The 57,097-nt window shown below is 70.2% G+C and carries 46 protein-coding genes and 1 riboswitch (1 of these 47 cut by a window edge); of the genes, 25 read left to right on the forward strand and 21 right to left on the reverse strand.

The genetic code is table 11. The annotated features are described in order from the left end of the window. Window positions 1-26: 26 nt before the first annotated feature. Together OWM54_RS21550 and OWM54_RS21555 are read right to left on the reverse strand one after the other, a co-directional pair. On the reverse strand, window positions 27-485 hold the full coding sequence (locus tag OWM54_RS21550) for a PaaI family thioesterase (protein ID WP_194869471.1): 459 nt from the start codon (window positions 483-485) through the stop codon (window positions 27-29). 5 nt (window positions 486-490) lie between these two features. Beyond that, window positions 491-901 carry a PaaI family thioesterase gene (locus OWM54_RS21555; RefSeq protein WP_223749436.1) on the reverse strand — a complete coding sequence of 137 codons (411 nt, stop codon included), beginning with the start codon at window positions 899-901 and terminating at the stop codon, window positions 491-493. A gap of 232 nt (window positions 902-1,133) precedes the next feature. Here OWM54_RS21555 and OWM54_RS21560 point away from each other — a divergent pair, with 232 nt between their 5' ends. Both OWM54_RS21560 and OWM54_RS21565 read left to right on the forward strand, forming a co-directional pair. Next, window positions 1,134-4,532, forward strand: a complete 3,399-nt coding sequence (locus tag OWM54_RS21560; protein ID WP_267698683.1) for an amidohydrolase family protein — start codon at window positions 1,134-1,136, stop codon at window positions 4,530-4,532. Window positions 4,533-4,704: 172 nt separating this feature from the next. After that, the gene (locus OWM54_RS21565; protein ID WP_267698684.1) at window positions 4,705-5,010 is read left to right on the forward strand and encodes a hypothetical protein; all 306 of its coding nucleotides are present in this window, start codon (window positions 4,705-4,707) and stop codon (window positions 5,008-5,010) included. A 68-nt stretch (window positions 5,011-5,078) separates the two neighbouring features. Here OWM54_RS21565 and OWM54_RS21570 read toward each other — a convergent pair whose 3' ends face one another. The 7 genes from OWM54_RS21570 to OWM54_RS21600 all read right to left on the reverse strand — a co-directional run bounded on the left by OWM54_RS21570 (window position 5,079) and on the right by OWM54_RS21600 (window position 12,301). Then, window positions 5,079-5,672: a hypothetical protein gene (locus OWM54_RS21570; protein WP_267698685.1), complete on the reverse strand. Its 594-nt coding sequence runs from the start codon at window positions 5,670-5,672 to the stop codon at window positions 5,079-5,081. A 197-nt stretch (window positions 5,673-5,869) separates the two neighbouring features. Continuing rightward, the gene (locus tag OWM54_RS21575) at window positions 5,870-6,856 is read right to left on the reverse strand and encodes a nucleotidyl transferase AbiEii/AbiGii toxin family protein (RefSeq protein ID WP_223749432.1); all 987 of its coding nucleotides are present in this window, start codon (window positions 6,854-6,856) and stop codon (window positions 5,870-5,872) included. Continuing rightward, a complete protein-coding gene (locus OWM54_RS21580; RefSeq protein WP_223749431.1) occupies window positions 6,853-7,434 on the reverse strand; it encodes a hypothetical protein in 582 nt (193 codons plus the stop codon). Before OWM54_RS21580 ends, OWM54_RS21575 begins: the two co-directional genes overlap by 4 nt. A gap of 188 nt (window positions 7,435-7,622) precedes the next feature. Beyond that, window positions 7,623-9,110, reverse strand: a complete 1,488-nt coding sequence (locus tag OWM54_RS21585) for a DUF1570 domain-containing protein (protein WP_267698686.1) — start codon at window positions 9,108-9,110, stop codon at window positions 7,623-7,625. A 119-nt stretch (window positions 9,111-9,229) separates the two neighbouring features. Then, window positions 9,230-10,684: a DUF1570 domain-containing protein gene (locus OWM54_RS21590; protein ID WP_267698687.1), complete on the reverse strand. Its 1,455-nt coding sequence runs from the start codon at window positions 10,682-10,684 to the stop codon at window positions 9,230-9,232. Between the two features lie 37 nt (window positions 10,685-10,721). Continuing rightward, window positions 10,722-11,600: an SDR family oxidoreductase gene (locus OWM54_RS21595; RefSeq protein WP_267698688.1), complete on the reverse strand. Its 879-nt coding sequence runs from the start codon at window positions 11,598-11,600 to the stop codon at window positions 10,722-10,724. Between the two features lie 65 nt (window positions 11,601-11,665). After that, window positions 11,666-12,301: a TetR/AcrR family transcriptional regulator gene (locus tag OWM54_RS21600; protein ID WP_223749425.1), complete on the reverse strand. Its 636-nt coding sequence runs from the start codon at window positions 12,299-12,301 to the stop codon at window positions 11,666-11,668. A gap of 101 nt (window positions 12,302-12,402) precedes the next feature. Here OWM54_RS21600 and OWM54_RS21605 point away from each other — a divergent pair, with 101 nt between their 5' ends. From OWM54_RS21605 to OWM54_RS21615, 3 genes are read left to right on the forward strand one after another with little or no spacing between them, the layout of a single operon-like run. Continuing rightward, the gene (locus OWM54_RS21605) at window positions 12,403-14,112 is read left to right on the forward strand and encodes an acyclic terpene utilization AtuA family protein (RefSeq protein WP_267698689.1); all 1,710 of its coding nucleotides are present in this window, start codon (window positions 12,403-12,405) and stop codon (window positions 14,110-14,112) included. A 5-nt stretch (window positions 14,113-14,117) separates the two neighbouring features. After that, the gene (locus tag OWM54_RS21610) at window positions 14,118-15,734 is read left to right on the forward strand and encodes an acyl-CoA carboxylase subunit beta (RefSeq protein ID WP_267698690.1); all 1,617 of its coding nucleotides are present in this window, start codon (window positions 14,118-14,120) and stop codon (window positions 15,732-15,734) included. A gap of 14 nt (window positions 15,735-15,748) precedes the next feature. Further along, window positions 15,749-17,752, forward strand: a complete 2,004-nt coding sequence (locus OWM54_RS21615; RefSeq protein ID WP_267698691.1) for an acetyl-CoA carboxylase biotin carboxylase subunit — start codon at window positions 15,749-15,751, stop codon at window positions 17,750-17,752. Window positions 17,753-17,851: 99 nt separating this feature from the next. Here the strand turns inward: OWM54_RS21615 and OWM54_RS21620 are convergent, their stop codons facing one another. Further along, a complete protein-coding gene (locus tag OWM54_RS21620) occupies window positions 17,852-20,227 on the reverse strand; it encodes a YfhO family protein (RefSeq protein WP_267698692.1) in 2,376 nt (791 codons plus the stop codon). Window positions 20,228-20,334: 107 nt separating this feature from the next. Then, on the reverse strand, window positions 20,335-21,522 hold the full coding sequence (locus OWM54_RS21625; RefSeq protein WP_223749420.1) for an MFS transporter: 1,188 nt from the start codon (window positions 21,520-21,522) through the stop codon (window positions 20,335-20,337). 113 nt (window positions 21,523-21,635) lie between these two features. Between OWM54_RS21625 and OWM54_RS21630 the strand changes: the two genes are divergently transcribed. Further along, entirely contained in the window at window positions 21,636-22,187 is a 552-nt protein-coding gene (locus OWM54_RS21630) for a 2-oxoglutarate and iron-dependent oxygenase domain-containing protein (protein WP_267698693.1), read from the forward strand. Window positions 22,188-22,219: 32 nt separating this feature from the next. Here the strand turns inward: OWM54_RS21630 and OWM54_RS21635 are convergent, their stop codons facing one another. From OWM54_RS21635 to OWM54_RS21650, 4 genes are all read right to left on the reverse strand, one after another. After that, window positions 22,220-22,594, reverse strand: coding sequence for a metal-sulfur cluster assembly factor (locus OWM54_RS21635; protein ID WP_267698694.1), 375 nt, complete (start codon window positions 22,592-22,594; stop codon window positions 22,220-22,222). Next, window positions 22,591-23,664, reverse strand: coding sequence for an amidohydrolase family protein (locus OWM54_RS21640; RefSeq protein ID WP_141324563.1), 1,074 nt, complete (start codon window positions 23,662-23,664; stop codon window positions 22,591-22,593). The genes OWM54_RS21635 and OWM54_RS21640 overlap by 4 nt, the downstream gene beginning before the upstream one ends. 47 nt (window positions 23,665-23,711) lie before the next feature. Beyond that, window positions 23,712-26,051 (reverse strand): PAS domain S-box protein, encoded by a 2,340-nt coding sequence (locus OWM54_RS21645; RefSeq protein ID WP_223749417.1) that lies wholly within the window; start codon window positions 26,049-26,051, stop codon window positions 23,712-23,714. Between the two features lie 250 nt (window positions 26,052-26,301). Continuing rightward, entirely contained in the window at window positions 26,302-27,045 is a 744-nt protein-coding gene (locus tag OWM54_RS21650) for an SAM-dependent methyltransferase (RefSeq protein ID WP_223749416.1), read from the reverse strand. 404 nt (window positions 27,046-27,449) lie between these two features. Between OWM54_RS21650 and OWM54_RS21655 the strand changes: the two genes are divergently transcribed. From OWM54_RS21655 to OWM54_RS21670, 4 genes are all read left to right on the forward strand, one after another. Next, on the forward strand, window positions 27,450-28,949 hold the full coding sequence (locus OWM54_RS21655; RefSeq protein WP_223749415.1) for a M20/M25/M40 family metallo-hydrolase: 1,500 nt from the start codon (window positions 27,450-27,452) through the stop codon (window positions 28,947-28,949). Between the two features lie 146 nt (window positions 28,950-29,095). Then, window positions 29,096-30,214: a hypothetical protein gene (locus OWM54_RS21660; protein ID WP_267698695.1), complete on the forward strand. Its 1,119-nt coding sequence runs from the start codon at window positions 29,096-29,098 to the stop codon at window positions 30,212-30,214. After that, window positions 30,211-30,987, forward strand: coding sequence for a hypothetical protein (locus OWM54_RS21665; protein WP_267698696.1), 777 nt, complete (start codon window positions 30,211-30,213; stop codon window positions 30,985-30,987). The genes OWM54_RS21660 and OWM54_RS21665 overlap by 4 nt, the downstream gene beginning before the upstream one ends. A gap of 141 nt (window positions 30,988-31,128) precedes the next feature. After that, window positions 31,129-32,355, forward strand: coding sequence for an adenylate/guanylate cyclase domain-containing protein (locus OWM54_RS21670; protein ID WP_223749412.1), 1,227 nt, complete (start codon window positions 31,129-31,131; stop codon window positions 32,353-32,355). A gap of 121 nt (window positions 32,356-32,476) precedes the next feature. Here OWM54_RS21670 and OWM54_RS21675 read toward each other — a convergent pair whose 3' ends face one another. Beyond that, window positions 32,477-34,279, reverse strand: a complete 1,803-nt coding sequence (locus OWM54_RS21675; protein WP_267698697.1) for an MDR family MFS transporter — start codon at window positions 34,277-34,279, stop codon at window positions 32,477-32,479. Window positions 34,280-34,460: 181 nt separating this feature from the next. Next, window positions 34,461-34,675: riboswitch (cobalamin riboswitch) on the forward strand. A gap of 264 nt (window positions 34,676-34,939) precedes the next feature. On the opposite strand from OWM54_RS21675, the gene OWM54_RS21680 reads away from it, so the two are divergent. The 11 genes from OWM54_RS21680 (at window position 34,940) to OWM54_RS21730 (ending at window position 48,285) form a co-directional block, all read left to right on the forward strand. Continuing rightward, on the forward strand, window positions 34,940-36,304 hold the full coding sequence (locus OWM54_RS21680; RefSeq protein ID WP_267698698.1) for an aspartate aminotransferase family protein: 1,365 nt from the start codon (window positions 34,940-34,942) through the stop codon (window positions 36,302-36,304). Next, on the forward strand, window positions 36,301-37,860 hold the full coding sequence (locus tag OWM54_RS21685; RefSeq protein ID WP_267698699.1) for an aldehyde dehydrogenase family protein: 1,560 nt from the start codon (window positions 36,301-36,303) through the stop codon (window positions 37,858-37,860). The genes OWM54_RS21680 and OWM54_RS21685 overlap by 4 nt, the downstream gene beginning before the upstream one ends. Before the next feature lie 21 nt (window positions 37,861-37,881). Next, window positions 37,882-39,261: an acetyl ornithine aminotransferase family protein gene (locus OWM54_RS21690; RefSeq protein WP_267698700.1), complete on the forward strand. Its 1,380-nt coding sequence runs from the start codon at window positions 37,882-37,884 to the stop codon at window positions 39,259-39,261. 11 nt (window positions 39,262-39,272) lie between these two features. After that, window positions 39,273-40,181 carry a CoA transferase subunit A gene (locus tag OWM54_RS21695; RefSeq protein ID WP_223749407.1) on the forward strand — a complete coding sequence of 303 codons (909 nt, stop codon included), beginning with the start codon at window positions 39,273-39,275 and terminating at the stop codon, window positions 40,179-40,181. Then, the gene (locus OWM54_RS21700) at window positions 40,171-40,941 is read left to right on the forward strand and encodes a CoA-transferase subunit beta (RefSeq protein WP_223749406.1); all 771 of its coding nucleotides are present in this window, start codon (window positions 40,171-40,173) and stop codon (window positions 40,939-40,941) included. The genes OWM54_RS21695 and OWM54_RS21700 overlap by 11 nt, the downstream gene beginning before the upstream one ends. 24 nt (window positions 40,942-40,965) lie before the next feature. Further along, window positions 40,966-42,162, forward strand: a complete 1,197-nt coding sequence (locus tag OWM54_RS21705; protein WP_223749405.1) for a thiolase family protein — start codon at window positions 40,966-40,968, stop codon at window positions 42,160-42,162. Beyond that, window positions 42,162-42,494, forward strand: coding sequence for a hypothetical protein (locus tag OWM54_RS21710; protein WP_223749404.1), 333 nt, complete (start codon window positions 42,162-42,164; stop codon window positions 42,492-42,494). Before OWM54_RS21705 ends, OWM54_RS21710 begins: the two co-directional genes overlap by 1 nt. 123 nt (window positions 42,495-42,617) lie before the next feature. After that, on the forward strand, window positions 42,618-44,564 hold the full coding sequence (locus OWM54_RS21715) for a lysyl oxidase family protein (RefSeq protein ID WP_223749403.1): 1,947 nt from the start codon (window positions 42,618-42,620) through the stop codon (window positions 44,562-44,564). A gap of 12 nt (window positions 44,565-44,576) precedes the next feature. Then, on the forward strand, window positions 44,577-45,725 hold the full coding sequence (locus OWM54_RS21720) for a cysteine desulfurase family protein (RefSeq protein ID WP_267698701.1): 1,149 nt from the start codon (window positions 44,577-44,579) through the stop codon (window positions 45,723-45,725). A gap of 97 nt (window positions 45,726-45,822) precedes the next feature. Further along, window positions 45,823-47,049 carry an ABC transporter permease gene (locus OWM54_RS21725; protein ID WP_223749401.1) on the forward strand — a complete coding sequence of 409 codons (1,227 nt, stop codon included), beginning with the start codon at window positions 45,823-45,825 and terminating at the stop codon, window positions 47,047-47,049. Window positions 47,050-47,061: 12 nt separating this feature from the next. Continuing rightward, window positions 47,062-48,285 carry an ABC transporter permease gene (locus tag OWM54_RS21730; protein ID WP_223749400.1) on the forward strand — a complete coding sequence of 408 codons (1,224 nt, stop codon included), beginning with the start codon at window positions 47,062-47,064 and terminating at the stop codon, window positions 48,283-48,285. Window positions 48,286-48,387: 102 nt separating this feature from the next. Here the strand turns inward: OWM54_RS21730 and OWM54_RS21735 are convergent, their stop codons facing one another. Both OWM54_RS21735 and OWM54_RS21740 read right to left on the reverse strand, forming a co-directional pair. Continuing rightward, complete coding sequence (locus OWM54_RS21735; RefSeq protein WP_194869373.1) at window positions 48,388-48,558, reverse strand: hypothetical protein; 171 nt, start codon at window positions 48,556-48,558, stop codon at window positions 48,388-48,390. A gap of 176 nt (window positions 48,559-48,734) precedes the next feature. Next, window positions 48,735-49,463, reverse strand: coding sequence for a hypothetical protein (locus tag OWM54_RS21740; RefSeq protein WP_267698702.1), 729 nt, complete (start codon window positions 49,461-49,463; stop codon window positions 48,735-48,737). 151 nt (window positions 49,464-49,614) lie between these two features. Here OWM54_RS21740 and OWM54_RS21745 point away from each other — a divergent pair, with 151 nt between their 5' ends. Beyond that, the gene (locus OWM54_RS21745) at window positions 49,615-50,862 is read left to right on the forward strand and encodes a phospholipase D-like domain-containing protein (protein ID WP_223749398.1); all 1,248 of its coding nucleotides are present in this window, start codon (window positions 49,615-49,617) and stop codon (window positions 50,860-50,862) included. Between the two features lie 8 nt (window positions 50,863-50,870). Here the strand turns inward: OWM54_RS21745 and OWM54_RS21750 are convergent, their stop codons facing one another. Beyond that, on the reverse strand, window positions 50,871-51,497 hold the full coding sequence (locus tag OWM54_RS21750; RefSeq protein ID WP_267698703.1) for a DUF3575 domain-containing protein: 627 nt from the start codon (window positions 51,495-51,497) through the stop codon (window positions 50,871-50,873). A 247-nt stretch (window positions 51,498-51,744) separates the two neighbouring features. Between OWM54_RS21750 and OWM54_RS21755 the strand changes: the two genes are divergently transcribed. The 3 genes from OWM54_RS21755 (at window position 51,745) to OWM54_RS21765 (ending at window position 54,846) form a co-directional block, all read left to right on the forward strand. Beyond that, window positions 51,745-52,269 carry a GNAT family N-acetyltransferase gene (locus OWM54_RS21755; RefSeq protein ID WP_267698704.1) on the forward strand — a complete coding sequence of 175 codons (525 nt, stop codon included), beginning with the start codon at window positions 51,745-51,747 and terminating at the stop codon, window positions 52,267-52,269. Window positions 52,270-52,483: 214 nt separating this feature from the next. Further along, on the forward strand, window positions 52,484-53,536 hold the full coding sequence (locus OWM54_RS21760; protein WP_267698705.1) for a hypothetical protein: 1,053 nt from the start codon (window positions 52,484-52,486) through the stop codon (window positions 53,534-53,536). 38 nt (window positions 53,537-53,574) lie between these two features. Then, entirely contained in the window at window positions 53,575-54,846 is a 1,272-nt protein-coding gene (locus OWM54_RS21765) for a hypothetical protein (RefSeq protein ID WP_267698706.1), read from the forward strand. Between the two features lie 272 nt (window positions 54,847-55,118). Here OWM54_RS21765 and OWM54_RS21770 read toward each other — a convergent pair whose 3' ends face one another. Both OWM54_RS21770 and OWM54_RS21775 read right to left on the reverse strand, forming a co-directional pair. Beyond that, window positions 55,119-56,021 carry a hypothetical protein gene (locus OWM54_RS21770; protein WP_223784274.1) on the reverse strand — a complete coding sequence of 301 codons (903 nt, stop codon included), beginning with the start codon at window positions 56,019-56,021 and terminating at the stop codon, window positions 55,119-55,121. 64 nt (window positions 56,022-56,085) lie between these two features. Continuing rightward, window positions 56,086-57,097 carry the 3' portion of a sigma 54-interacting transcriptional regulator gene (locus tag OWM54_RS21775; protein WP_370640388.1) on the reverse strand. 347 nt of this gene lie beyond the right edge of the window, so the window shows 1,012 of its 1,359 coding nt (coding positions 348-1,359); the start codon falls outside the window, past its right edge; its stop codon occupies window positions 56,086-56,088.

Consider the following 57,097-nt stretch of genomic DNA (forward strand, 5'->3'; position numbering starts at 1 on the left):
GACGGCCGGACGGACGAAGGCTGGGGTCAGGGCTCGGCGAGCAGGAACAGGGCGTGCGCGCTGGCGATGGGGCGGGTGCGGTCGTCCTGCCAGGCGTCGACGCGCACGTTGGCCACGCGGCGGCCCTGGCGGGTGATGATGGCGCGCGCGAAGGTGTCCTGCGGCTTGCCCGAGCGCAGGAAGTCCACCGTGAGCGAGATGACCTTGGGCACGCGCGGCGTCTCCGTCTTCAAGAGCAGCTCGAAGATGGAGGCGGACTCCAGCAGCGCGCCCAGGGTGCCGCCGTGCAGCGCGGGCAGGAAGCTGTTGCCGATGAGCATGGGCTGGTAGCGCATGCGGCACATCATCTCGCCGGCCAGGTTCTCCACGCCGATGCCCATGAAGCGCGTGTAGGGGATGGCGTCGGTGAGGCGGCTGTACTCGCGCGTCTTGCGCACCTCGAGGACCAGCTCGGCGATGGCGGAGGAGGGCTTGGTGTCATTCATGGAAGTCATTCCTCCGTCAGCATGAAGGTGCCCTGCGCGGAGGCCACCGGGTGGTTCTTGTCGCCCTGATGCACCAGCGCGCGGACGAAGGCGACCTGGCGCGTGGTGCGGTAGCACTCGGCCACGGCGGTGAGGGTGACCCCGGGGCGCGCGGGGCGCAGGTAGTCGATGCGCAAATCCAGCGTCACCATGGGGGTCATGCGTCCCAGCCGGAGCATGACGGAGGTGCCGCACGTCGCGTCGATGAGCGTCGTCACCGGGCCGCCGGCGATGACGCCCGTCTCCGGGTTGCCGACGAGGAAGTCCGCGTAGGGCAGCTCGACGGTGGCCTCGGTGGGGGCCACGTCCACGAGCTTCAGACCCAGCGCGTGGTTGTGGGGAACGATGTCCGAGTAGAACAGGGAGCAGCGCTCCATCCGCCCGGCCTTGTCTTCGGGAAGCTTGAAGTCGTCCGACATATGGGGATGCGGATAACAGAAACGTCCCGGGATGGCGCGTGACGAATCGCGTCGAGCCCTCCGCGGCCGCTCAGGAAGAGGCCTGGCTGTCCCCCTGTTCACGTCGCGCCGGGCGTGTCCCCGGGGAGCCGGATAGTGTGGCGCCCCGCAAGGCCGTGTCTCGCACAGTCCCCCCACACGAGGACCTCTGGTGAAACGACTGACCTCCGCTCTCTGCGCCCTGCTGCTCGTCCCGGGCGCGCTCGTCGCCGCGCAGCCCGCGCAGACGCCTCCCGCCGCCCGGCAGGACCCCACTCCCCCCATCCCGGTGAAGAAGGATGACGCCGCCCGTGAGGCCGGCCGCGCCGTGGAGGTGGACCCCAACGCCCCGTCCGACACCGAGTCCCCCAAGGCCGACAAGGACAAGGACGCGTGGAAGGTGGACGCTCCCGGGTTCCCGGCGAAGCAGGTGTCCATCGACGTCTCCGAGGGGACGTGGATGAACGTGGACGTGAGCCCCAGCGGGGACGAGCTCGTCTTCGATTTGCTGGGGGACATCTACGTGTTGCCGCTGGCGGGCGGCGAGGCGCGGGCGCTGACGTCGGGTGTGTCCTGGGACATGCAGCCGCGCTTCAGCCCGGATGGGAAGTCCATCGCCTTCACGAGTGACAGGGGCGGGGGCGACAACATCTGGGTGATGAAGCGGGATGGCTCGGACGTGAAGGCGGTGACGCAGGAGAAGTTCCGCCTGCTCAACAGCCCCGCGTGGAGCCCGGATGGACAGTTCATCGTCGCGCGCAAGCACTTCACCGCGCGCCGCTCGCTGGGCGCGGGCGAGGTGTGGATGTATCACCGCTCCGGCGGCGAGGGCGTGCAGCTCACCGAGCGCGCCAACGAGCAGAAGGATTTGGGCGAGCCGGCGTTCTCCCCGGATGGCCGCTACGTCTACTTCAGCCAGGACGTCACGCCGGGCCGGACGTTCGAATACAACAAGGACCCCAACGGCGAGATTTATGCCATCCAGCGGTTGGACGTGGAGACGAAGGAGATCGACCCCTTCGTCACCGGGCCGGGAGGCTCCATCCGTCCGACGCCGTCGCGCGATGGCAAGCAGCTGGCGTTCATCCGTCGGGTGCGGACGAAGACGGTGCTCTATGTGACGGACGTGGCGTCGGGGGCGGAGCGCCCGCTGTACGACGGGCTCGACCGGGACATGCAGGAGACGTGGGCCATCCACGGCGTGTACCCGACGCTGGCGTGGACGCGCGACGACAAGGCGATTGTCTTCTGGGCGGGCGGCAAGCTGCAGCGCATCGATGTCGCGACGAAGCAGGTGACGCCCATCCCGTTCCGGGTGAAGGGCACGCGCACGATTTTCGAGGCGGTGCGCTCGCCGCGAGCGGTGGCGCCGGAGCGCTTCAACACGAAGATGCTGCGCTGGGTGCAGGTGTCTCCGAAGGGGGACCGGGTGGTGTTCCAGACGCTGGGCAAGCTCTACGTGAAGGAGCTGCCGGGTGGCACGCCGAAGCGGCTGACGAAGCAGGAGGAGCACCTGGAGTTCTACCCGTCGTTCTCGCGGGACGGACGCTCCATCGTCTACACGACGTGGGACGACGAGAAGCTGGGCGCCATCCGCGTGGTGTCGGCCACGGGCGGTGAGGGCAAGGTGGTGTCGACGCGGCCGGGCTACTACGTGGAGCCGGCGCTGAGCCCGGATGGCAAGTCGCTGGTGTATCGCGCGTCGGGGGATGGTTACCTGATGCCGGGACAGTGGAGCCGGGAGACGGGGCTGTTCGTGCAGCCGGTGGCGGGAGGCACGCCGCGCAGGCTGGCTCGGGATGGAGAGCAGCCGCACTTTGGCGTGCGCTCGGACCGCGTGTACTTCCTGCATGTGGAGTCGAAGGAGAAGGAGGACGTGCGCTCGTTGAAGAGCGTGGGTCTGGACGGGAGCCAGGAGCGCACGCACGTGACGAGCGCGGAGGCGACGGAGCTGAAGGTGTCTCCGGACGAGCGGTGGGTGGCGTTCCGGGAGAACTTCAACGCGTTCATCACGCCGTTCCCCAAGGGGGCGAAGGCGGCGGTGGTGGGGCCGGACGCGAAGGCGTTGCCGGTGGCGAAGGTGAGCCGCGACGCGGGCGAGTACCTGCACTGGGCGGGCAACAGCCAGGGGCTGCACTGGGCGCTGGGGCCGGAGCTGTTCACGCGGGAGCTGAAGCAGGCGTTCACCTTCGTGGACGGCGCGCCGGAGAAGCTGCCGCCGGTGCCGGAGAAGGGCGTGGACCTGTCGTTCCTGGTGAAGGCGGACGTGCCGGAGGGGACGCTGGCGCTGGTGGGTGGGCGCGTCATCACGATGAAGGGTGACGAGGTGCTCGAGCAGGGCGTGGTGGTGGTGAAGGGCAACCGCATCGTCGCGGTGGGGCCGGTGGGCAAGGTGCAGGTGCCGGCGGGGGCGAAGGTCGTGGATGTGAAGGGCAAGACGTTGATGCCGGGCCTGGTGGACGTGCACTGGCATGGGGCCATGGGGGTGGATGGGCTGATGCCGGAGCAGAGCTGGGTGCAGGCGGCGTCGCTGGCGTATGGGGTGACGACGTTGCATGACCCGTCGAACTCGTCGGAGGAGGTGTTCGCGGCGAGTGAGCTGGGGAGGGCGGGGGCGTTGGTGTCGCCGCGCATCTTCTCGACGGGGACCATCCTGTATGGCGCGGCGGGGGTGGGGTATCGCGCGCCGATTGAGACGCTGGACGATGCGCGCTCGCACCTGCGGCGGATGAAGGCGATGGGGGCCTTCAGCGTGAAGAGCTACAACCAGCCGAGGAGGGACCAGCGGCAGAAGGTGCTCCAGGCGGCGCGGGAGCTGGAGATGCTGGTGGTGCCCGAGGGTGGCTCGTTGCTGCAGCACAACCTGACGATGGTGGTGGATGGGCACACGGGCGTGGAGCACGCGATTCCGGTGGCGCGCATCTACGCGGACGTGAAGCAGCTGTGGGGGAAGAGCGGGACGGGCTACACGCCGACGTTGGGGGTGGCGTATGGCGGCAACTGGGGTGAGAACTACTGGTACCAGAAGACGAACGTCTGGGAGGACCCGCGGCTGTTGTCCTTCGTGCCGAGGCGGGTGGTGGATTCACGCAGCCGGCGGCGGACGATGGTGCCGGACGACGAGATGAATCATTTCGACGCGGCGCGGACGGCGAGGGAGCTGAATGAGGCGGGGGTGAACGTGCAGCTCGGCGCGCATGGACAGCGCGAGGGGTTGGCGGCGCACTGGGAGCTGTCGATGTTCGGCCAGGGCGGGATGAAGCCGTTGCAGGCGCTGCGCGCGGGGACGCTCGGTGGGGCGCGTTATCTGGGCATGGATGGGGAGATTGGCTCGCTGGAGGAGGGGAAGCTGGCGGACCTCATCGTGTTGGACAGGAACCCGCTGGAGGACCTGATGAACAGCCGCTCGGTGCGCTACACGATGGTGAACGGGCGGCTGTACGACGCGGCCACGCTGAACGAAGTGGGCACGCGGCAGCGCCAGCGCGCGAAGTTCTTCTTCGAGAAGGACGGCAACGAGGGCTGGAGCCCGAAGGCCAGCGCGCATACGCACACGCACTCGTGTGACTGAGTGAAGCGTGGCGTCACGGTGAGCCTCGGTGCGGGAGCTGCGTGGACCCGCACCGGATTCCTCCTCGAGGGTGAACGACTGGAGCCCGGTGGACATGACTCGGGACCGGGGCTCACTGGGATGCACTGCCGTGAACTGGGACGCTCCGGGTTGCAACACAGGAGGCGTCACCATGCTGAATCTGATGAAGCGGTTGGCGGGAACGTTCGTGCTGATGATGGCCGTGGGCTGCGGACCCATGGACCCTGCCGAGGAGACGGCGGCTCCCGAGCCTTCACCTCCCGCCGACGCCCCGACTGTCGAGGCCGCCGGTCTCCCTGAGTTCCTCGCGTGTCTCAATCCGGCGACGGAGCAGGCTCGCGCGTGCATCGTGACCTGCGTGGAGTTCTCACCCGTGTTGAGCCTCGTCCCCTGTCTGGGGAGCTGTGGGCTGCAGCTCACCGCCATCACGACGTGTCTGCCCGCGCTGGCCCTCTAGCGCACGGCTTCTCGCGCGCATGACCCACGACGGGCTCCGGAACGAACCTCCGGAGCCCGTCCCTCACGTCAGGGGATGAGCGTCAGCACCAGCGTCTGCGTGCTGGTGTACTGGGCGAGCCCCTCCGGAGAGGCGCAGGCGTTCTCCAGGTCCGCGACCACGAACACCAGCGTCCGCACCGCCGTGGCCCCCGCGTACTTGCCGGACACCACGGTGCCAATCTGCTGCGTGGTCCGCGTCGTGGTGCCACCTTGAACGACGACCTGGGTGAGCGAGAGCTGCGACGTCTCGCCCGTGTTCCACGTCACCGTCACCGAGCCTCCACTGATGCCGAGCAGCGAGTCGCAGGTGTAGTTCCTGCGCAGCGCCGGAGCGAAGCCGGTGGTGCCCGAAATCACCGGGTCCGCCAGCACCGAGACGCAGTTGGTGAGCGTCCCGCTGCCGGACACCGTCGTGTCCCGGGGCTCGTTGGTGATGGGCGGCGAGAAGGAGATGGTCGTCGTCCCGAGCAGACAGGTGACGGTGCCGAGCAGCGGCGCCTCACTCGACTCCAGCGCGGACTCCTCTTCGAGCACCGGGCTGCCCTCCGTGCCGCAAGCGGAGAGCGCGCCGGAGACCACGATGAATGCCATGAACCACAGCCAACGAATGTGCGTGTGCATGTCCACCTCGGGGTTGAAGGTGGAACCACGGTAGTGACGGCCGGTGCCGCGCCGCCGCCCCGTGCGTCGACCGTGATGGCTGTCGAGCAATGGACGTGTACCCAGGTCCAACGGGCGATGCGCGCCCCGCTCCGGTGCGGGCCCGTCGTGCGGGCCCAACTCGAGCCACATCGCCGAGTCCTGCGCTGAGCTGCCTTCTAAAGGCCGTCTGGAGACGCTGCTCCCAGACCTGTACGTTCGAGCCACGCCCGAATCGTTTCCAGCGCTTCATCGAGCGTCTTCCTCGAGCCCCAGAACATCCGACCGATGGCCTCGTGTGCTGCTCGGATGTCGTCCGTCCTCTTACAGGGAGGCAGCTGAAGAGCAGGCGCATCGGGTCGTGGCGGCTCGATGATTTGCTTCTGTGCCACCATCTCCGACGCGAGCGCGTGCACGCTGGGATAGTCAGGAAGCGTCGGCAGCCGTGACTCCGCTTCAATGATTCGTGCGGCGTCTTCGTAGTGCCTGACGAAGGATGCTGGCTCTTTCTCGTCGTGAAGAGCCTTCCGCTGAAGTGCGTCGAGTTTTTCGAGCAGTGTGACGAGCGGGTGTACGCAGCGCACAGCCTTCGGCCGATTGTCGTCGTAGTCCCCGAGTTGGCCTCTTGCTTCGAGCGCTTCATGCACGAAGGACGTCATGTCCCGATGCACGAAGGGTGTGACCCGAGCGCTGCCAATCTCGAGCAGGACGAATGGGCGGAGCACATCCGCGAGGTCACCGAGGTGCCGAGCAGGATAGCTCACCTGGATGTTCCCGGAGCGCCAGCGCTTTGTGTCCGTCGACCGCAGGTCGAGCGTGGCGCTCGTCCCTGGAATCTTGACGAGGGTCGGGAGGGCCTCGAAGTAGGCCTTCCTCTGTCCTGTCACCTTCGTCCCATCCTTGGTCCAACTCGAGACCTCGGGCAGAGAGACAGTTCCGGGCTCGAGCTTGAGGTCCAGGTCCTCGGAGAATCGACGGATGAGGTCGAAGCCCTTGGAGAGCGATGTTCCCCCTTTGAACCAGACCTGGAATCCCGTCGCATGGAGAGCCCACAGCGTGTGGGTGACCCAATAATCCTTCTCGACCAGCGCGACCGAGAGGCCTCGGTCTTTCGCGACGATTCGGAGCAGGTCGTCGAAATCGGAGTCGTCGTGAATGAAGTTCAAACGAAGTCAGCTCGGAGCGCCGTGTTGATCAGGTCTCGCGTCGGTCTTGTTCCGTAGCGCCGGGCCATGGTGCTCAGCAGCTCGCGGTCGAAGTCGCCGCGCGAAAGCGCATGCGTCAGCGCCTCGGCCATCTTCGCACGCGAGGCGCCAGCCTGCTCCGCGTTCTCGAAGAGGTCCACCACGAACCACTCCTTGGGCGCCGGCTGGGGGAAGGCAATGCGCCGCAATTCGAAGCGGCGAAGACCGAACTCGACGCGCCCGGAGCGCTTCGTGTTGTAGACGAGCGGCACCGCGAACACGGCTGTCGCTCCCAGCCCCAGTGCGTTCCAACGCTCGGGACCGGTGAACACGAAGGGGCTGTCCTTGAGGAACGCCCGCATGAGCGCATCGTCGGTAGGTGGCACCACACCGAACTTGCCGCGCTTGGGGACGGCGAACAGACCATGCGCGACCGGGACCAAGACCCCCTTGTCGACCAGCGCCTTCGCATACCTAGGAGGGTTGGAGGTCCAAGGCTCGAAGTCCTGTGTACGGTAGACCCGACCTTCTTCGAGCTGTGGGAGAACCATGGTCGCCATTGTACTTTTTCTCCGGAGAAAAAGTACAAATGGCAGCTCAGGCCCGCAAGGCCTCGTTCTAAGTCACTGGAATCCTTGAAACGGGGTTCCACCGCAGGGTGGGATGGCTGAAGCGGAGGTTCACTCGCCGCCTGCCTGCTCCTCTGCTGGGGTGGGGCAAGTCACGGATCCTCAGCGAGGCCCGAACTTCACGGCACTGGCTTGGACACCGCCGCCCCGCACTTCGCCTCGTAGCGCTGGAGCCGCTCGCGCAAGTCCTTGCGGAACTCGGCCGAATACGCCTCGTGCAGCATGTCCACCGCGCGGCGCTGGAAGCCGACGGCCTCCGCGCACCGGTCCAGCTGGAAGAACAGCGCGGCCTGGACCGCGAGCCCGAACGGATTGCCCGGGGAGAGCTCCACCGCGCGCTTCGCCGAGGGCAGCCCCTTCTGCGGCTGGAGCGTCATCATGTAGTGCTGGGCGAGGCTCGTGAGCATGCGCACGTCGTGCGGCAGCAGCCGCGCGGCCGACTCGCGCGCCTGCTCCAGCGCCTGGGGCTCGTCCTGGTCGCTCAGCATCTCCGCCAACAGGTCCCACCCGCGTCCGTCCTCCGGGTGCGCCTTCACCAGCTCCCGAGCCCGCGCCAGGTGCTCCTGGCGGTTCGAGGACAGCTGCGTGGCGAGCACTGCGGCGCTCACGTTGGTCGGGTCCTCCGTCAGGGCCTGTGCCAGCTCGGCGCCGGCCTTCTCCTTGCGCTGCGCCTGGGTCAGCTCGCCCGGGGCGCGCAGGAACATGAGCCCGCGGTTGGCGTGCACCTCGGCGCTGCCCAGCTCCCGCACCGCCACCTGGGTGGACACCGCCGGCAGCGGCAGCGTGAGGTACGCCGAGCGCCCGCTCATCAGGTACGTGCGCAAGTCACCGCCCAAATCACTCACGCCCTGGAAGGACTGCGCGAAGGCGCGCTGCGGGTCCTCCGCGCGGGCCAGCCGCGTCTGGAACGCGTCGAAGCGCTCCGGGTGCATGTTGATGAGGTAGTGCACCCAGAGCCACGCGGAGGCGTAGTGCTGCTGGCTCTCCGCGTCGCTGAGCAGCTCCTTCTGGTCCCACTCCCACAGCTCGTCGATGCCGAGCCAGCCGTTGCGCGTCACATAGTTGCGGCTGTTCGCGTTCACCCGGCCGAGCACCGCCTCGCCCGTGCTGGGCTTGATGTGCGTGGTCTCCAGGTACTGCGCCAGTCCCTCGGCCAGCCAGCGCGGCTGCCGCAGCAGGACATGCTGGCTCAGGTAGTGCGCCAGCTCATGTGTCTGCAGTTGCAGCTCGGGGCCGTTGTCCAGCAGGTAGCCCTCGCCCGACATGACGAGCAGCGGGCCACGCTCCGTGGTGGACACGAAGCCGACGTAGCGGCCCTGGGTGAACTCCGCCAGCTCACTCGTGTTGCGCAGCAGGATGACGTCGAGCGAGCCCGGGGGATTGAAGTCCGTGCCCCACGCCAGCAGCAGCGCCCGGCGCAGCTTCTCCAACTCGATGGCCGACTTCGCCGCGACCTCTGGCGACAGGTCCGTGTGCATGCGGAAGTGCTCGCTCCTCACCTCCGACCAGGCCCGGCCCCCCTCGCGCGGACACAGCGCCCGCGAGCCCGCGCAGCCCGAGAACACCAGGAGCCCCAGCAATCCCACCCACACCTTTGACATTGGCATGTGGGGCTTCTGGCACATCCTCTCCACGATTCCCACGGACCCCGGGGAGGGTTCATCCCTCTCTCATGATGAGTCCTTGGAGCCCATACAGAGACATCAGGGGATGGGAGGCTTCGGGCTCAGCGAGGAGGCCGGTTGGCGTTGCACTTGCGCTCGAAGGTGCGCAGCCGCTCTTCCATCGCCTCGCGGAAGTCGGCGGTGGTGGACCCATCGAGCAGGTCCCGGACCCGGTACTGCAGGCGCTTCGCCTTGGAGCAGCCATCGGAGCGGAAGGACAGGAAGGCCAGGGACGTCAGCGCGGCGGGGCTGCGAGGGGCCAGCTCCAGGGCGCGGCGGGCCGTGGGCAGGCCTTCCTCCAGGTTGCCCGTCTCGTTGTAGCTGTCGGCGACGCGGACGAGGGTGGAGACGTCATCGCGGGCCAGGCTGGTCGCGCGCCGTCGCGCATCCGCCTGCGCGCCCGGCTCGAGGGACGGGTCCAGCAGCTCCGCCAGCAGCATCCAGGCGCGCGCATCGTCGGGATGGTCCCGCACCAACGCATGGGCTCGCTGGAGCTGCTCCGGCGTGTCCTCCGACAAGCGCGCGGCGAGCGTCGCCGCGTCGACATGGGTCGGCGCTTCGCCCAGGGCCCGCTGGACCTCGGCGAGCGCCTCCGCCCGCGCGTCCTTCCCTGGCGCATGCATCAGGACGCGCGCGCGCAGGACGTGGACATCGGCGGAGCCGAGTGCGCGCACGGTGACCTCCTCCGGGATGGCGGGGAGCGGTGACGCGCGAGGGACATACCGCTCGCGAGAGGCGTGCCGGCGCACACCGCTCCGCAGCGCGTCCAGGTCTCCGAAGGTCGTCTCCCACGTGGCGCGTGAGTCCTCGCCCTGGGCCAGCGACGCGAGCCACTTGCCGAAGCGCGCCGGCTGCTCCTGCGCGAGGAAGTGCACCCAGAGCCACGCGGAGGCGTCGCGCCACTGCTGCTCCTCGGGGCTCGGCTTCAGCACATGCTCCTGTTCCCAGAGCGCGTCGATGTCGAGCCACCCCTTCTCGCGGACCCGCTCCAGGCTGGGCGCATCCTCCCGCCCCAGCACGGCCTCGCGGGTGCCGTGCTCGACGCGCACGGTCTCCAAGTAGCGGGCGAGCCCCTCCGCGAGCCACCGGGGGCGGCTCTGCAACACGCGACGGCTCAGCTCGTAGCCCAGCGCGCGGGCCCGCGTCCTTGCTCCTCGCTCCGAGTCCTCCTGGGTGATGACGAGCAGCGCCCCTTCGGCGGACATCGCGGAGAAGCCACCGGAAGTCCCAGGGACGAGCGCCTCCAACTCGGCGGCGTCGCGCAGGAGCACGACGTCCATCGCGCCGGGGATGTCCTCGTCCCCGCCCCACAGCCGCGACACGGCGCCGCGGAGCGTCTCCAACTCGAGCGCGGCTCGCGTGGCCTCCTGGGGCTCCACGTTCGTCAGGACGCGGAAGTGTCGGCTGCGGACCTCGGTCCAGACCGCGTCATCCTCGCGAGGAGACGGCGCGCGCGTGCTCGCGCAGCCCGACACCATCGCCAGCATCCACCCCACCCAGAGAACCCGGAATGCCATCCCGGATTCTTGTCATGGCCGCGAGGTGGGACGCGAATCATTCCTCCGCGGGGCCACCCAGGATGCGCGGCGCGGCGGCGCGGTGGAAGCCCTCGTAGGGCTTGGACGCGCTGGTCTCCTCCAGCGGAAAAATCTTGGTGTTGCAGGACGCGCCACCGTCAATCTTGATGACCTCGCCGGTGATGAACGCGGCCACGTCCGACAGCAGGAACACAATCGCGCCGCTCACCTCGGCCTCGGTGGCGAGCCGGTGCAGGGGCACCTCCTGCTTGAGCATGGGGATGAGCGCCTTGACGCCCTCGTCCTGGTAGCTGTCCATGCCGCTGGAGGCCACCCACCCGGGCGCCACCGCGTTGACGCGCACCCCGGCGAAGGCCCACTCCACCGCCGCCGTCTGCGTCAGGTTGAGCATGCCCATGCGCGCCGCGCCTGAGTGCCCCATTCCCGGCATGCCGCCCCACGCATCCGCGAGCATGTTGACGATGGAGCCTCCCGTCTGGCTCATCGACTGGTTGAACACCTCGCGCGCCACCAGGAAGCCTCCCGTGAGGTTGGTGGCCACCACCGCCTCGAAGCCCTTCTTCGAGATTGCCGACAGCGGCGAGGGGAACTGCCCGCCCGCGTTGTTCACCAGCCCGTGGATGCGCCCGCGCGCCGCGACGATGCGCGCCACCGTGGCCTTCACGCCCTCCTCGTCGCGGATGTCCACCGTCTCCAGCGAGCACTCGCCGCCGTCCTCGCGGAGCTCCGCCGCCACCTTCTCCAGCTTGTCCGGCTTGCGGCCCACCAGGATGACGTGCGCGCCGAGCGCCGCCAGCTCGTGCGCCGTACAGCGGCCGATGCCGCTGCCGCCTCCGGTGACGATGATGTTCTGTCCCTTGAACAACCCCGGCGCGAATACGGAGCGGTAGCCCATGTGCTCTCCCGATGTGGCCCCGCCCGAGTGTCGTCGGGGCGTGTTGTCGCGAACGTCGCGGCCCGTCAGTCCTCCGCCTTGCGCCCGGACCGGGGACGCAGCGCGTCCTCCAGCGTGAGCGCCCAGCGGTGGAGAATCTTCTTTCGCCGCGCGCTGTCGTCGCGCAGCAGGTTCGCCAGCCCCAGGCCGCGCACCAGGTCCAGCGTCGCCTGCACCAGCTCGCGCACGCCCGGCTCGCGCTCGTCCACGCCGAGCAGCGACACCGTCAGCCGGTGCACCTCCCGCCCCACCTTCGTCTCCACCGGCACCAGCTGCGAGCGCAGCTCCTCGTCCGTGCTCGCCGCCACCCACAGCTGCACGGCCGCGACGAACAGCGGGTGCGTGTAGAAGCCCGCCAGCATGTGGAGGATGCTCTCCGTGCGACGCTGGTCCGCTGGCAGCCGGGCCGCCCGCCGACCGAGCTCCTCCATCTGCTGATGGCCCACGTACTCGACCGCGGCCGCCACCAAATCACCGCGCGTGGGGAAGTGGTGCTGACAGGCGCCGCGGGACACGCCGGCCCGCTCGGCGATGACCGTCATCGTCGCGCCCGCCCACCCCAGCTCCGACAGGGCGCTGATGGCCGCCTCCATCAGTCGCTGCCGGGTGACGCGGCTGCGCTCCTGCTCCTGTCTTCCTGTCGCGGCCGGTGCCTCGCTCACGAGGTCAGCTTGGAAGCCGCCCTGGAAAAAAGCAAGCGCGCTTGCTTTTTTAGGCATGGCCTCCCACACTGCTCCGCATTCAGGCAGGACGTGGAGAGCGCATGAGCGAGTCCCCCCTCCGTATCGGCAACGCGTCGGGTTTCTACGGTGACCGGTTCTCGGCCGTCCGGGAGATGCTCGAGGGCGGCCAGCTGGACGTCCTCACGGGCGACTACCTGGCGGAGCTGACGATGTTGATTCTCGGTCGGGACCGGATGAAGGACCCGGCCACCGGCTACGCCAAGACCTTCCTGCGGCAGATGGAGCAGTGTCTGGGATTGGCGCTGGAGAAGAAGGTGCGCATCGTCGCCAACGCGGGGGGCCTGAATCCGGCCGGGCTCGCCGAGGCGCTGCGAGCGCTCAATGACAAGCTGGGACTCAAGGCCCGCATCGCGCACGTGGAGGGGGACGACCTCTCCGGCAGCGCGGACGCGCTGGGTCTGGGCTCGCCCATCACCGCGAACGCGTACCTGGGCGGCTGGGGCATCGCCGAGTGCCTGCGCGCGGGCGCGGACATCGTCGTCACCGGCCGCGTGACGGACGCGTCCCTGGTGGTGGGGCCGGCGGCCGCGCACTTCGGCTGGAAGAAGGATGACTGGGACAAGCTCGCGGGCGCGATGGTCGCGGGCCACGTGCTGGAGTGCGGCACGCAGGCCACGGGCGGCAACTACTCCTTCTTCAAGGAGATCGACGTGCGCCGTCCGGGCTTCCCGCTGGCGGAGGTGTTCGCGGACGGCTCGTCCGTCATCTCCAAGCACGCGGGCACGGGCGGCGCGGTGACGGTGGACACGGTGCTCGCGCAGCTGCTCTATGAAGTCACGGGTGCGCGCTACGCGGGGCCGGACGCCACGGCCCGCTTCGATTCGATTGCCCTGACGGCGGACGGCAAGGACCGGGTGCGCATCAGCGGCGTGCGCGGCGAGCCGCCTCCGCCCACCGTGAAGGTGTGCCTCAACCACCTGGGTGGCTACAAGAACGAGGCGACGTTCGTCCTCGTGGGCCTGGACATCGAGGACAAGGCGCGGCTCATCCGCGAGCAGATGGAGGCGGCGCTCACGCGCAAGCCGAGCGAGGCGCACTGGACGCTGGTGCGCACGGACCGCGAGGACGCGGCCACGGAGGAGCAGGCCGCCGCGTTCCTGCGCGTGGTGGTGAAGGACCAGGACCAGAAACTGGTGGGCCGAGCGTTCAGCGGCGCCGCGGTGGAGCTGGCGCTGGGCACCTACCCGGGCTTCACCATGACGGCGCCGCCCTCGGATGGCGCGCCGTATGGTGTCTACACGCCGGCCTATGTCGACGCGAGCAAGGTGGAGCACGTGGCGGTGCTGCCCGACGGCACGCGCACCGCCATCACGCCGCCCGCGCAATCTCAGGCGCTGGCGCCGGTGGAGCCGCTCCCGTTGACGGAGCCGCTGTCCTCGGGGCCCACGCGCCGGGTGCCGCTGGGTCGGCTGGTGGCGACTCGCAGCGGTGACAAGGGCGGCATGGCGAACATCGGCGTGTGGGCGCGCTCGGATGAGGCGTGGCGCTGGCTGTCGCGCTTCCTCACGGCGGAGAAGCTGAAGGAGCTGCTCCCGGAGGCCGCGGCCTTCCCGGTGGAGCGGCACGTGTTCCCGAAGCTGCGCGGGTTGAACTTCGTGGTCGATGGAATCCTGGGCGAGGGCGTGTCGTCGTCGACGCGCTTCGACCCGCAGGGCAAGGCGCTGGGCGAGTGGCTGCGCTCGCGTCACGTGGACATTCCCGAGTCGCTGCTGCGCGAAGGAGAGGGGTGAGGCCGATGCCGAGAATCACTTCCAAGGTCAACCCGGGCTCGGAGACGTTCCAGGCGCAGCGCGCGGACATGCTCGCGAGGCTGGGCGAGCTGCGCGGCGTCGAGGCCAAGGTGCGCGCCACCGAGGAGAAGGCGCGCGAGAAGTTCCACAAGCGCGGCCAGATGCTGCCCCGCGAGCGGCTGATGATGCTGCTGGACCGGGGCTCGCCGTTCCTGGAGCTGTCCACGCTGTGTGGCTACGGCTACCACGACGACAGCGACGGCTCGCTGGCGGGCGGCAACAGCATCGCGGGCATCGGCTACGTGTCCGGGGTGCGGTGCTTCGTCTTCGTGAACAACTCCGCCATCAAGGGCGGCACCGCGTCGCCGTGGGGTGTGCAGAAGGCGCTGCGCGGGCAGGCCATCGCGCTGCAGAACAAGCTGCCCATGGTGTCGCTGGTGGAGAGCGGCGGCGCCAATCTGATGTACCAGCAGGAGATCTTCATCCCGGGTGGAGAGACCTTCTACAACCAGGCACGGATGTCCGCGGCGGGCATCCCGCAGGTCACCGTGGTCCACGGCTCCAGCACGGCGGGCGGCGCGTACCTGCCGGGCCTGTCCGACTACGTGGTGATGGTGAAGAAGAAGGCGAAGGTGTTCCTCGCGGGCCCGCCCTTGCTCAAGGCGGCCACGGGCGAGGTGGCCACGGACGAGGACCTGGGCGGCGCGGAGATGCACGCCACCGTCGCGGGCACCGCGGACTACCTGGCCGAGGACGACGCCGACGCCATCCGCATGGCGCGCGAAATCGTGTCCAAGCTCGGCTGGAACGAGCGGCTGGCGGCCCAGTCGAAGGCGCCCTACGCGGAGCCGCTGTACTCGCCGGACGAGCTGGCCGGCGCGATTCCGGCGGACTACCGCAAGCCGTATGACTGCCGGGAAATCATCGCGCGCATCGTGGACGGCTCGGAGTTCACGGGCTTCAAGGACGCGTACGACGCGCACACCGTCTGCGGCTGGGCGAGCCTGTTCGGCGGGCCCATCGGCATCATCGGCAACAACGGGCCCATCAGCCCGAAGGGCGCGACGAAGGCGGCGCAGTTCATCCAGCTGTGCTGCCAGTCGAACACGCCCATCGTGTACCTGCAGAACACCACGGGGTACCTGGTGGGGACGCAGCCGGAGCAGGGCGGCATCGTCAAGCACGGCTCGAAGATGATTCAGGCGGTGGCGAACGCCACGGTGCCGCAGGTGACGCTGCTGGTGGGCGGCTCGTTCGGCGCGGGCAACTATGGCATGTGCGGACGTCCGTTCCACCCGCGCTTCATCTTCGCGTGGCCCAACGCGCGCACGGCGGTGATGGGCGGCGAGCAGGCGGCGAAGGTGATGTCCATCGTCTTCGGCGAGAAGCTGGCGCGCGAGGGCCAGGTGGTGGACGAGGAGGCCATCCGCGCCTTCACGCAGCCCATCGTCGACCAGTTCGACAAGGAGTCGCATCCCTTCAACGCCTCGGCGCGGCTGTTCGACGACGGCATCATCGACCCGCGCGACACGCGGCGGGTGCTCGGGTTCGTGCTGTCCATCTGCCGCGAGGCGGAAGCGCGGCCGGTGAACCCCAATAGCTTCGGCGTCGCACGCCTGTGAGAGGAGCGGACGGGATGGAGCGTTTCAACAAGGTCCTCATCGCGAACCGGGGTGAAATCGCGGTGCGGGTGATTCGCACCTGCAAGCGGCTCGGCTTCCGGACGGTGGCGGTGTTCTCGGAGGCGGACCGGGGCGCGCCGCACGTGCTCGCCGCGGACGAGGCGGTGCCCATCGGCCCGTCGCCCGCGAAGGAGTCGTACCTGGTCATCGAGAAGCTCATCGGCGCGGCGAAGGCGTCGGGGGCACAGGCTATCCACCCGGGCTACGGCTTCCTCTCCGAGAACGCGGCCTTCGCGCGCGCGTGCAAGGACGCGGGGCTGGTGTTTATCGGTCCGGACGCGGAGGCCATCACGCTGATGGGCAACAAGCGTCAGGCCAAGCTGCGGATGATTGCGGCGGGCGTGCCGTGCATCCCGGGCTACGAGGCCTCGGACGCGGACGACGAGGCACTGGCGAAGGAGGGCGAGCGCATCGGCTTCCCGCTGATGGTGAAGGCGGCCGCGGGCGGCGGTGGTCGCGGCATGCGACTGGTGCACGAGGCGTCGCAGCTGAAGGCCGCGCTGAAGGGCGCCCGCTCGGAGGCGACGAACGCGTTCGGCAGCGGAGAGCTCATCCTGGAGCGCGCGGTCATCAACGCGCGGCACGTGGAGATTCAAGTCTTCGCGGACGAGCACGGCAACGCGGTGCACCTGGGCGAGCGCGACTGCTCGGTGCAGCGGCGTCACCAGAAGATCGTCGAGGAGAGCCCGTCACCCGCGGTGCACCCGCTGCTGCGCGAGAAGATGGGGCAGGTGGCCGTCACGGCGGCCAGGGCGATTGCCTACAAGGGCGCGGGCACCATCGAGTTCCTGCTGGCGCCGAACGGCGAGTTCTACTTCATGGAGATGAACACGCGTCTCCAGGTGGAGCACCCCGTCACCGAGCAGATTACCGGGCTGGATTTGGTGGAGTGGCAGCTGCGGGTGGCTTCCGGTGAGAAGCTGCCGCGCGCGCAGGAGGACATCACCTGGACGGGCCACGCCATCGAGGTGCGGCTGTGCGCCGAGGACCCGGCCAACCAGTACGCGCCGCAGGCGGGGAGGCTGCTCACGTGGCGGCTGCCTTCGCGTGAAGGCGTGCGCATCGACCACGGCGTGCGCGAGGGGCAGGACATCCCGCCCTTCTACGACTCCATGCAGGCGAAGGTGATTGCGTACGGCGCGGACCGAGAGATGGCGCGGCGGCGGCTCGTGGAGGCGCTGCACGAACTCACCGTGTTCGGAGTCACGACGAACAAGGACCTGCTGCTGCATGTGCTGGAGGATGGCGCGTTCCGCTCGGGGGCATACGACACGGGCTTCATCGGCAAGCACGCGGACGGCGCGACGCTGGAGCGGCTGTACCGCACGAGCGCTCGCGAGCGGGCGCTGGCGGCGGTGGCGCTGTTCCATGACGAGGCGCTGCGGCTCTCCAGGACGAGCGGAGTGGATGCCTCGCTGGTGAACTGGAACACGGCGTATTCGCACGCGGTGACGATGACGCTCGAGGACCGGAGCGGCGAGGCGAAGGTCTCCGTGCGCCCGGTGACCTCCGAGCAGTACGAGGTCGTCACGGGCGAGGAGAAGCTGGAGGTCTCCGTGCTGGGCCTCGCGGAGGGTGTGTTCGACTACGCCGTCGCGGGGGCTCGGGGGCGCGGGCGGTATCTGCGCGCTGGGGACTCGCTGTGGCTGGACCTGGGCTCGGGGGCGCGGTGCCTCACGGACGTGACGTTCCGTCCGCCGAAGTCGGCGGAGGGCGCGGGGACGGGACGGCTGCTCGCGCCGATGGACGGCCGCATCCTGCGCGTGGAGACGAAGCCCGGGGCCACGGTGAAGCCGGGGGACGTGCTCGTCGTCCTGGAGGCGATGAAGATGGAGTTCCAGCTCGTCGCGGACATCCCGGGCACGGTCGAGGCGGTGAACGCCTCGGTGGGTGGTCAGGTGAGCGCCAAGGCGTTGTTGGTGGTGCTGACCCCGGAGGCGAAGCCGAAGGAAGCGTGAGGTCGCGAGCAACGGAGGCTCGCTCGTGCCTCTGTGTCTGGCGCCCTCGGTGGTCAGCACGCACAGCGCGTCGAACGAATGGGTGATACGAGGTGCGATTCAGGAGGAAGTGATTCTGTGCGCGCGCCGCCGTGCCAGCACCATGGCGGTGGCCAGCGCGCACAGCGTCAGGGCGCCCACCCACAGTCCTGGCACCAGTCCGGGCGTCCGATAGCGCATCACCACGAGGTGTTCCCCCGCGGGCACCTCCACCGCGCGCACCGCGACATTGGCAGGAAGGATGGGCACGGACGCGCCGTCGAGGGTCGCGGACCAGCCGGGCTGGAGGGCGTCGTTGACCACCAGCACCGCGGGAGCGGCGGCCTCCACCTTCACCTCGAGATGCTCCGGTGTCACCCGGTTCACGGTGACATGGCCCGTTCCCGAGCCCTCCGCCACGGGCAGCGGCTCCGCGCACTCGATGACCGCCACCTCGCGACGGGGCAGCTCGGGCGCGCTCATGCGCAGCAGCGCTTCCTCGACCGAAGGAACGCACTCCGGTCGAGCCAGATGGATGCGCGGCGGCGCGTCCGGGTGGGTCAGCAACGTCAGCCCGAAGAGCGGGTCCTCCGCCGCAACCTGCGCGCGCGGCGGCAGTCCGCCCGACAACTCCTCGGTGCGCGCCAGCGAGAACGGCGTGGACAGACGAGGAGCGAGCACTCCGAACCAGCGCTCCAGATCTCCCTTGAGCTTGCGTACGCGGAGGCTCTCTCCGGGCAGGTAGCCCCCCGCGCTCTCGATGCCCCAGAACACCGGGGTGTCCGGCGCGAGCGCCGCCGTCTGCGCCAGGCTCAGCCGGTCCTTGTAGTCGTAGCCCTGGAGCCGTGGAGCACCATAGGACTTCACTCGCGTCATCACCCGCACGGGTTCCCCCGGGGGGACGGAGGCAAGGACCTGCTGGGCGAAGGGAGGCGGCGTCTCCAGGATTTCCGCGGGTGACACCTGATAGAGCGGTCCGTTCTCCAGGAAGAGTGCCACGCCCTGCACCACGACAAGTCCCGCGGAGAGGCGCGGGCGCCACGCCACCAGGGCGCACAAGAGCGCCAGCACCGCCGCTGTCGATGCCATCCGAACCACGTTGTGGGACAGGCCTTCCAGGGCGGGAGCGGGAATGTCCGGCCAGTGCGGCAGCACCCAGCCGTGTGTCCAGAGTCCGCCGAGCGACTCTCCCAACGCGATGGCGCCGCAGACGGCCGCCACCGAGCCCCCCGCGATGATGACCGCGCGCGCGTTGCCTCCCGGAGACAGGCACTGTCGCCAGCCCCACCCCGCGGCCACCGCGAGGCCCAGCACGAGAAAGGGGCCCAGCTTCTCCGGGTAGCGGAAGGGCCGCCACAAAGGCAGCACCTGATACACCCAGCCATAGACGGGCAGCGCCTGCCCCAGCGCGAGCAGCAATAGCAGCACCCACGCCGCCACCAGCACCCACGAGCGTCCCCGCCGCCACGAGCTCCCCACACCCGCCAGCGCCAGGACGAAGGCAGGCGTGCCGACGTAGAGCGAGTCCACCCACGCCCGCGTGAAGCCCCCGACGTAGACGAGCTTGCGCACCACGGCTTCCGGGATGCCGCGCATGCCCTGTGCGTCGGTGAGGAAGGGCCCGACCCACAGCTCGGCGAGGCGCAGTGGGTGCAACGAGAAGCGTTGTGCCTCCACCACGGAGCGGGCGCCAGGCTCGCCGCTCGACACCAGCCCCGCTGCGGGAAGCAACTGCGGCGCCGCCAGCAGTCCTCCCGTGACCACCAGCAGCAGACACGCTCCCACGCGTCGCGGCCACGTCTCCGAGGCGCGCAAGGGCTCCACGCACGCGAGCAGCACGCCCAGCGCCTGCACCACGGCGAACGCCTGTGCGTCTCCGGCAAACGCGACCAGGGCGAGCAGCAGACCGCCCGTCGCGAGCCGCCCCGGAGTCTGCTCTCGAATGAATCGCAGCACCCCCCACAGGGCCACGGGCAAGGCCGTGGCGGACAGGAGGTAGGTCGGATTGTTGGTGATGCAGACCAGGTATCCGCTGAAGGTGAACGTCAGCGCGCCGAACAAGGCCCCGGCCCGGGAAACGCGCAGCTCGCGCAGGAGCGCTGTCGTCCCGAGGAATGCGAGCGTGAAGCTCAGCATCATCGTGACCTTCACCGCGGTGCCAAGCGGCAGCAGCAGGTGGAGGAGCGTGGTGGGGTGGAAGGCGCCCGAGATGAAGATGGCGGGGAACGACTGGCCGAAGCCGTCGAAGGGGAACCAGTCCGGAAACTGTCCCTGGGATACGCGCGAGGCCCAGTAAGCGCGTATCGGATAGAAGACCCGCAGCGTGTCGCCTGCGAGGAAGACATCGCGCGAGAAGGTTGCCCGGAAGAAGAAGACCCCGGGCAGCGCGAGCGCCAGCACTCCGAGCAGCCAACCCCAAGCGCGGCGGTCATCGTCCGCCCGGTGGGGCGTTTCCATCGAGGCTCCCGAGAGGAGGTTTCTGTGTCGCCATCGTCCGCTGTTCCCGTCTCGACGCCAAGCGCCCTCTGCGCGCCGCGCCTCCGGGGGGGAGCTGGGAATGCGTCTCAGCGATTTCTCCCCGGGAGCAGTATCAGCAGTCCGGTGACACAGAGCGCGGCGCCCGCGGCGCAGACGCCCGTCCAGCCGGCGTGGGTCCACGCGGTGGTGCCGAGCCAGGAGCCGGCCGCGCCGCCGGCGAAGTAGGTCACCATGTAGAGCGTGTTGAGGCGGCTGCGAGCCTCGGGGCGCAGGGCGTAGACGCGGGTCTGGTTGGAGATGTGGTTGCCCTGAACGCCCAGGTCGAGCAGCACCACGCCCAGGGCGATGCCCCACAGCCAGCGCCCCAGGGGCCACATCACGACGAAGGACAGCAGCAGCACGCCGATGGCGAACATGTTGATGCGCCGGCCTCCGTGCGAGTCCGCGTAGCGACCGACGACGGGGGCGATGAGCGCGCCCACCACGCCGACGACGCCGAAGAGTCCGGCGACCTGGGGGCCGTAGTGCTCGGGGAGGCTCTCCAGATACAGGGCGAGCGTGGACCAGAAGACGCTGAAGGCGCCGAAGGTGAGGGCGCCGAGCACCGCGTGGATGCGCAGCACGGGCTCGGTGCGCGCCAGGTGCACGAGCGAGCGCATCAGCTCCGGGTACGGCATGGCGGCCACGGGCGGCTGCGAGGGCAGGGTGAAGCGCAGCACGACGGCGAGCAGGAGCATGAAGCCCGCGGCGAGCCAGAACATGGCGCGCCAGCCCAGGTGGGTGCCCACGAAGCCAGCGGCGGTGCGGGACAGGAGGATGCCGATGAGCAGGCCGCTCATCACGGTGCCCACCACGCGGCCGCGCTGCGCCGCGGGGGCGAGGTGCGCGGCGAAGGGGACGAGGAGCTGGGGGACGACGGTGGTGGCGCCCACGAGGAAGCTGGCGATGACGAGCCAGGGCAGGGTGGGAGCGAGCGCGGCGCCGACGAGGGCGAGGCTCACGAGCGCGGACATGGTGACGATGACGCGGCGGCGCTCCAGGCTGTCGCCGAGCGGGACGATGAGCAGCATGCCCGCCGCGTAGCCCACCTGGGTGAGCGTGGGCACCAGGCCGAGCATCCCGCCCGAGGCCCCGAGGTCCCGGCCGATGTCTCCGAGCAGGGGCTGGTTGTAATAGAGGTTGGCGGCGGTCGCGCCGGAGGCGGCGGCCATGAGCCACACGAGTCCGGGGCTGAGCGTGGCGTGCGGCGATTCGGAAGGTGCTGACGTGGACATGGCGGACGCGGCGCACTCTCCACCCGGGGGCAGGTCGGGTCCAGCGCCGTCATGCTCGCTTGCTCTGGAGGTGCCACACACGGTCCGAGTGCGGGCCGGTATAGGCTCCGAGCATGGCTGGAGTCCCCTCGTCTGGAAGTCTGCCTGTCATCGAGATGTCCCCGCTGTTCGACGCGTCCCGCTCCGAGGCTCGGCGGCAGGTGGCGCGAGACATCGAGCAGGCGTGTCGTGACACGGGCTTCTTCTACGTCTCGGGGCACGGTGTGCCCGACGCGCTCCTCGCGCGCATGGAGGATCTGAGTCACCGCTTCTTCGCGCTGCCGCGTGAGGCGAAGGAGGCGATGGACATGGCGCGGGGTGGCGCCGCGTGGCGAGGGTGGTTTCCGTTGGGTGGAGAGCTCACGTCGGGCAAGCCTGACCGCAAGGAGGGGCTCTACCTGGGCACGGAGCTGGGGCCCGAGCATCCGCGCGTGAAGGCGGGCTGGCCGTTGCACGGCGCGAACCTGTGGCCCGTGGATTTGCCGGAGCTGCGCGGCGTGGTGCTCCGCTCGTACCGCAGCAGCCCGTGGTCCTCGGAGGCACAGCCCATCACGAGCCACAACACCACCACCATCCATCGCGCCATACCCATCCCAAAGCAAAGGGCCCGTCACCCACCCGGATGACGAGCCCGCTCCAACCCAGACGAACAGCCGCTTCAGCGCGACGTCGGCGCCTCACCTCGGGGAATCATCCGTCCCCCGAGCATCGTGATTCGCTTCGCCGCCAGCCGCTCCCGGGCGTCCGGGTGGATGTCCTGCGGCGTCCACTTCAGGTCGTGGTCGAACTCCACGTGCACGGACTCGACACCCTCCTGGCCCGTGAGCCGCTGCTCGATCTCCCGCATGAAGTACGCGGCCATCATGCACATGGGCGAGGTGATGTGCAGACGCACCGTCACCTTCCCTTCCTGATGAACCACGCTCTCGATGAGCCCCATCTCCCCGATGCCCAGCGGCACGCCCGTGGCCAGGCTGCACGGGTCCGGAATCCCCTGGATGCGCTCGCGCAGCGCGCTCTCCACGGGCGTCACGGCCGCCCTCCCTGGTAGCTGTACGGCTGGATGTTCCCCTTCGCCTTCTTGCGCGCGAACTCGTCGTTCGCGATGCGCTTCTTCACCGCCTCCACGTCCACGCCCGCGTAGCGCGCGTAGTTGTCGCAGAGAATCATCCGCTTCACCTCGGGCGTCACCTGCATGCCGCACACCTGGGTGAGCTCCTCGGGCAGCTGGAAGTCGTTCCAGAACTTCTCCAGCGCCGGCTGCGGGTGGCTGAACACCGTGCCGGAGCCCCACATGATTTTCGCGGGGCCCGCCCACTTGAGCAGCTGCGCCAGCGACTCGGCGAACCAGCGCTCGCGCTTCACCAAGAGCGCCCCCGTGACCTCCAGGTTCACGTACACGTTGGGGAACAGCGACAGCTGCATGCCCGTCTCGTCCAGGAACGCCATGCCGCCGTGGACGATTTCGAAGTTCAGGTCCGGGAACGCATCCGCCGCGCCGCCGATGTCGTCGACCTTGTACGCCTCGATGGGCACCGCCCCCATCGGCAGGCCCTTGTGCACCGCGATGTTCTTGATGCCCAGCTTCTGCGCCCGCTCGAACAGCGGGAACGCGATGCGCGGGTCATCCATCCGCCAGCCCGTGTGCTTGAACGAGTCCCCCAGCCACGCCGCCGGATAGAGCTTCAGACCCGTGGGCTTGAGCTCCTCCACCTGCTTCTCCAGGTCCTCCAGCGCCGCCGTGCCCCGCAGCGGGTCCACGCCCGCGTACACCAGGAAGCGGTCCGGGAAGCGCCGCTTGATGTCGAGCGTCTTCTCGTACGAGCACAGCCCGTCCGTGTAGAGCGTCTGCAGCGGCAGCACGTGGTGCACCGCGAGGTCGACGTCGCTCTCCACGAAGAGGATGTGGGCCAGCTCGTCCACGGACCAGTCCTTCATGAACTGCTCCGGCTTCACGACACGGTGCGTGTCGCCGGACAGCCCCGAGTGCAGGCCGAAGATGAGCTGGGCCAGGGATTCGGCGTACTTCCCGGCACGCCAGTTGGACGGGTGCAGGTTGTACGCGTGCGTAACCGCATCGATGACGAATCCGCCGCCAATCACCAGGGAACTCCCTTCAGGGGCGCGCCGGGACATCCGGCGCGGTGGTTTCACTCCAGGCCGGAGACATCACCGTCAACTCCGACGGCCAATACCTCTCCGACCAGCTGCTGAATCATCTGCGCGTCGAACGGCTTCTCGATGCGCGGGTTGGGGATGCGCTCCAGGAACTGCCGCGCCCGGGCCGTGTACGAGCCGCCGGTGATGAAGATGAAGCGCAGGCTCAACCCCGGCTCCCGCTCGCGCACCCGCTCGTAGACGTCCATGCCGGTGATGCCTGGCATCATCAGGTCACAGAAGATGGCGTCGAAGGGAGCGCCCGAGTCCAGCTTCGCCAACGCCTCCTCGCCGCTGCTCACCACCGTCACCTGGTGGCGCTTGCCGATGATGCGCGCCAGTGAGCGACCCACCGCGGGCTCGTCGTCGATGACCAGCATCCGGCCGGCGCGCTCGGACGAGGGCGGCAGCAGCACGGGCACCTCGCGAGGCGCCGCGTCCGCGGGCGCGGGGGGCAGCAGCACCGTGAAGGTCGTCCCTTGGCCCGGCTCGCTGCGCACCGTGATGTCGCCGCCCAGGCCGCGCATGATGCCGTGGCAGATGGACAACCCCAGGCCCGTGCCCGAGCCCACCGCCTTGGTCGTGAAGAACGGGTCGAAGATGCGCGCGAGCACGCTGGGCGGCATGCCGCTGCCCGAGTCGCTCACGTCCACCGCGACGCCGCCATGCGGCCCCGGGCGCACCCAGAGCGTCACGTGCTGGTTCGTCGGGTCCCCCTCGGGGATGGCCTGCGCCGCGTTGACGACGAGGTTCAGGAACACCTGCCCCAGCCGAGACGCGTCCGCGTGCACCAGCGGCACGTCCTCGTACTTCTTGATGACCTGGGCGCGCGGGCGCAGCTCGCTGGAGGCCAGCTTGAGCGAGAACTCCAGCGACTCGCGCACGTCGAGCAGCTCGCGCCGCTCCTCGTCCTGACGGGAGATGTACTTCAGGTCCCGGACGATGTTGCGCACGCGGGTGGCGCCTTCGTGCGCCTCCTTGAGCAGCTCCACCGTGTCCTTCAGGGTCATGGACCAGCTCGGCGCCAGTGCGCCGTCGGGCAGCATCCTCCCCAGCTCGCCGCCCAGCCGGTGCATCGCGTCCAGGGCCGACTCCAGGTTGGCCATGACGTAGGTGAGCGGGTTGTTGATTTCGTGGCCCACGCCCGCGGCCAGCGTGCCCGCGAGCACCATCCGGTCCGATTGGAGCAGCTGGGCCTGCATGCGCTTGCGCTCGGTGATGTCGCGCGCCATCACGACGACAGCGCCCACGCCGTCGAAGTCCACGGGCAGCCCCGCGCTCTCCGCGTCGAACCAGGTGCCGTCGCGGCGCAGGTAGCGGATCTCGCGCAGCGGGGCCAGCTCGCCCCGGGCCACCACCGCGTGCACGCGCTGGCGCACCATGTCCAGGTCGTCCGGGTGGACGATGGTCCAGATGGACCGGCCGATGAGCTCGCTGGCGTGCTCGTACCGCAGCGCGCGCAGCAGCGTGGGGTTCACGTAGACGAAGCGCTGGTCGCGGTGGACGAAGATGACCTCGGGCGCCGTCTCGATGAGCTTGCGGAAGCTCTCCTCGGAGCGGTGCAGGGCCTCCTCGGTGCGCTTGCGCTCGGTGACGTCCTCGAAGGCGAACAGCCGGTAGCGGGACTCGTCGCCGCTGGCGCCCATGGGCGTGGACAGCCGGCGCAGGGTGCGGCCGTTGGTCAGCTGCGCCTCGTCCGCGTGCAGCGGAGGCGGGGTGTCTGCCTCCGTCGGGGAGACCAGGCGCAGCACGCTCGCGGCCTCACCCGCGCGCAGGCAGTGGCCGAGCACATCCTCGTGGGTCACCTGCCCCTTGCGGATGGCGCTCTCCAGCGACTCGATGCCCCACAGCTGGCAGAAGCGGCGGTTGGCGTAGAGCACCGCGCCCGTGCGCACCTCCACCACGTAGAGGCCCAGGGGCAGGCTGTCGCTCATCGCCCACGGCGGCAGCGGACCGCCGGGCTCGGAGGTGGTGGGGCCGGGCTCGAGCGCGGGAGGCGACTCCAGCCTGCGCACCGTGCAGTACAGCGGGCCGCCCACCGCGGAGCAGGCCACGCTCCACACCAGCCACGCCCACGTGCCGTCCCGACAGCGCCACCGGCAGGAGAAGCGGGTGGTGCCCATCCTCCGCGCCAGCGACTCCAACCGGGAGTCCACCTGGGCGAGGTCCTCGGGATGGATGAAGCCCCGATAGCCCTCCAGCCGCAGCTCCGTGGGAGACCAACCCACCGTCACGTTCCAGGCCGGGTTGGCTTCCAGAATCCGTCCCTGCGAGCCCAGCACCGCGAACAGCTCGGTCGAGAGCTCGAAGAATCGGTGAGCCCACTGCTCCATCAACATTGCGTTCCTTCGACGTCCTGAGGCTCGACACACCACGGCCCTGGGGGGAGGTCATGGCGTCGCTGGGGTGCGTGACGGGGACTAACGTGCCTTCAGCGACATAGACACCATTTCTGGAAAAAATGCATGTCCGTATTTCTTTGACCCAGGGGAGTGAGTGGGTGCCCGGGTGCAGGGCAACCACAGGGCCGAGCCCTGACGGTGGGGCTCAATTCCTGTCGCATTCCTGGAACCGCGCGAGCGCTCAAGTGGGGCGGCGCAACAGATAGAAGACGTAGCCGTAGGCGTGGCCATGGTGACGGTAGAGGTCCGTCTCGCGGTGGGCGCCGGCGATGACCTGGCGGAGGGGCTCGTCGGCGGTGGGGGCGAGGCGCCGGGCGCGCTCGAGCAGCGGGGTGTAGTAGTCGTCCCACCACGCGGAGGGCGGGAGGGTGAAGGTGTCCAGCACCTCCATGCCCGCGGCGAGCGCGGCGGCGCGGTTCTCCTCGACGGTGCCCATGGTGGGGTAGCCCTCAGTCCAGAACTCCACGGCCTCGGCGGGGCGGGTGTCGGTGAGCCAGGTGCACTCGGTGATGGCGGCGAGGCCGCCGGGTGCGAGCAGGGGCCGCCAGCGCGTGAGGCCGGGGCCGAAGCCCAGATGGTAGATGGCGCCCTCGGACCAGAGCAGGTCCACGGATTGGTGGGGGAGGTCGAGCGCACCCATGTCCTGACAGCGTGTCTGGATGAAGGCTTGCAGTCCTCGCGCGCGGGCGTCCTGCTCCAACTGCTGGAGGAAGGGTGGGTGGAGATCCACCGCGAGGATGTGGGTCCGCAAGGCTTCTGCGAGCGCCAGCGTCTGTCTTCCGTTGCCGCAGCCCAGGTCCACGACGCGGGGGGCGGGTGGCAGGGAGGGGAGGCGTCCCAATGCCTCACGTGTGCAGGCATCACTGCCAGGGCCCAACCGTGGCAGGTCGCTGTAGAGGGTGAAGAAGGCTTCGTCTGTCGTCATGGGCTCGTTCTTCGCTGAAGACCACAGTTGCCCACCCGTGGATGGCGCTGTGGCTGTAAAATTGAACCACTTCCTGGGAAAAGATTGTCCGCTTGTACGCTGAGTGAGGTGCCGGGCTTGACGGCGTTGCGAATGATCTTCAACATGCCCGCCACGTTTCCTCCCAAAGAGTGAGACGCAGCGGCGGCTATCGCCTCCCCCAAAAGCGATACCGCCGTATGAAGTCCCAGTTGAGCCCCGCGCGCCGCGTTCCCCCTCTCGGCGCGCGGTGGCCCCTGGGATTCTCCGAAATCCTCTCCAGCTTCACCAGGCAAGCGTCCGTGACTCGCACGGTGCGTCGAGCGCATCTGGCTTGCGAGCCCTGAGGGCCGGGCGGAGAGTGGGCGCCTCTTCCGGAGGTCCTCTTGCCCGTCTCCACGCTCATCCTGTCGTCATCCCTGGCGCTGCAGCTCGTGTCGGGCGCCGCCCCCGCCGCTCCCGCGAAGCCCCAGGCCCCCGCGAAGTCCGCCGCGCCCGCGAAGAAGGCGTATGCGCCGCCGCTGGCCGTGGCGGAGAAGCTGGTGGGCCCCGCGCTGACGGAAGGACACTCCTACGCGCGGCTCGCGGAGCTGACGGATGGGATTGGCCCGCGCCTGTCGGGCTCCGAGGGCGCCGCCGCCGCGGTGCAGTGGGCCCTCAAGAGCTTCAAGGCCGACGGCGTGAAGGCATGGACCGAGCCCGTGAAGGTGCCTCGCTGGGTGCGCGGCGAGGAGCGCGCGGAGATTCTCCCTTCCGCCACCACGCGCGGCCATCCGCTGTTCATCCTCGCGCTGGGTGGCAGCCCGCCCACGGCCCCCGAGGGCCTCACCGCCGAGGTGGTGGAGGTGACGTCGCTGGAGGCGCTCGCCACGCTGGGTGACTCGGTGAAGGGGAAGATCGTCTTCTTCAACCACACCATGTCGTCGCCCGCGGACTACGGCCGCTTCGCGGGGCTGCGCGGCCGAGGCCCGGCGCTCGCGGCGAAGGCGGGCGCGGTGGGCTCGCTGGTGCGCTCGCTGGCCACGGCGTCGCTGCGCACGCCGCACACGGGCTCCACCCGCTTCGATGACGAGGGGCCTCGCATCCCCGCCGCGTCGGTGACGACGGAGGAGGCGGACCAGCTGCACCGCCTGCTCGCGAAGGGCCCGGTTCGCGTGAAGATGGTGCTCGGGTGCTCGGAGCTCCCGGACGCGGACTCGCACAACGTGGTCGCGGAGATTCGGGGCCGCGAGAAGCCGCAGGAAATCGTCCTCATCAGCGCGCACCTGGACTCGTGGGACGTGGGGACGGGCGCGCATGACGACGGAGCGGGCGTGGTGATGGTGATGGAGGCCGCGCGGCTCATCGCGAAGCTGCCCCAGGCGCCCCGGCGCACGGTGCGGGTGGTGCTGTACATGAACGAGGAGAACGGCCTGCGCGGTGGCCGCGCGTACGCGGAGGCGCACGCGGCGGAGCTGTCCAAGCACGTGGCCGCCATGGAGATGGACTCGGGTGGCGGGCGGCCGGTGGCGGTGAGCCTGCGCTCTGGGCCGGGTGGCAAGGAGCTGCTGGAGCCGTGGCTGTCGCCGCTGGTGGCGCTCGGCGCGGCGCAGTTCTCCCCGCGCGAGGCCGGGGGCGCGGACATCAGCCCGCTGCTCCCCGCGCGCGTGCCGTTCTTCGGCGTGGAGGTGGACGCGAGCCGCTACTTCGATGTGCACCACACGCACGCGGACACGTTGGACAAGGTGGACCCTCAGGACCTGGCGCGGAGCACGGCCGCCACCGCGTGGGTGACGTATGCGATGGCCGAGTCCCCGGACACGCTCGCGCGGCCGGAGGCTCCGGCTGCGCCCCCGGGTGGCGGGGCTCCCGTGGCCGCCCCTGCGAAGGCCTCGTCGGGGCACTGAGCAGGGGAGGGGCTCGGGACTCCGGGCCCCTCCGTGGCGCCTGGACGGGCTCTGGGTGTCCGTGACTTAATTTTGTCGATAATCGAGTGATAGCTATCAGCGAGCTAGCTGGTTGCTAGGAATCGTAGCAGTATCGACAAAATTGAATGAAGCCCGATAGACCCCACTTCAGGGAAGAGTTCTGGAAGGACCCGCCGACGCTTCCGGCGGGCGTGGAGCTGGTGCGTCAGGAGGGGTTGATCATCCCGCGGACCGGTCCGGGAGGGGAGTCGGCTTATGACCTCGCGGAGGTCCGACTTCCGGAGGCCAGGGTCCCGGTGCTGTTGAGCTACCGCGCGCCCCTGTTCCCCGCGCAGGTGGTGGCCCAGAAGGACAAGCTGCTGTCGCTCCGCGAGCAGCTTCGTCACCGGGAAACGGACTTCGACAAGCTGCCGACCTTCCGTGTGCCGATGCTCGTCACCGACTCCGCGTCGCCTCGCGTGGTCGAGGCCTGCGCGAACGAAGAGCTCGCGCTGGTGGATCAACGCGGCACGTTCTTCCTGCGCACCGGGAGCACCTTCATCCGGATTCAGGGGCGCGGCTCCTCGAACCGCGTCCCTCGCGAGCCGGTGTTCCACGGCAAGGGCAGTCGCATCGTGCGCGCGCTGCTCGAGTCCCCCGGCCGTCGCTGGACGGTGCGCGCCCTCTCGGACCAGACCCAGACGAGCTACGCGTATGCGCATGGGGTCATCAAGCGACTCACCCAGGAGGGACTGGTGGACGTCAGCGGCGGCGTGCGCCTTCGCGAGCCCGTGGGGCTGCTCAAGACGTGGATGAAGCACGGACGTCCCACGGCCATCTCGAAGGAGGGGTTCAACGCGCCCTCCACGACGTCCCAGGCGCTCGAGGCGGGGTATCGGAGGCTGAGCTCCCAGGGGATTCGCTCCATCTTCTCCCTGGCGAGTGCCCTTGAACCCGAGGAGCGGTTCGTCTCGGGGCTGCCCCACGGGCTCTATCTCTCCGGTTCGCAGGAGGCGGCCATCCGCGCCTTCGAGCTGCGCCGGATGACGCCGCACAACTTCTGGATTCTCCGCGCGGAGCCCTCCGCGGAGACGGAGGTGGGAGGCATCTATTCCAGTCCGCGCGCCCTCCCGCATGGCCCGGGCGTGGCGCTCCCCCAACTGGCCGTGGACTTCCAGCACAGCGGCGGGCGTGGTGAGGAACAGGCGGACGAGCTGCTGCGTCGCTTCGCGAGGTCGTTGCCGCTCGTCGAGGACTTCGAGTGACCGACGAGGAGCGGTTCGACGAAATCCTGGGCGAGCTCCGGGAGCTGTTGCTCGACCTGGGAGCGCTGTCGACGCCCGTGATGCTCATCGGTGGACAGGTGCTCGCGTTGGAGTCGAAGCGCCGCGGAGGCTCGGGGGTCATCGCCGTCGAGACGGACACGGGCGTGGCCGTGGAGCGGGGGTTCTCGTTCGAGCCCGACCTGCTGTTCGACATGGACGGCTCGGAGTTCATGGCGGGCCGGCTCCCCGAGGTCTTCTCGGAACGAGGCTTCTCCCGACGCTCGAAGGGTTATCGTTGGTCGAAGGACCTGCCCAGTGGTCAGCGCATGGACCTGGACCTCTTCGCGCCAGGGGATGTGGAGGTCGACGCGCTCCCCACGCAGATGACGCCGCTGCTGGACTCTCGCGTCGCCCTGCGTCGGAGCCAGCAGGTGTCGCTCACCGTGGGCGGAAAGTCCCTGGCGATTCTGTTGCCCGACGCGGTGGGCTTCCTCACGATGAAGGAGCGCGCCAAGCGTGAGCATCGTCCCGAGAAGTCCAAGGACAGCTTCGACATGTTCGTCTACGTCAAGCTGGTGGGCGCGCAGTCCACGCGCGAGGCGCTCGACTCGGCGGGTGACGAGGGTGAGCGGCTGCGAGCGCGGCTGAAGACGCTCTTCTGGAGCAGGGACGCGGCGGGCGTTCAGGATGTCCTCACGTACGCGTCGCAGCATTCCTCCGACGAGCAGGAGTTGTTGGCGCAGGCCGTCGTCGACCTGTTCGACGAGCTGTGAGGTCCACGCACACTCGGGGGAGGGGCGGCGGGGACAGGCACCCGCCCGCTCGCTCTCCGAGGTCTCCGTTGACGCTCCGGGTTCGTCATGGTTGCTTCGCGCCCGGCCCGGCTCGGCCCGCCGGGGGGTGGTGAGTGCCTCGTGAAAGTGAATGCCGGAGACTCGCGAAGCCTTCGCGACCATGCCTTCTCCTCCGTGGTGGGCTGGCTCGCCGTGGAAGCAAGGCGTCTGCCCAATCCCGTGCCGCTGCTGTCGGGCCTGTGTGAACGGCTGACCGCGTGCGGTGTGCCCGTGTCGCGCGCCTCCATCGTCCTCTTCACGCTGCACCCGCTCCTGCACGCCCGGAGCTTCCGCTGGCGCGTCGGACATGGCGCCACCGCCGAGGTCCACCCCCACGGCCTCCAGCACCTGCCCGCGTTCTCGAAGAGCCCCTTCAAGGCCCTGCGCGAGGGGCTGCCCGTCATCCACCGCCGCCTGGAGCAGCCGCTCCCGGACGGCGACTTCCCCATGTTCACCGAGCTGCGCGCCGAGGGGCTCACCGAGTACCTCGCGCTGCCGGTGTGCTTCAGCGATGACTCGCGCCACGGCGTCTCCTGGGCCACCTCCGAGCCCGGGGGCTTCACGGACGCGCACCGCGCCCTGCTCCACGAGCTGCAGCCCATCCTGGAGCTGGTGCTGGAGGTCTTCGCGCGCAAGGACATGACGGGCGTGCTGCTCGACACGTACCTGGGCCGCGACGCGGGGCGCCGCGTCCTCCAGGGACAGATTCGGCGCGGCGACGGCGAGACGACCTCCGCCGTCATCTGCCTGAGCGACTTGCGCAGCTTCACCGCGCTGTCGGATGCGCTGCCCCGCGACGCATTGCTCGAGCTGCTCAACGCCTACTTCGAGACGATGGTCGGCGCCTTCCACTCGCACGGCGCGGAGGTGCTCAAGTTCATGGGCGACGCCGTGCTGGCCATCTTCCGCATCGACGACCACGCCCTCGTGGAGGACCGCTGCGCCGCCGCCGCGCGCACCGTGCACGAGGCGGTGCGTGCCAGCGAGCAGGACAACGCCTCGCGCCGCCGCAGGGGCCTGCCCACCTACGAGTTCGGCGCGTCGCTCCACGTCGGCGACGTGATGTACGGGAACATCGGCGCGTCGGACCGGCTCGACTTCACCGTCATCGGCCCGGCGGTGAACCTGGCCAGCCGCATCGCGGGCCTGTGCGCGGGGCTCAACGAGCCCGTGCTCCTCTCCGAGTCCTTCGTCTCCCACTACCGTGGCGACGTGAAGGACCTGGGGCACCACCCCGTCAAGGGCGTGCCCCACCCCGTGCGCATCTACACGCTCGACTCGGAGTCCTCCGCGCTCACCGCCGCGTGAGCCCGGCGCTGTCCCGTCCGTGGTGGTGATGCCCGGCACACCGCCCCGGTGCCCTCGCGCACTGGCGTGTGTACCGGCGCAAGGCCCGGTCCGCCTCCGTGCGCGTTGCGCGCCGCCGAGCTCATTCCGTGGGTGCCGGTGCCCGCGCGCGCCCGCGTTGCAGGGGTTGTTCGGGCAGCCGCAGTGTCACCAGGAACGCGAGCAGCGCGACGAAGATGGCGCAGCGGTACACCGCCTCCACCGCCCGCGTGAAGGACTCCTTCAGCGCCAGCGCCGTCCGGTCGACCGCCTCCAGCGCCCGCTGTTCCTTCGCGTCCACAGCGGAGAGCGCTGACGCCGCGGCAGGCTGCTCGCGCGCATCGGAGGGCGCCGTTTCCTTCGCACGTTGCTCCCGTACCTCCGGGCGCTGAAGGGCCTGCCGCTCGGCCTCCAGCTCCGCGCGCACGCGCTCCTTCACCTTCTCCGCCTGGAAGGCCGACTGCGCGGGGCCCGCCTCGCTCCCGTCGACACCGGGCACCGCGGACGCCAGCTCGGCGCGCAGCTTCGGCTGCAGTCCCTCCGTGGCGCTCGCCACGCGGGTGCCCAGCTGATGCGACAGCGTCGTCGCGAACACCGCGCCGAGCAGCGCCACGCCCAGCGTCATCCCGAGCTGACGGAAGAACGTGGCCATCGCCGTGGCCACGCCGATGCGCTGGGGTGACACCGCGTTCTGGATGGCCAGCGTGTAGAGCGGAATCGACGGTCCCAGGCCCACGCCCACCAGGACCATCTTCACCGTGACCTCCGTCTGCGTCGACGTGGGCGTCAGCGTGAACCCCATCACCGTGAAGCCCACCATCAACACCACCAGCGAGCCCAGCATCAGCCCCTTGTACCGGCCGATGCGCGACACCAGCTGACCGCTGAGGATGTTGCCCGCCACCACGCCCAACGTCAGCGGCGTCAACGTCAGCCCCGCGTGCGTGGCCGACAGCCCCACCACGTTCACCATGAACAGCGGCAGGAACACCACGCCCGACAGGAACACCGCGCCGATGACGAACACCGCCGCGTTCCCCAGCGCGAACGTCCGGTCCTGGAACAGCTTCAGGTCCAGCAGCGGCTCCTGCGCGCGCCTCTCCTCGCGCAGGAACAACACCGTCCCCACCGCCGCGAGCGCGAACAACCCCAGCACCTGCCACGAGCTCCACGCCCAGCCGCCACCGTGCGCCACCTGCTCCGCGCCACGTCCCAGGCTGAGCGCGAGCAGGAGCGGCACCACCGCCAGCGCCAGCAGCACCGCGCCCGTCACATCCAGCCTCCCGCGCGAGGCCCCCGGCGGCTTGAGCGCCGGCATGCGCGAGAGCACGAGCGCGAGCGCCACCGCGCCCACCGGCAGGTTGATGAAGAACACCCAGTGCCACCCCAGCCGGTCCGTGATGAAGCCTCCCGCCAGCGGCCCCACCACGCTCGACAGGCCGAACATCGCGCCGAACAGGCCCTGGTACTTGCCTCGCTCGCGCGGCGGATAGAGGTCCGCCACCACCGACAGCGACGCGGTGAAGAGCGCCGCGCTGCCCACCCCCTGCACCGCGCGGTACAGGATGAGCGTCAGCGTCGAGCGCGACACGCCGCACAGGAAGCTGCCCAGCAGGAACACGACGATTCCCGCCGCCAGCACAATGCGCCGGCCCAGCAGGTCCGACAGCTTCCCCCACACGGGCACCATCATCGTCGACGCGACCAGGTACGACGTCGTCAGCCACGGATAGAGCGCGGGGGAGATGCCCAGGTCCGCCTGGATGGAGGGACCCGCCGTGGCGACAATCGTCTGGTCCAGCGCCGCGAGCAGCAGCCCGAGCAGCGCGCCCGACATCGTGAACACCCTCTGTGCACGGGTGAACGTGAAGGGCGCGGCGGCGGTGTTCGCGGCGGACGGAGCCATGGTCTGGAGGCGTCCTCCGACGCGGAGCGCCACCGATGAAGGTGACGCCTGCGCGCGGGATGCGCCAGCGCTCATGCACGGCAGGTTGCTCGTCGAACATCCCCGCGCACCGGCAGACGTCACGTCCCCGCGCGTCGAGCGCGCACCGGCGCTTCGCTTGACAGTCCGAAGAGGCGAACAGTACATACCGCCCCATGTTGGTGCTCGGACCTCGGTCCGAGCTTAAAAGGGAACCCGGTTCGAATCCGGGGCTGCCCCGCAGCGGTAAGTGAGAACGAGCCTCGTCATCCGCACTGGTTCCCCTGGGGAGCTGGGAAGCGACGAGTCGTAGGAAGCCGGCCCCCAAGGCCGAAGCGCTCACGAGCCCGAAGACCTGCCCGCATCCGACCGTGGGAGAAATCCACGGACGGTTTCGACCTGGAGCCGCGTGGGACGGCCGGAAGGTTCGAGCGGCGCTCGTGCCTCGACGGGCCCTCACGCACGCTCGACTTCTCCGACCTCCATCCCCCGTGTCTCCAGTCGCCCGTGGGGGCGAAGGTCGGTCCGTGGGCTCCAGTCGGGGCCTGGTGTGCGCTCACGCGCGCATCGTGACTGCCCTTCTTCCACGCGGGAGCCCTGTCGGGCGACCTCCGGTCGTCCGCGCTGCGTGGAGGACGGACGATGCGGGACGAAGCCAGGCACACGGTGCGCTACCCCCAGGGGAACGTGCTGCTGCGCAATCTCGCGCGCGACTTCCCCGTGGTGACGCACGGCCAGGGCGTCCACCTCTTCGACGCGAGCGGCAAGCGCTACCTCGACGCCTCCGCCGGTGCGCTCGTGGCCAGCGTGGGTCACGGCAACCGCGAGGTGGCGGACCGCATCCATGAGCAGCTGCTGCGCGTCGCCTACGTCAACGGCACCCACTTCACCACCGACGTCACCGAGGCGCTCGCCACGCGCCTGTGCGCCCTCGCGCCCCAGGGGCTCACGCGCGCCGCGTTCCTCGGCTCGGGCTCCGAGGCGGTGGAGGCCGCGGTGAAGTTCGTCCGCCAGCTCTGGGTCGAGCGCGGCCAGCCCCAGCGCGGCAAGGTCATCGCGCGCGTGCCCGGCTACCACGGCAACACGCTGTACGCGCTCTCGCTGTCGGGGCGGCCCCACTACAAGACCTTCTTCGGCCCCCTGCTGGCGGAGGTCGTCACCACGCCCGCGCCGTACCCGTACCGCTCCGGGCTGGAGAACTACGCGCGCGACGGCGCCGAGCACTACGCGCGGCTGCTCGAGGAGACGATTCGCCGCGAGGGCCCGGACACCATCGCCGCCTTCATCGCGGAGCCCGTCATCGGCTCGTCCGCGGGCGCGTCGCCTCCACCGCCCGGGTACTTCGAGCGCGTGAGCGCCGTGTGCCGCGAGCACGGCATCCTCACCATCGCCGACGAGGTCATGTGCGGCTGCGGGCGCACCGGCCGCTTCTTCGCCAGCGACCTGTTCCACTTCACCCCGGACGTGCTGGTGCTCGGCAAGGGCATCAGCGGGGGCTACGCGCCCTTGAGCGCGCTGCTCATCCGCGAGGAGCACCTGGAGGAGCTGCGCCGGGGCTCGGGCGGCTTCATGCACGCGCAGACGTACCTCCAGGCGCCCGCGATGACGGCGGCGGGGCTGGCGGTGCTCGACTACTACGAGCGGCACGACCTGGTGGCCCACGCCGGGCGCGTGGGCGCGCACCTCCAGCGCCGCCTGCGTGAGGCGCTGGGCGCGCTGCCGCATGTCGGCTCCGTGCAGGGCGTGGGGCTGATGGCCGGCATCGAGCTGGTCGAGGACACCGCGAGCAAGCGCCCCTTCCCACGCGCGCGCAAGGTCATCGAGCGACTGCTGTCGGCGCTGTTCGAGCGGGGGCTGGTCCTCTGGTCCAACACGGGCCACGCGGACGGGACGAACGGGGACCTGCTCATGGTCGGCCCCCCGTTGGTCATCACCGAGGCGGAGGTCGACGAACTGGTCGACACGCTCGCCCGCGGCATCCACCACTTCTTCCAGGAGGCGTCATGAGTTTCCGCATCACCTACTCGGTGCTGGAGGCGGACCTGTCCGCGCTGCACGCGCAGTTCGACGAGGCGCTCGCCGCCGTGCGCTCGACGCTGGGCGGAGAGCTGCCGTCGTGGCTCGGCGGCGAGGCGTTCCGGAGTGGAGACCTGCTTCAGAGCCGCAACCCCGCGCGGCCGGACGAGCTGCTCGTGTCCGTCCACCGCACGCCCGTGGCCGAGGTGGACCGCGTGGTGCGCGTGGCGCGCGAGGCCCAGCGCGGCTGGGGCGCGACGCCGTGGCAGGAGCGCGTGCGCATCCTCCGCCGCGCCGCGGACCTCATCTCCGAGCGGCGCATGGAGCTGTCCGCGCGCATGACGCTGGAGGTGGGCAAGAGCCGGCTCGAGTCGCTCGGTGACGTGGAGGAGTCCGCGGACCTGCTGCGCTACTACGCGGGTCAGCTCGAGCAGGCGGAGGGCTACTCGCGGCCCATGGCGCGGCTGTCCCCCAACGAGGACACGCGCAGCGTGCTGCGGCCCTATGGCGTCTTCGTCATCATCTCGCCGTTCAACTTCCCGCTCGCGCTCGCGGCGGGGATGAGCGGCGGCGCGCTGCTCGGCGGCAACAGCGTCATCCTCAAGCCCAGCGAGGAGACGCCCTGGTGCGCGGAGGGCCTGTACCAGGCGCTCGTCGACGCGGGCCTGCCTCCGGGCGTCTTCCAGGTCGCGCACGGCGAGGGCGAGGCGGTGGGCGCGGCGCTGGTGCGCCACCCCGGCATCGACGGCGTGTCCTTCACCGGCAGCAAGGCGGTGGGCATGGAGCTGCACCGGCGGATGTCCACGGGCCGCGTGCGGCCGTGCCTCCTGGAGCTGGGCGGGAAGAACCCCGCCATCGTCTGTCGCGACGCGGACCTGGAGGCCGCCATCGAGGGTTGCTTCCGCTCCGCCTTCGGCATGTCCGGTCAGAAGTGCAGCGCCCTGTCGCGCATCTACGTGCACGAGTCGCTGTACAACGCGTTCACCGACGGCCTCGCCGCGAAGGCGCGTGACGCGCGGGTGGGTGACCCGTCGCTCGCGTCCGTCTTCACCGGCCCCGTCATCAACGCGGCGGCGGTGAAGCGCTTCGAGCGCGCGGTGGATGAGGCCCGCCAGGACGGCGCGGTGATTGCGGGAGGTGGACGTCCCCGTCTGGAGGCCGCGCTCGAGGAGGGCCACTTCGTGGAGCCCACGGTGGTGGCGCTCTCGCACGGACATCGCCTCATGCGCGACGAGCTGTTCCTGCCCTTCGTCGGCGTGACGCGCTTCTCGACGTTGGACGAGGCGCTCCTGCGGGCCAATGACTGCGACTACGGCCTCACCGCCGGCATCTTCAGCCGCGATGCCGAGGAGGTGGAGCGCTTCATGGCCCAGGCCGAGGCGGGCGTCCTCTACGCCAACCGCCGCACGGGCGCGACGACGGGCGCGTGGCCCGGCGTGCAGTCCTTCTGCGGTTGGAAGGGCAGCGGCGGGTCCGGCAAGGGCGGCTGCGGCCCCTACTACGTCGCTCAATTCATGCGCGAGCAGGCGCAGACACGGATGGGCTGACGCCCTCGACAGGAGACCCCCATGACCATGCTCCATCCCGAAGTGAAGACCGCCCTGCCGGGGCCGAAGGCGCGCGCCATCATCGAGCTGGACCAGCGCTTCAGCTCGCCCTCGTACATCAAGGAGTACCCGCTCGTCGTCGAGCGCGGCGAGGGCCCCTGGGTCCACGACGTCGACGGCAACCGCTTCCTCGACTTCATGGCGGGCATCGCCGTGGCCTCCACGGGCCACGCGCATCCTCACGTGGTGAAGGCCGTCCAGGAGGCCGCGGGCCGCTTCCTGCACATCTGCGGCACGGACTTCTACTACGACGCCTTCTCGAAGCTCTGCGCCAGGCTCGCCGGCTACCTGCCCGAGATGGGACCCAAGAAGGTCTTCCTCACCAACTCCGGCACGGAGGCGGTCGAGGGCGCCATCAAGCTCGCGCGGCACCACACGCGCCGCCAGTACATCGTCGCCTTCAAGGGCGGCTTCCATGGGCGGACCTACGGCGCCATCTCGCTCAACTCGTCGAAGGTGGCCCAGCGCGCCTTCTTCGGGCCGCTCCTGCCCGGCGTCATCCACGTCCCGTACGCGAATCCGTACCGCTGTCCCAACGGCTGCGCGCCGCAGGCGTGCGGCGACGCGTGCAACCCGGCCCTGGCGCTGGAGCGCGAGTGGTTCGTCAACCACGTGGACCCGCGCGAGGTGGCCGCCATCTTCGTGGAGCCCATCCTGGGCGAGGGCGGCTACGTGGTGCCCCCGACGAGCTTCCTGAAGGAGCTGCGGCGCATCTGCGACACGCACGGCATCCTGCTCGTGTTCGACGAGGTGCAGTCGGGCATCGGCCGCACCGGGCACATGTTCGCGGCGGAGCACTTCGGCGTGATGCCGGACATCCTGCTGTCCGCCAAGGGCATCGCCTCCGGCATGCCGCTGGGCGCCATCATCGCCAAGGAGTCGGTGATGACGTGGCCGCGCGGCTCGCACGGCAGCACCTATGGCGGCAACCCCGTGTGCTGCGCGGCGGCGCTCGCCACGCTGGACGTGGTGGAGGGGCTGCTCGACTCCGTGCGCGCCACCGGTGCGCTGCTCCAGCGTGGGCTGCGGGAGCTGCAGTCACGCCACCCCGTCATCGGCGACGTGCGCGGCGTGGGCCTCATGGTGGGCGCGGAGTTCGTGGACCCCGCGACGCGCGAGCCCGCGAGCGCCTACGTGGGCGAGCTGGAGCAGCTCGCGTTCCGCAAGGGCCTGCTGCTCTTGTCGTGTGGCAAGTCCACCATCCGCTTCGCGCCGCCGCTCGTCGTCGGTGAGCACGAGGTGGCCGTCATGCTGCGCATCCTCGACGCGTGCCTGGGCGAGCTGTCGCTCGACCTGTCCAGGGCCGCGCCCGCCCGGGCCGCGGCGGGGGTGAAGCTGTGAAGCCAGGGGCCGTGGACAAGCGCTGCTCCATGCGCGAGGCCATCTCGGCCAGCGTCAAGGACGGCAGCTCCATCGTCATCGACGGCTTCACGCACCTCATCTGCTTCGCCGCGGGCCACGAAATCATCCGCCAGGGCGTGAAGGACCTCACCGCCATCCGGCTCACCCCGGACCTGGTCTACGACCAGCTCATCGAGGCGGGCGCGGTGAAGAAGCTCGTCTTCAGCTGGGCGGGCAACCCCGGCGTGGGCAGCCTGCACGCGCTCCGCCGCCGCGGCGAGGCGTCCTCCTCCGAGCGGCTGGAGCTGGAGGAGTACTCGCACTTCGGGCTGCTCTCGCGCTTCCTCGCCGCGAGCGCGGGGCTGCCGTTCTGGCCGCTGAGCAACTACCAGGGCGCGGACATCGCGCGGGTGAACCCGGCCATCAAGACGGTGCGATGTCCGTACACGGAGCGGGAGCTGGCCACCGTGCCCGCGCTCCACCCGGACGTGGCCATCATCCACTGCCAGCGCGCGGACATGGAGGGCAACGCGCAGGTGTGGGGCCTGCTCGGCTCGCAGAAGGAGGTGGCCTTCGCCGCGCGCAAGGTCATCGTCGTGGCCGAACAGATCGTCCCCACCGAGGTCATCCGCAAGGACCCCAACCGCACGCTGGTGCCCGGCATCATCGTGAGCCACGTGGTGCACGAGCCCTGGGGCTGTCACCCCAGCTTCGTGCAGGGCTTCCATGACCGGGACAACGACTTCTACGTGAAGTGGGAGGACATCTCCCGCAAGCCGGAGACGTACCGCGCCTGGCTGGAGGAGTTCGTTTACGGCGTGAAGGACCGTCAGGGCTACCTGGCGAAGCTGGAGACGGGGTTGCTCGACAAGCTGCGCGCGAAGGCTCGCGTCTGCGAGGGGGTGGACTATGGGTACTGAGAACAACGTCTCCACCGCGTCCGAGCGGATGGCGTGGCGCGCGGCCCAGGAACTCCACGACGGTGACGTGGTCTTCGTGGGCATCGGCCTGCCCAACCTCGCGTGCAACCTGGCGCGGGCCACGCATGCGCCGGGCCTGTTCATGATCTACGAGTCCGGCGCCGTGGGCGCGATTCCCGAGCGGCTGCCCGTGTCCATCGGCGACCCGTCGCTCGTCACGGACTCGCTGGCCGTGGTGGGGCAGGCGGACATCTTCCAGTGCCTGCTCCAGCGCGGGCTCATCGAGGTGGGCTTCCTGGGCGGCGCGCAGGTGGACCGGTGGGGGAACATCAACACCACCGTCATCGGCGACTACGCGAACCCCAAGGTGCGCCTGCCCGGCAGCGGCGGCGCGTGTGAAATCGCGGTGCACGCGCGGCGGCTGCTCATCGTCATGCGCATGGGCCCGCGGACCTTCGTGGAGAAGTGCGACTTCATCACGAGCCCGGGCCACCGGATGAACGGCAGGACGCGCGCGGAGCTGGGCCTGCCCGGCGGTGGCCCCACGCGCATCATCACGGACCTGGGCGTGCTCGACTTCGACGCCACCGGCGAGGCCGTGCTGTCCGAGGTCTATCCCGGCGTGACACCCGAGCAGGTGCGCGCCGCCTGTGGCTGGCCGCTGCGCGTCGCCGACTCCGTGCGCACCACGGGCGAGCCCGACCTGTCCGTGCTGTCGCTCCTGCGCGAGCGACTGGACCCGCAGCGCCTCTATCTCTGAACGCATCCCCAGGAGCCCCTTCTTATGGCAGAGGCCTTCATCGTCGACGCGGTCCGTACCCCCATCGGTCGATTCCGAGGCGCGCTCAAGGGCGTGCGGCCGGATGACCTCGCCGCGCATGTGCTGCGCGCGGTGCTCGAGCGCAACGCATTGGATGGCGCGCGCGTCGACGAGGTGTTCCTCGGCTGCGCGAACCAGGCGGGTGAGGACAACCGCAACGTGGCGCGCATGTCGCTGCTGCTCGCGGGCCTGCCGCACTCGGTGCCCGGCGTCACCGTCAACCGCCTGTGCGCCAGCGGACTGGAGGCCATCATCCAGGGCTGCCGCATGATTCGGCTGGGTGAGGCGGACATCGTGCTCGCCGGCGGCGTGGAGTCGATGACGCGCGCGCCGTGGTCCATGCCCAAGCCCGAGGACGGCTTCCCCTCCGGCAGGTGGGAGGCGTGGGACACCGCCCTGGGCTGGCGCTATCCGAACCCGAGGCTCGCCGCCCTGTTCCCGCTGGAGCAGATGGGCGAGACGGCGGAGAACGTGGCCGAGCAGTGGGGCATCGCCCGCGAGGCGCAGGACGGCTTCGCGCTCGCCTCGCACCGCAAGGCCGTGGCCGCGCAGGCGGAGGGCCGCTTCGCTCGCGAGCTCATCGCCGTGGACGTACCCCAGGCGAAGGGGGCTCCCGTGCGTGTCCAGGTGGACGAGGGGCCTCGCGCGGACACGTCGTTGGAGCGGCTGTCCGGCTTGAAGGCCGCGTTCCGCGCGGGAGGCAGCGTGACGGCGGGCAACTCCTCCACGCTGAACGATGGCGCGTCGGCGGTGCTGCTCATGAGCGAGGCGGCGCTGAAATCCTCGGGCGCCACGCCGCTGGCGCGCTTCGTGAGCAGCGCGAGCGTGGGCGTGGACCCGCGCACCATGGGCATGGGGCCGGTGGGCGCGTCGCGCGCGGCGCTGGAGCGCGCGGGGTGGAGCGTGGACTCCGTGGACCTGGTGGAGCTCAACGAGGCCTTCGCCGCGCAGGCCCTGGCGTGCATGCGCGAGCTGAGGCTCCCGTCGGAGAAGGTCAACGTCAACGGCGGCGCCATCGCGCTGGGGCATCCGCTGGGCTCCAGCGGGGCGCGCATCGTCACCACGCTGGTGCACGAGCTGGGGCGTCAGGGCGCGCGAAGGGGCCTCGCCTCGCTGTGTGTCGGCGTGGGGCAGGGGCTGGCGCTGACGGTGGAGCGCTGATGCGAATCGAAGACCTGCGTCACGAAGCCCGGGAGGAGCACTTGTCCGCCACGCTGCACATCTACCCCGCGACGGAGGCGATGCCCTGGCACTACCACTTCGATTGCCCACACGGGCACGAGGAGTCCGGCACGCTCGAGTCGCTCGACGCGCTGGCGGACGTGCTGCGCCGCTGGGGCCGCCACCTGGTGGACCTGCCGTGGACGGTGCTGCCCACCTTCGGTGGCGCGGCGCCAGCCCGCACCGAAGGGGTGTGGAGCTGGGATGACTCGCGCGTGCTCGTGGGCTCGGATGTCCACGCGCTGACGCTGTGCCCTCGCGAGCAGACGTAGGGCGCCAGATGCCCTTCATCCGGCAAGCATCGCAAACGGGGCCGCGACGGCGGACATAGCCTCTTGCGCCTCACGACTCCCGGCGGGGGGCGCCTTGCGCCGGAGCGTTCGAGAGGAGCGACCATGTTGCGTCTGTCCTTCGTCGTATCGGCCTCCATGCTGTTGGCTGTCCTGGGGGGGTGTGACGACCCGGACCCCAGGCCCGAGCCCGAGCCGGGCCCCGAGCTGTCCGAGACGCCGCTGTGGCAGGTGAAGGGCACCATGACCGAGGCGGGGGAGTGCTTCGGCGGCTCGGTGGCGCTCGCGGACTTCGATGGCGATGGCCAGAAGGACCTGGTGGTCGGCTCATTGCCCTGTCAGGTGCTGCTCGCCCCCACGCGCCATCCCGGGGGCGTGTACCTCTTCAAGGGGCAGCCTCCCTACTTCTCCACCGAGGCCGCGTCCGCGCGGATGAGCTGGACGAACACGCATCCCCAGACCTCCGGGACGCAGCTGCGCGTGAGGACGGGCGAGGTGAACGGGGATGGGTTCGCGGACCTGCTCGTCCAGGGGCGCTATGGCAGCCAGGTCTTCCTGGGGCAGGCGGACCTGAAGGCGATGCTGGCCGCGCCCGCCTTCCGCGCGCCGGGCAATGGCCTCTTCCTCAGCAGCCTCTTCGCGGACCTGGATGGGGACGGACGCGACGACCTCATCGTGAGCCGCGCCAACGAACAGAGCTTCTACCGGGCGACCCCGGGCTCGGAGCAGGGCCCCTTCACCCTGGTGCACTCCCGCCCGGGCTACTACGCCATCGAGGTGGTGGAGGACTTGAACGGGGACGGCGCCGACGACGTGCTCATGACCACGGAGACGGGAGGCCGCGCGTACTTCCTGGGGTGCAAGCCGGGCAGCACCTTCGCGTGTCAGGGCCTGCTGTCCGCCGAGCCCGTGCGCCAGGAGCCCTTCGAGGGCCTGGGCTATCGGCTCCCGGACATGAACGGGGACGGGCACCGGGAGGCCGTCGCCTCCGCGGACAACGGGCCGTACTCCGTGCACCTGTCCGAGCCCGATGGGACGTACGCGTCGACCGCCATCTGGTCCACGCAGGGGGACCCGGCCTTCCCGCTGCTGGGCAGCTTCCAGGCCGTGGGCGACCTGGACGGCGACGGTCACCGCCAGGACTTCGTGATGGGCTCCCTGGGGCGGCTCTACTTCTTCTCGCCCAAGGAGGACCTCTCGCAGTCGCTCCACCCCGTCTGGGCATGGCCTCGCGCGGACACCATCCCCAACGGCTATGAGAACTATCGGCGCTACAGCGTCGCGGTGCCCGGGGACCTCGACGGCGATGGCCGTGATGACCTGGTGGTCGCCTCCGTGCCGACCGGGGACCTGCTGGAGCATCCCCTCGGGGACGTGTCCGTCTTCTCCGGAGGGCGCGTGCCGAAGTCGCCGGCGGAGCCTCCGCACCTGATGGCCGCCAGGTCCTGCGGCCTGAACCTGGACCCGGTGAACGGCAAGCCCGACCTCACGGTGGACCAGGACGTGCTCGAGCGCACCGCGCACGTGACGTGGAAGACCTTCGCCGCCGACTCCTGCGAGGTGCGGGAGCAGTGCGTGATTGCGCCGGGCCGCCGCAAGCTGCTTCGCTTCAGCACCTCCATCATGAACCTGGGCAACAAGGCCGCCATCTTCCCGCCCATCGAGGAGAACCCGGACCTGTATGTCTTCGACGAGTGCCATGGCCATCACCACCTGGCGAACTTCGCCGCGTACGAGCTGCGCGACGCCCAGGGCCACCAGGTGATGTCCGGCCGCAAGCAGGGCTACGCGCTGGTGGACGTGCAGAGCTACTGCTCGGACGCCGAGCCCTGGAACTACTACGAGCCGATGGGCATCTCCGCGGGCTGGTCGGACATCTACACGCTCGACGTGCCGTGCCAGTGGGTGGACGTCACGGACGTGCCGGACGGCACCTACACGTTCCAGGTCAGCGTGGACACGCGCGACATCGTCGAGGAGGCGACGGTGCACCCCAACACCGTGTCCTTCCCGGTGCGCCTGCAGGGAGACACGGTGACGGTGCTGCCGTAATGCTGCGGGGCCATGAGCCCCGAGCGCCCGCTGTACCTGGACCACAACGCCACCACCCCCGTGGACCCGGAGGTGGTGGACGCCATGCTGCCGTACCTGCGCGAGCACTTCGGCAACCCCTCCAGCGGACATGCGTACGGCCGTCGTGCCCACGCGGCGCTGGAGGAGGCCCGCCGCAAGGTCGCCGCGCTCATCGGCGCGAGGCCCGACGAGGTGCTCTTCACCTCCGGCGGCACGGAGGCCAACAACCTGGCCATCCGAGGCACCGCCGAGGCCCGCGCGGACCGGCGCCACCTGCTCACCTCCGTCATCGAGCACCCCGCCACGAAGCTGCCCTGCGACGCGCTCGAGTGGCGCGGCTGGCGCGTGACGTGGCTGCCCGTGGACGCACAAGGGCGCGTGCGCGTGGAGGACGCCCGCGAGGCGCTGGACGCGGCGGGCGGCGAAACCGCCCTCGTATCACTGATGCACTCCAATAACGAAACGGGCGTGCTGCAGCCGGTGGCGGACCTCGCGGCCCTCGCGCGTCGTCATGGTGCCAGCGTGCACACGGACGCGGCGCAGTCGGTGGGCAAGGTGCCGGTGGACGTGACGGCGCTCGGCGTGGACCTGCTCACGCTGGTGGGCCACAAGCTGCGCGCCCCCAAGGGCGTGGGTGCGCTGTACGTGCGACAGGGCACGCCGCTCCGGGCCGTCACGCTCGGCGGCGGGCAGGAGCGGGGGCTGAGGCCCGGCACGGAGAACGTCCCGTACGCCGTGGGTCTGGGCGTCGCGTGTGAGCTGGCGGGCCGGCGGCTCGCCCAGGGCACCCAGGCGCTGCTCGCGCTGCGCGAGCGGCTGTGGACCGGACTGCGAGACGCGGTGCCGGGGCTGGCCCTGAGCGGGCAGGACGCCGAGCGGCTGCCCAACACGCTCAACGTCCGCTTTCCCGGGGTTCGGGGTGGGGCGGTGCTGGCGGCGACGCCGGAGGTGGCCGCGTCCACCGGCTCGGCGTGCCACGACGGGGGCGAGACGGCGTCGCCCGTGCTCCGGGCCATGGGAATCCCGGAAGCGGACGCCCTGGGGGCGGTGCGCTTGTCCCTCGGACCGGACACCACCCAGGAAGAAGTCACGCGGGCGGTGGTTGTGCTCGCGCGCGGGTGGAAGCAGGTGGCGGGCTGAAAACTTCCGTGCAATCACCCGACCTCGTCCGGCGTAGGGCGTTCTACCGGGGCAGGCCAACGGTGCGGCGCCACCCACCGGCGCGAGAGGGTTTCACGTGAGCTTCAGGGTCGACGTGTGGGAGGGAGGGCGCATCGCGCTGTTCTCCCTGCGGGCCAACCGGCTGCGCACGGTGCTGACGACGGTGGGCATTGGCGTGGGCGTGTGCACGCTGCTGGCCATCGTCGGCATCATCCAGGGCATCAACCAGTCCTTCGCGGACCAGCTCGCGCAAATCGGCGCGAACACGCTCCAGGTGTCCAAGTTCCCCTGGACCATGCGTGGAGACTGGTGGGAGTACCGCAACCGGAAGAACCTGTCGGCGGACCTGGTGGAGCCCATCCTCCAGGCCTCCGAGCACGTGGTGGCCGCCGCTCCGCTCTACTACGACCGGGTGGAGGCGCGCTTCCTGGAGCGGCGCATGGCGTCGGTGACGGCGCTGGGGACCACGGCGGACTACGCCATCATCTCCTCGTTCACGGTGGACAAGGGCCGCTTCCTGACGGAGGCGGACGTGGACAACCGGGCGCAGGTGGCGGTCATCGGCGCGGAGCTGGCGCGCACGCTGTTCCCGGGCCTGGACCCGGTGGGCCACCGCATCATCCTGGGCTCCAAGCCCTACCGCGTGGTGGGCTCGCTGGAGGCCAAGGGCACCATCCTGGGGGAGAACCAGGACACGGTGGTGGTGGTGCCCTTCCGCACCTTCCAGGCGGACTTCGGCAAGCGCAACTCGCCCAACATCGCGGTGTCGGTGGACTCGCCGGACAACGTGCTCAAGGTGCAGGACCAGCTCACCGTGGCGCTGCGCCGCGAGCGCAGGACGCCGCCGGAGGCGAAGGACGACTTCGCCATCAACCGGCCGGAGCAGCTGGCCAACATGTACGCGCAGCTCACCGGCGCGCTCTACGGCGCGGCCACGGGCGTGGGGCTGATTACCCTGCTGGTGGGAGGCATCGGCATCATGAACATCATGCTGGTGTCGGTGCGCGAGCGGACGCGGGAGATCGGCGTGCGCCGCGCGCTGGGGGCCAAGAAGCGCACCATCATCATCCAGTTCCTGATGGAGGCGGCCAGCGTGTCCGCGGTGGGCGGGACGCTGGGGACGGTGGTGGGGTTGGGGCTGGCGAAGACGGTGTCGTTCATCACGCCGCTGGCCGCGACGGTGGAGCCGTTGACGGTGGCGGGCGGCGTGGGGTTCGCGGCGATGGTGGGCCTGCTGTTCGGCATCTGGCCCGCGGCGCGCGCGGCGAACCTGGACCCGGTGGAAGCGCTCCGCCACGACTGAGGACGACTGCCCATGATGGCCTTGCTGGACACCTTGCGGCTGGCGTTCGGGACGTTCGTCTCCAACCCGCTGCGCTCCTTCCTGACGCTGCTGGGCATCGTCATCGGCGCCACCACGGTGGTGTCGATGATGGGCCTCATCGAGGGCCTGCGAATCCAGGTGAACGAGAACCTGTCGGAGCTGGGCGCCAACTGCTTCCAGGTGCAGCGGCTGCCCTTCGGCGCGGGCAACCTGTCGCTGGCGGAGCTGTCGCGCCGGCCGCGCTTCACGCATGAGGACCTGGAGGCCATCCGCGAGCTGCCTTCGGTGCTGACGGCCGCGGGGGAGGACTCGTCCGGTGGCCTGAAGGCGTCCACGCAGCTGCGCGAGTCGCGGGCGAACGTGAGCGTGTGGTCGGGGACGCCGGAGTACTTCCAGACGAACTCCGTGGTGGTGGCGCACGGGCGCGCCTTCACGCAGACGGAGTACCTGGATGGCCGGCGGGTGGCGGTCATCGGCCCGGACCTGGCGGAGACGCTGTGGCCCTCGCTGGACCCGCTGGGCCAGTCGTTCCGCCTGAAGGGGCGCAACTTCATCGTGGTGGGCGTGCTCAAGCGCAAGGGCGGCTTCCTGGGCGGCAGCGGCCAGGACAACCAGGTGATGACCCCGCTGACGGCCTTCCGTCCGCTGTTCGGCGTGCGCGACTTCCGGGTGAGCATCCAGGCGACGTCCGCGGAGGTCGTCAAGCGCGCGCAGGACGAGGTGACGGTGCTGATGCGCCGGCGTCACAACCTCAAGCCGCTGGAGCCGGATGACTTCTTCGTGTTCTCCAACGAGAGCTCCACGGAGATGTTCAACAACATCTCGCAGGTGATTTCGGTGGCCAGCTTCGGCGTGTGCCTCTTGTCGCTGCTGGTGGGCGGCATCGGCATCCTGAACATCATGCTGGTGGCCGTGACGGAGCGGACGCGGGAGATTGGCATCCGCAAGGCGCTGGGCGCGAAGAAGCGGCGCATCCTGGCGCAGTTCGCCACGGAGGCGGTGGTGCTGTCCCTGGCGGGCGGCCTGCTCGGCGTGGCGCTGGGGGTGGGGCTGGCGCACCTGGCGCGCTGGGTGCTGGGCCTGCCCACCGAGGTGCCGGGCTGGGCCATTGGCCTGTCGCTGGCGATGAGCAGCGGCGTGGGCCTGGGCTTCGGAATCTATCCGGCCGCTCGCGCCGCGAAGCTGGACCCGGTGGAGGCGATGCGCACCGAATAAATGCGCCACCTGGCGCCGAGCCGTGTCTGGTGAAAAGGGGCCCGCCCGCGAGCGTTTCCGCGGACCGGGCCCCTTCCTATTCCACGCGCGAGGGCGTGGGGACTACGGGCAGGGCGCCGTGCAGATGAGCTGGCCGGTGATGGGGTGCTTGTAACAGAACGGCGCGCACTCGGACTTCGGGGCGGGCTCGGTGGTGAAACCCGTGGTGACACCGAAGACAGCGGCGGCGGCGGTGAAGACGACGGCAACGCGGAGGTGCTTGAGAGCCTTCATTGGGGTGTGTCTCCAGACAGCGTGTCCGTACGGCCCGGCAAGAATGGCGCTGGGCGTAATTAATGACAACTAAGAAATTGAGAATATCTCTGCGCGTGTGGCTTTGCTGGTGAGACACGCACAACGCGCGCCGGTGAGACATCCTGGATTGGAGAGGGATTGCGGCGCGCTTGTAACTATCGCGTGGGTTGGTGCGAGCGGGGACCGCCGCCGGCCCACTGGTAGCCGAGCGTCGCGCCGGAGCCGACGAAGGCCAGGGCGATGAGCTGGCGCACGGCCTGGAGGCGGGTGCTGGGCTCGGAGAGCTTCGTCAGCAGGCCGTCGACGGCGGCGGCCAGGAGGGTGCCCGCGGCGGCGCCGGCGAGGGCTCCGACGTAGGCGTCGGCGCTGTCCTCGCTGCGGCCGAACGCGAGCTCGCCCAGGCTCCAGGTTCCGAGCGCGGCGAGGGGCGGGGTGAGCAGGAGGCCTCCGCCGACGGCCGCGACCTCCAGGTCCATGAAGCGTCCGCTGCCCGGCGTGGCGGGGCGGAAGAAGAGCAGGCGCGAGGGCAGGTAGCCCCCGAGCATCCCCGTGGCCGTCTGCGCGCTCGTGGCGCCCAGGCGTGTGTCCCCGCCGACGCGGGTTGCGCCCCAGATGCCGGTGAGCGGGAGCAGCGCGAGGCCGCCGTGCGCGACCCAGGCGCCCGTGGAGAGGGGCGCGTCCTCGGGACGGGTGGGCTGGTACGTGCTGCTCGCGCCGAGCGGAGGCGGGGTGGTGGGCTCCAGCCGAGAGGCTCTCAGCGGGACATCGGCGCGGGACTCACGGGGCGCGACGAGGCCCGCGCCCACGAGGAGCCAGGTGCTCAAGAGGACGAGATGTCGTGACATGCGCGCTCGGGCCGTGAGGAAGAACGGGAGGGTGCTCACGTGGATGCACCCGCTCCACCTCGTTCCGGGGCCGAGTGACGTGCGTCACACACTGTCCTCGCGCCCGGGTGTTGTCCGGTGGACGCCGTGCGCGTGCGCTCGGTGTCACCAGACAGGTGCCGCGACAGGGGAGCGCCATTAGCTTCCCAAGGTGAAGCTGGCCTGCTCCGTGCTCGTCGCGTTGCTCGTCGCCGGGTGCCCTGCTCCGAATCATCGGCACGACCTCCGGCTGCGCGCGCTGCCCACCGCGGCGGATGAGACGCGCTCGCTGGCCTTCTTCCAGTCGCTCGGCGTCGCGCTCACGCCCGGCCACCACGTGGAGTTGGTGGAGAACGGCCGCGTCTTCGATGTGCTCGACGAGGAGATTCGCGCCGCGCGCTCCAGCATCCACATCGCCAGCTACATCTGGCGCCCGGGTGAGCCCTCGGAGCGACTGGTGCGCGCGCTGCGCGAGCGACAGCCCGGGGTCGCGTGCCGCGTGCTCGTGGACCCGCTGGGCAGCGTCAACTTCGACTCCGTGGGCATCGCGCTCGCGAACGCGGGCTGCGAGGTGCGCATCTTCCGTCCCATCCAGGGCGCCATGCCCTCGCTCGACGCCGCGCGCATCAAGACACGCCTGCACCGCAAGCTCGTGGTGCGCGACGGCGAGGTCGGCGTCACCGGAGGCTTCGGCATCTGGCGCAGCTGGCTCGGCGACGCGGAGGGGCCGGAGTACTGGCGCGACATGAGCGTGCGCGCCGAGGGCCCCGCCGTGCGCGAGATGCAGGTGGCCTTCGCGCAGAACTGGCAGGAGGCGGGCGGAGACTTCCTTCCACCCGAGGCCTTCCCGGAGCTCGCCTCCCGAGGTGAGGCCCGCGCGGGCTTCGTCGCGAGCACGCAGAACCGCTTCCTCTCCGACGCGCGCCGCATGACGCTGCTCACCATCGCCGCCGCGAGGCGACGCCTCTGGATTTCAAACTCGTACTTCATCCCCTCCGACGCCATCGGCGACATGCTGCTGGAGAAGGTGAAGCAGGGCGTGGACGTGCGGGTGCTCGTGCCCGGGCGACATCACGACATCGCGCCGGTGCACGCCGCGCAGCGCGCGTCCTACGCGAGGCTGCTCGAGGGCGGGGTGCGCATCTGGGAGTACGAGCTGTCGATGATGCACTCCAAGACGATGCTCGTGGACGAGGACCTGTCCGTGGTGGGCTCGACGAACCTGGACCCGCTGGCGTTGAGCACCTCGGACGAGTGTTCGCTGGTGGTGGAGGACCCGGCGCTGGCCGCGTCGCTCGCCGCGGCGTTCGAGAAGGACATGCTCCACTCGCGCGAAATCCACTGGGACGGCTGGCGCCGCCGGGGACTGCTGCAGCGGCTGGGCGAGAAGCTGCCGTGGCTCATCGGCGACTATCTCTGAGGCACACCTCAGAACCGGAACGACGTGCCCAACTGGAGGAGTGGCTCCTCGGCCTCCCACGATTCGGTCCGCGGCGCGGCGGCGGGGCTGCACATCCCGAAGGGGCAGAGCAGGATCGGAGGTGGATAGGTCGTCCTGCGTGTCCGCGTGGACTGGACGCCCACGCCGAGCGACAGGTGCCACCGGGTGCTCAGTGGATGGGAGTAACCCACGAGCCCTCCGAAGGAGCTGCGCCTGCCGAACGTGTCGTCGCCCACGGTGAACAGGGTGTAGCTCGCCTGCGCCGCGACGAAGACACCTTCCTGGAACGTCTCGCCGAAGAAGACGCGGCTGCCCACCTGCGCGCCCACGAGGTTGATGTCCGGGCCGAAGTGGGTGCCGCCGAAGAACGACAGGTGCCGGAAGGGCTGATGCTCCATGCTCACCATGAGGAGGGGGAGCTCGGCCCGTGTCCGGTCGAAGCTCCAGGAGTGGCCTCGCGCCCCGACGTTCACCGCCCAGTTCCGGGACTCGAGGTTGGAGGGCGCGTGCCCGGAGGGGCGCGGTGGGGGGCTGGTGTCCCCCTGGGCTCGGGCGAGGAGGGGCAGGGCGACGAGTCCGCTCAGGAGGCCGTGACGCAACGAGCTCAAGTTCATGGTGGCGTGGCCCCAGGGCAAAGGGTGTGCCGGGCGCAACCCGGCGGGATGACAACCCCCGGGACGCGCGAAGTGAGCAAGTCGGTGCACAAACGCGAAGCGCGCTTCGCGAGGCACCGCGTCTTCCAGGTGGCGCTGCTCACGTCAGACCGACGGTGTCGGCTCCGGGGCGTCCGCCTCGTGCGCGCGGTGCGTCGTCGGACGCGCGCCAGACAGTGACGCGCCACGCGTGGTAATGGCTGCGGGCATGAGCACCCAGGACGTGGTGGGGCGGGCCGTCATCCGAGAGATACGGCCCGAGGACGATGTGGCGGTGGGAGAGCTGCTGGTCGAGGCCTTCACCACCCAGTACGCGAAGAAGCTGCCGGAGGTGGTCTACACGGAGGAGCGCAAGCGCGAGCTGCGCGACGTGGCGGCGCGGCGGAAGGTTGCCTCGCTCCTGGTGGCGGAGCTCGATGGCGAGGTCGTCGGCACCGTGGCCCTCTTTCCTCCCGGCGCGCCGGGCTCGGAGGCGTGGCTGCCTCGCGCGGCGGACCTGCGGGGGCTGGCCACCGCGGTGAAGGTGCATGGTAGCGGGCTCGCCCGGCCGCTGCTCGATGCCGCCGAGGCCCTGGCCCGGCGCTGGGGCGTGGACGCGGTGTGCCTGCACGTGCGCCGGGGTGCCGTCGGCGTCGCGCGCATGTACATGTCCCGCGGCTACGTGCGCGAGCCCGAGGGCGACATGGACCTGCCCACGGTGTTCCTCGAGGCGTACGTGCTGCGCCTGAAGTAGCCGTGCTCCGGTGGCCGCCGCCCTGATGACAACGGTCATCAGACCCTCGACGGCGGTCACCAGGAGCGCGCCCTCCTCGGCCCGTGGAGTCGCGGACTTCCGCCGTGATTCCAGGGGGTTGGTGAGCTGTGGACCCTGGCACACCCCGTGCTCAAGGGAGCTGCATCGGCTGACCTGGCTCAGCCCTCGCAGCCCAGCCCCCGAGGACCTCGTCATGGCGCTCTCCCCCATCTCCCGCTCCGTCGCCTCCCCCGTCGCCCCCTCGCTGTCGTCCCGCGCCGAGTCGGTGTCGCAGGCGGCGCGGCCGACGCCGATGAACGCGCCCTCGGCCCCGTCCCTCTTCCAGAAGGACGGCTTCGAGACCGGTGGCCTCAAGAGCGCGGAGGGACTCCAGAAGCTGGTGAAGGTGCTCGCCTCGCAGCTCGAGGTCCTCAATGAGCTGGCGCAGGTGCTCGGTGGCGCGCAGGGCCAGGGCGGCACGGGCGTGCCCCCGCTGAGCGGCGCGCAGGGCCAGGGCGGCACCGGTGTGCCCCCGCTGGGTGGCGCGCAGGGGCCGGGCGCGCTCGCGGGCTGCGCCGAGACCTCCGCCGCGGCCCCGTCCCCGCAGATCCCGAGCATCGGCGCCCAGGCGCCGTCGCCTTCGGGCAAGGCCGCGGCCCCGTCCCCCGGACAGCCCGCGGAGGCGGTCGGCGCGAAGCAGAAGGTCTCCGACTCGCAGGGTGCGAAGAAGGACGGCAACACGCTGTCGCTGCACAACGACGGCGACAAGCCGATGACCATCCAGTTCACGCCGAACGCGGGGGAGAAGGCGGTGGACCCGGTCACCCTCCAGCCGGGCGAGAACCGCACGGTGAAGTTCCCCGAGGGGTGGTCGGGCAACTTCCGCAGCACGTCGGGCGACGGCAAGAACGCCACGCTCGGCGAGGTGAAGTTCGACGGTGGCTTCGGGAAGACCTACTACGACGTCAGCTACATCGAGGGGCACAACACCGCGATGACGATGCAGCCCGCCAGCGGCGGCCGGACGTCCGGGACCCTGGAGAACCTGCTCTCCTCCGCGCCCGACGCCGTGAAGGCCCGAGGTGAGGACGGGTCGGTGTATGGCATCAAGAAGACCACCACCTCGGAGGTGAAGGACCCGGCGGTGGTAGACTTCTTCCGCAAGCACGTCGGCGCGGACCAGGGTTATGTCATCCCCACCGACGACGCGAGCACGCTGGGCAGTGGTGACAGCAACCTGGTCGTCCGCTTGAAGAACCTCACCTGAGTCCCACCGGCGCCGCGCGCGCCGGCCGTGTCCCCTCCATGAGCGTCCGCCTCCCGCCGAATGCCCCCCGCCCCGGAGTCCCCCCTCGGTCCGCGAGGGAGGAGGCGGCGCGCGAGCAGGCGAAGCCCGCGGAGGCGAAGAAGTCGGACAAGTCCCCCCAGGCGAAGGGCACCGGCGGCAAGCCCGCGACGGGTGGGAAGACCGGGGCCCGCCCCGCCGAGGGCGAGCAGGCACAGCAGGGCGCGCAGGGTGGCGTCCACCGCGACGGGATGGATGCCGGCGCCCAGCGCGGCGGCTCCGGCGGGCTCGAGGGCTTCACCCAGGGCGGCGCGGAGGCGCTCGGCACCGCGCCCCCGACGGGCACCTCCACGGGCATGGCGGCGAAGCCCGCGCAGGTGGCGACGCCCACGCCTGCGACGCAGCCGCAGCCGTCCACGCGCGCCGAGCAGCAGGCGCCTCCGACGCCGCAGCAGCCCGCGCGTGAGTCCACTTCGGCCCAGGCTCCGCGCGAGCGGGACCTCGCGGAGCGCGCGCCGCGCGAGGAGACGCCGGCCTCGCGGGAGGGCCGCGCGAGGGTGCGCGCCGCCGTGATGGACCGGCTGATGCGGGGCTACGCGGACCTGGAGGCCAAGCTCTCCCAGTTCGTCCAGGCCCCGGGGCGTCACCAGGGCGTCGTCACGGTGCCCATCATGATGAGCGAGAGCTCCGTCACGCTCGAGTTCTGGGCCGTGGCCGCCGGGACGGCCGATGACCGGGCCTTCCTGGCCGAGGTGCTCGGTGTGCCGGCGAACGTGGATGACGCGTACCTGCTCGAGCTGTTGCGCGAGGAGATCCACCTCGCCTTCGACGTGTTCCAGCGCTCGGAGCCGGGCAAGCAGGCCCGCGCGGCGTACGAGGCGGTGCTCACGCGCTACGACGCGGCCCGCATCCAGCCCGTCATCGAGGGCCACGACGCCGGCCCGATGGTGTCCGAGTGCGCCCGGCTCCAGCTGTCGTGCGAGCCGGCCTTCACCCGCTCACTGCTCCTGTCCCCGCTCCAGCTCGCCGTCGCGCGCTTCGCCGACGAGGGCAGCGCCACGCAGGTGATGGTGGCCGGGCTGACGCTGCAGCAGCTGGGCTCGCTCGTGGGGCACCTGCGCACGCTCAACCCGTTGCTGAGCAACGCGCAGGTGCGCAACCTCCTGTTCCGCGCCTCCACGGATTTGAAGCTCGCGTTGCGAAAGCCACTGGGTGACGCAGAGGTGGAGCGCGTGCAGGAGCTCGCGAAGCAGCTCCTCCGGCTCCAGGCCGTGGAGTACCTCCACGTCTGAGGAGCGACGCCCACGAGGGACATCGCCCGAGCGTCGTGCACTCCGGCGCGGGGCGAGGGAGGCGTCGCGCCGACACGCGTGTGACGAGGGTGCCCCTTGCAACGGGAGCACGCCGCCCGCGCATTGCGCGGGGCAGCGCGGCTCCAGCTCGGCCTGCTCAGCAGAGGCGTCGCGCCGGCATGCGGTCGGCTCGAGACGCAGGTCCCGCTCCGCGCGTCAGTCCGCCAGCCTTCGCGGCGAGCGTGACGCGCGGCCCAGGTAAGGCCCTCCGCTCAGGAGGACTCGCGGGCGAAGGCGCCCCTGCGGGAGCCGCCGCCATCGGAGTTGCCCAGCGCCGTGGCAATCTCGCCGCCGCGCTGCGCGCGCTCGGCCTCGGTGGTGCCCTCTGCCTTCTCGACGACGAGCATGCCGCCGCCGTTGTGCTCGCTCCAGGCGGTGCCCACCGCGTCCTCGAGCGCCCCGGCGTCCATCTTCACGCTCTTGCCGGTCCCCGGGTCCTTCACCGTGTAGTTGCCCTGCGCGTCCTTGCCATCGACGGTGACCCAGTGCGCGCGGCCCTTGCCCGCGTCCTTCGCGTTCGGGTCCACCTTGTTGGAGTCCACCAGCACCGCGGCCTTGCCGTCGCGCGCCAGGGCTTCATCCATCAGCTTCTTGTCGAAGGAGCCGGAGGCCTGCGTCACCGCCGCGCCCTCGTGCGCAATCATGTTCGACAGCTCGTGCGGCGTCGTCCCGTCGCCGTTGGTGAAGCGCGACTCGAGCGAGTCCATCGTCTCCGTCGACGGCTTCGCGCCCGTGGTGCCCTTGTCCTTGCCCAGCATCACCGCCACCGCGGACCCGCAGTTGGAGTCCTTGGTCTGCTGGAGCACCGAAGCGCCGTCCGCGGGCCCGCCCAGCTGGGGCACCTTCATGGACGACAAGTCACTCACGCAGGCCACCTGCTGGGGCTGGGTGGCGGACGCCGTGCCCACCGCGCTGGCCAGCGCACCGAAGCGCTGCACCCACTCGCTCAGCTGCGCCTCCTGCGCGCCGTACGCATCCGTGGGCGCCTCCACCGGCGTCACCTCGGGGGCCGCCGCCGTGCCCGTCCCGGATGCTGCGGCCCCCGGCGCCGGCGTCACGTCGACGCGTGGCTGCTCGAGGGTCCTCACCAGGGTCGGAGAGAGGGGGATGCGCACGGGGGGCCTCCAGGGACAAAAGGGGTACGTGGTCATCCCACTCTAACCCGAAAGTCCCTCCGCGTTAAGAGTCCCGCCCCGTATCCAGGTCGTGCTTGCGCAGCAGTTTCTTCAAGTAGACACGGTCGATGTCCGCCTCGCGGGCGGCCCGGGAGATGTTCCCCTCGCAGCGCTCCAGTAGATTTTTCAGGTAGTCGCGCTCGAAGCCTTCGATGAGGCGCTCCTTGGCTTCCTTGAAGGGGAGGTCCAGCTCGACCTTGGCGCCCCCCTCCTCGCCGGAGGACTCCAGCTCCGGCAGGGCCTCCTCGCCCAGGTTGACCACCTGCTCCACCACGTTGCGCAGCTCGCGCACGTTGCCGGGCCAGGGGTACTGGGCCAGCAGCGCGCGCGTCTGGACCGACAGCGCGCTGGGCGCCCGGCCCGTCTGCTTGAGCATGTGGTCGATGAGCGCCGGGATGTCCTCGGGGCGCTCGCGCAGGGGCGGCAGACTCACGCGCAGCACCGCGAGCCGGTGGAACAAGTCCCGCCGGAACTTCCCCTGCTGCACCGCCTGCTCCAGGTTCACGTGCGTGGCGGCCACCACGCGCATGTTCACGGAGATGTAGTCGTTGGCGCCCACGCGCTTGACCTGCCGGCGCTCCAGCACGCGCAAGAGGCGCGGCTGCAGCTCCAGGGGCAGCTCGCCCACCTCGTCCAGGAACACCGTGCCGCCCTGGGCGCGCTCGAAGGCGCCCGCGCGGTCCGTCTGCGCGCTGGTGAACGCGCCCTTCACGTGGCCGAACAGCTCGCTCTCGATGAGCGTGGGCGGCACGCCCGCCAGGTCCACGATGACGAACGGGCCCTTCTTGCGCGGGCTCTGCTGGTGGATGGCCTCCGCGCACAGGTCCTTGCCCGTGCCCGTCTCGCCCTGGATGAGCACGTCCGCGCCGCCGGGGGCCAGCCGCTCCAGCAGCGTGAAGGCCTCGCGCATCTTGCGGCTCTGCCCGACGAGCGCCCCGAAGTGGTCCTTGTCCGACAGCAGGACGGCGCGCTCGCGCGTGTCCTCGGGCATCAGCTTCAGCTCGGTGGTGCCCAGG

This window comes from Myxococcus sp. MISCRS1 (assembly GCF_026626605.1).
Lineage (GTDB): Bacteria > Myxococcota > Myxococcia > Myxococcales > Myxococcaceae > Myxococcus > Myxococcus fulvus.

What these genes read in the sequence shown, in the direction of transcription:
- OWM54_RS21550 (WP_194869471.1), bottom strand. Translation starts at nt 485, where the DNA reads ATGAATGACACCAAGCCCTCCTCCGCCATCGCCGAGCTGGTCCTCGAG.
- OWM54_RS21555 (WP_223749436.1), bottom strand. Translation starts at nt 901, where the DNA reads ATGGAGCGCTGCTCCCTGTTCTACTCGGACATCGTTCCCCACAACCAC.
- OWM54_RS21565 (WP_267698684.1), top strand. Translation starts at nt 4,705, where the DNA reads ATGCTGAATCTGATGAAGCGGTTGGCGGGAACGTTCGTGCTGATGATG.
- OWM54_RS21570 (WP_267698685.1), bottom strand. Translation starts at nt 5,672, where the DNA reads ATGCACACGCACATTCGTTGGCTGTGGTTCATGGCATTCATCGTGGTC.
- OWM54_RS21580 (WP_223749431.1), bottom strand. Translation starts at nt 7,434, where the DNA reads ATGGCGACCATGGTTCTCCCACAGCTCGAAGAAGGTCGGGTCTACCGT.
- OWM54_RS21585 (WP_267698686.1), bottom strand. Translation starts at nt 9,110, where the DNA reads ATGCCAATGTCAAAGGTGTGGGTGGGATTGCTGGGGCTCCTGGTGTTC.
- OWM54_RS21590 (WP_267698687.1), bottom strand. Translation starts at nt 10,684, where the DNA reads ATGGCATTCCGGGTTCTCTGGGTGGGGTGGATGCTGGCGATGGTGTCG.
- OWM54_RS21595 (WP_267698688.1), bottom strand. Translation starts at nt 11,600, where the DNA reads ATGGGCTACCGCTCCGTATTCGCGCCGGGGTTGTTCAAGGGACAGAAC.
- OWM54_RS21605 (WP_267698689.1), top strand. Translation starts at nt 12,403, where the DNA reads ATGAGCGAGTCCCCCCTCCGTATCGGCAACGCGTCGGGTTTCTACGGT.
- OWM54_RS21610 (WP_267698690.1), top strand. Translation starts at nt 14,118, where the DNA reads ATGCCGAGAATCACTTCCAAGGTCAACCCGGGCTCGGAGACGTTCCAG.
- OWM54_RS21615 (WP_267698691.1), top strand. Translation starts at nt 15,749, where the DNA reads ATGGAGCGTTTCAACAAGGTCCTCATCGCGAACCGGGGTGAAATCGCG.
- OWM54_RS21620 (WP_267698692.1), bottom strand. Translation starts at nt 20,227, where the DNA reads ATGGAAACGCCCCACCGGGCGGACGATGACCGCCGCGCTTGGGGTTGG.
- OWM54_RS21625 (WP_223749420.1), bottom strand. Translation starts at nt 21,522, where the DNA reads ATGTCCACGTCAGCACCTTCCGAATCGCCGCACGCCACGCTCAGCCCC.
- OWM54_RS21630 (WP_267698693.1), top strand. Translation starts at nt 21,636, where the DNA reads ATGGCTGGAGTCCCCTCGTCTGGAAGTCTGCCTGTCATCGAGATGTCC.
- OWM54_RS21645 (WP_223749417.1), bottom strand. Translation starts at nt 26,051, where the DNA reads ATGGAGCAGTGGGCTCACCGATTCTTCGAGCTCTCGACCGAGCTGTTC.
- OWM54_RS21650 (WP_223749416.1), bottom strand. Translation starts at nt 27,045, where the DNA reads ATGACGACAGACGAAGCCTTCTTCACCCTCTACAGCGACCTGCCACGG.
- OWM54_RS21660 (WP_267698695.1), top strand. Translation starts at nt 29,096, where the DNA reads ATGAAGCCCGATAGACCCCACTTCAGGGAAGAGTTCTGGAAGGACCCG.
- OWM54_RS21675 (WP_267698697.1), bottom strand. Translation starts at nt 34,279, where the DNA reads ATGGCTCCGTCCGCCGCGAACACCGCCGCCGCGCCCTTCACGTTCACC.
- OWM54_RS21680 (WP_267698698.1), top strand. Translation starts at nt 34,940, where the DNA reads ATGCGGGACGAAGCCAGGCACACGGTGCGCTACCCCCAGGGGAACGTG.
- OWM54_RS21685 (WP_267698699.1), top strand. Translation starts at nt 36,301, where the DNA reads ATGAGTTTCCGCATCACCTACTCGGTGCTGGAGGCGGACCTGTCCGCG.
- OWM54_RS21690 (WP_267698700.1), top strand. Translation starts at nt 37,882, where the DNA reads ATGACCATGCTCCATCCCGAAGTGAAGACCGCCCTGCCGGGGCCGAAG.
- OWM54_RS21700 (WP_223749406.1), top strand. Translation starts at nt 40,171, where the DNA reads ATGGGTACTGAGAACAACGTCTCCACCGCGTCCGAGCGGATGGCGTGG.
- OWM54_RS21705 (WP_223749405.1), top strand. Translation starts at nt 40,966, where the DNA reads ATGGCAGAGGCCTTCATCGTCGACGCGGTCCGTACCCCCATCGGTCGA.
- OWM54_RS21710 (WP_223749404.1), top strand. Translation starts at nt 42,162, where the DNA reads ATGCGAATCGAAGACCTGCGTCACGAAGCCCGGGAGGAGCACTTGTCC.
- OWM54_RS21715 (WP_223749403.1), top strand. Translation starts at nt 42,618, where the DNA reads ATGTTGCGTCTGTCCTTCGTCGTATCGGCCTCCATGCTGTTGGCTGTC.
- OWM54_RS21720 (WP_267698701.1), top strand. Translation starts at nt 44,577, where the DNA reads ATGAGCCCCGAGCGCCCGCTGTACCTGGACCACAACGCCACCACCCCC.
- OWM54_RS21730 (WP_223749400.1), top strand. Translation starts at nt 47,062, where the DNA reads ATGATGGCCTTGCTGGACACCTTGCGGCTGGCGTTCGGGACGTTCGTC.
- OWM54_RS21735 (WP_194869373.1), bottom strand. Translation starts at nt 48,558, where the DNA reads ATGAAGGCTCTCAAGCACCTCCGCGTTGCCGTCGTCTTCACCGCCGCC.
- OWM54_RS21750 (WP_267698703.1), bottom strand. Translation starts at nt 51,497, where the DNA reads ATGAACTTGAGCTCGTTGCGTCACGGCCTCCTGAGCGGACTCGTCGCC.
- OWM54_RS21755 (WP_267698704.1), top strand. Translation starts at nt 51,745, where the DNA reads ATGAGCACCCAGGACGTGGTGGGGCGGGCCGTCATCCGAGAGATACGG.
- OWM54_RS21760 (WP_267698705.1), top strand. Translation starts at nt 52,484, where the DNA reads ATGGCGCTCTCCCCCATCTCCCGCTCCGTCGCCTCCCCCGTCGCCCCC.
- OWM54_RS21765 (WP_267698706.1), top strand. Translation starts at nt 53,575, where the DNA reads ATGAGCGTCCGCCTCCCGCCGAATGCCCCCCGCCCCGGAGTCCCCCCT.